Raw genomic sequence first — 57,671 nt, forward strand, 5'->3', positions numbered from 1 at the left:
TTGGAGATCTGGCTCGCATTAGACAAAGTGCTTTATCTTGAAGAACGTGGTTACCGTGTTAGATTGTCAGAGTTTTGCCCTAAATCGGTCACGCCTAGAAATATTTTAATTTGTGCATATAAGATTTAGTTATTCTTTATAGCCAAATACTCTATATGAAAAAGCCCACTTCAGTGTGGGCTTTTGTAAACAAAACGTGACAAGTTATGTTTTATTTTGTCATTAATTGAACATAGCAATAGCTTGAGTTGGTTCAACGTATTCCAAGTCAAAGCTTTCTGCTACTTCTTTACACGTTACTTTTCCGTGAATAACGTTTAGACCTTCAAGGAAGCCTTTATCTTCTAGAAGTGCTTCGCGGTAGCCTTTATTTGCTAACTTCACGATGTATGGAAGTGTAGCGTTGTTGAGTGCAAATGTTGAAGTGCGAGCAACTGCGCCAGGCATATTTGCTACACAGTAGTGAACCACTTCATCAACGATGTAAGTTGGATCTGCGTGAGTTGTCGCGTGTGAAGTTTCGAAACAACCGCCTTGGTCAATTGCCACGTCAACCACTGCCGCACCAGGCTTCATCTTAGCAATATGCTCTTTAGTGACCAGTTTAGGTGCTGCTGCGCCAGGAATTAGAACGGCACCGATAACAAGGTCCGCTTCTAGAACATGCTTCTCGATAGCGTCTTCAGTAGAATAAACCACTTTTGCGCGACCTTGGAATTCTTCGTCAAGCTTACGAAGTGTGTCTACGTTACGGTCTAGAATAGTGACGTCAGCGCGAAGGCCAACCGCCATACGAGCGGCGTTTGCACCAACAACGCCACCACCAACGATAACGACTTTTGCAGGTTCAACACCAGGTACGCCGCCTAGGAGTAGACCACGACCGCCATGCGATTTTTCCAACGTTTGCGCACCAGCTTGGATAGACATCCGACCTGCCACTTCTGACATTGGTGCTAACAGTGGCAAACGACCCATATTATCTGTTACAGTCTCATAGGCTATACAGACAGCTTTGCTCTTGATTAGCTCATCAGTTTGTGGAAAATCTGGTGCTAGGTGTAAATAAGTAAATAAAATTTGCCCTTCGCGGAGCATTGCTCTCTCTACTGCTTGGGGTTCTTTTACTTTTACAATCATGTCTGCTTGCGCAAATACGTCAGCAGCATGAGGGAGAATGGATGCGCCGACAGCGATGTAATCATCGTCTGAAAAACCAATGCCGGCACCTGCATTGGTCTCAACTAAAACTTGGTGACCATGTGAGATGAGTTCTCTCACGCTAGCTGGGATCATACCAACACGATATTCGTGATTCTTGATTTCCTTAGGTACGCCAATGATCATCCTGTATCCTCTTTCTATAATGGTTGTATTAACTGTTAGTAGGGTGTTATTGTCGAATTAATAACTAGTATAGTTATAGATTTGTAAAATTTGGCACCAAATATTAAAAAGTTGTAGTATATTTTTTTGCAAGGAAGTAATAAGGTGGAATAAAAAATGGCAGACAACTATAAAAAGCCGTCCAAGGAACTAGACCGTATCGACCGCAACATTCTTAATGAGCTGCAGAAAGACGGTCGTATTTCAAACGTTGAGCTTTCAAAACGTGTGGGACTTTCTCCAACGCCATGTTTGGAGCGTGTGCGTCGCTTAGAGCGTCAGGGTTATATCACAGGGTATACTGCATTATTGAATCCGCAGTTCCTGGATGCATCACTATTAGTATTCGTTGAGATTACGCTAAACCGTGGTGCGCCGGATGTGTTTGAGCAGTTTAACTCAGCTGTTCAAAAGCTAGACGACATACAAGAGTGTCATCTTGTTTCAGGTGACTTTGACTATCTTCTTAAAACCCGTGTATCAGATATGGGTGCTTACCGCCGACTATTGGGCGATACGTTACTACGTCTACCTGGCGTAAATGACACTCGCACATACGTTGTTATGGAAGAAGTGAAACAATCTAACCAGCTTGTGATCAAAACTCGTTAATTTCTTGCAAAGAAAGCGGTATATGCTTCCGCTTTCGCCAGAGAGTAATTGGGTTTTTCTCCTTGATATGGTTAAATCAATTTACCGAGCGGCTTGATGCCGCTCGGAATGTTTTGCAATTTCCTATTTCATTTCCATATTCAAGTTGATTTATGTTCAAAGAGAACGCAAAGAAAGTCGAAACCATTATCAAAACCAGTGAAGAGCCCCAGTCTTCACGCTTAAATGGCTTCCAACGCTTAAAAGAGTGCTGCTTTATCGTTGGCGTTCTTAGCTCGGTATTGCTTGCGGTTGCACTATTTACCTTCAGTCCGGCCGATCCTTCTTGGTCCCAAACCGCATGGGGAGGGGATATCGATAATGCTGGTGGCCTTTTCGGCGCTTGGCTAGCCGATACTCTATTCTTCACATTTGGCTCTCTCGCTTACCCAATCCCTTTCTTGCTAGCGGCGGCTGCATGGGTGATTTGCCGTAAACGAGGAGAAGATGAGCCAATTGATTTCATGCTATGGGGTACAAGGCTGCTCGGTCTTGTCGTCCTTATTATGACCAGTTGCGGTCTTGCCGATATTAATTTTGATGACATTTGGTATTTTTCATCCGGAGGTGTGGTCGGGGATGTGTTGTCTAGCCTCGCTTTACCTACATTGAATGTACTCGGTACCACATTGGTACTGCTATTCTTGTGGGGAGCGGGCTTTACGCTCTTTACTGGCATCTCATGGCTTAACATCGTGGAATGGCTTGGTGATCGTGCATTAGCACTAATTGCCGCGCTTGCAAATAAGGCAAGAGGTTCAGAGCAGGAAGTTTTAGAACCTCAGCTTGATGAGTTTGTAGAAGATAAAGTCTCTACGCCTAAACATAATGTAGACCATGAAATTGATGATGAGCCGCTTCCTCATTTAACGGCGTACGATGTCGATGAACCGAAAGAGTCGGCGCCAGCGCATGAGTATCCTATTTATATGCCGCAAGCGAAACCTGATAAGCTTGCGGAACAGGCGATGGTAGAACCGACGCCACCACAACGCAAGGCTACGGTTAATGCTGCGCCAGTTTATTCTGAACTTGAGCCTCAAATACAACCTATCCATACGGTTAACACTGATAACGTTGATCCGCTCTTGGAACGCACCAAGCAACTGAATGTTACGATAGAAGAGCTTGAAGCAGCGGCGCAACAAGCAGATGACTGGGGAACTGAAGAACAGGCTGCCCCATCATTTGCAGACACTTATTCTTCCTATGTCGAGCAACATACAGCTACAGAAGAACCGATCAGTGTTGAACCAGATTATGCGGAGTACGAACAATTTGAAGCAGAGCAAGTACAGCAGCCAAGTATTGAGCATCCTGTACATGAAGAGCCTGCAATTGATTCTGCTGTATTAGATAGCATCACGGCGCAAACGGAATCGAGCCAACATATTGAGCCTACGATCTCTGACTTTGATGTGTTAGATGATGAAGACGAAGTGGAGTCTCAGCCTGCACAGCAAGCACAGCCAACAACGCCTCATCAGCAAGTTGCAACACCTTCAACAACATTTGAACCTGCACCTCAAAAAGTGGAGGTAGAAGAGGTCCAAGACAACGACCAAGACGTTACCGCATTCCAAGATATGGTTTCCAATGCGCAAGCCAAAGTCGCTGCAACACAGAACCCATTTTTGGTACAGAAAGAAGAAAACTTGCCAGTTCCGGAAGAGCCACTCCCAACGCTCGAGTTGCTTTATCATCCAGAAAAACGTGAAAACTTTATCGACCGTGATGCGTTAGAGCAGGTCGCTCGATTGGTAGAGAGCAAACTCGCTGACTACAAAATCAAAGCCGATGTGGTTGGTATTTATCCTGGTCCAGTGATCACTCGTTTTGAGCTTGATTTGGCGCCGGGGGTGAAAGTAAGTCGTATTTCTGGTCTTTCAACTGACTTAGCGCGTGCATTGTCTGCGATGGCGGTACGTGTCGTGGAAGTAATCCCTGGCAAGCCTTACATCGGTTTGGAACTGCCAAACATGAGTCGTCAGACGGTCTATTTATCTGATGTCATCAGTAGCCCTCAGTTTGAGCAAGCAACGTCACCAACAACGGTTGTGTTAGGTCAAGACATTGCGGGTGAAGCTGTGGTGGCCGATCTTGCGAAGATGCCTCACGTGCTAGTAGCAGGTACAACAGGTTCTGGTAAGTCGGTGGGTGTGAACGTGATGATTTTGAGCATGCTGTATAAAGCAGGTCCAGAAGATGTACGCTTCATCATGATTGACCCGAAAATGCTAGAGCTTTCTATTTATGAAGGTATCCCTCATCTTCTTTCTGAAGTTGTGACTGATATGAAAGACGCATCAAACGCTCTACGTTGGTGTGTGGGCGAGATGGAACGTCGTTACAAATTGATGTCGGCATTAGGTGTACGTAATGTGAAGGGCTTCAACGAAAAACTGAAGATGGCAGCAGAAGCGGGCCACCCAATCCATGACCCGTTCTGGCAGGAAGGCGACAGCATGGATACTGAACCGCCATTGCTAGAAAAGCTGCCTTACATCGTCGTTGTTGTTGACGAATTTGCTGACCTGATGATGGTGGTAGGTAAGAAAGTTGAAGAACTGATTGCTCGCTTGGCGCAAAAAGCGCGCGCGGCAGGTATTCACTTAATTCTTGCGACTCAGCGTCCATCGGTTGATGTTATTACCGGTCTAATTAAAGCGAACATTCCAACTCGTGTTGCGTTTACGGTATCGACTAAAACGGACTCTCGTACAATCCTAGATCAAGGCGGCGCAGAATCACTACTTGGTATGGGTGATATGTTGTATCTACCGCCGGGATCAAGTCATACAACTCGTGTTCACGGTGCATTTGCATCAGATGATGATGTTCATGCTGTTGTAAACAACTGGAAAGCGCGTGGTAAACCGAACTACATTGAAGAGATCATCAGTGGAGATCAAACTCCAGAAAGTCTATTGCCAGGTGAGCAAATGGAAGCGGATGAAGATGTAGACCCGCTCTTCGATCAAGTTGTTGAGCACGTGGTTCAATCACGTCGAGGTTCGGTTTCCGGTGTTCAGCGCCGATTTAAGATAGGTTACAACCGTGCCGCCCGTATTGTAGAGCAGCTTGAAGCGCAGGGCATCGTAAGTGCTCCGGGTCATAACGGTAACCGTGAAGTACTGGCACCTGCGCCACCAAAAGATTAATGAACTTGTGTTACTCACCTCAGTCCAACTGAGGTGAGTGGTTCTAATAATAGGTATCTGAATGAAAAAACTATTTTCAGCGAAACTTTTCTCTGCGCTTGTTTTAAGCTTTTCCCTCTTTTCTACTGCACACGCAGCATCTCCTAAAGATGAATTAAACAAACGCCTTTCTATGAATGATGGCTTTAGTGCGGATTTCTCTCAGCAGGTTATCAGCCCTGAAGGCGAAACGGTTATGGAAGGAGAAGGTACGGTTGAAATCGCTCGCCCAAGCCTGTTCCGTTGGAGTACAACATTCCCTGATGAGAACCTATTGGTCTCTGACGGTAAGACATTGTGGTACTACAGCCCATTCATCGAGCAAGTGAGCATCTACTGGCAAGAGCAAGCAACAGAGCAAACGCCATTTGTTTTGCTAACGCGTAACCGAGCAAGTGATTGGAATAACTACAAAATATCTCAAAAAGGTGACCAGTTCACTCTCATTCCTACCGCAGTAGACTCCACACAAGGTCAATTCCAGATTAATGTTGATGCCAAAGGTGTCGTGAAAGGCTTCAACGTGGTTGAGCAAGACGGTCAAAAAGGTTTGTTCACCTTTAACAACGTGAAGCTGGGTAAACCAAAAGCAGACAGATTCACATTCACAATTCCAAAAGGTGTGGATGTGGATGACCAAAGGAATTAATTGGTAGTGAGTAATTACACATTAGATTTCTCGGGGGACGAAGATTTTCGTCCCCTTGCTGCTCGTATGAGACCGGAAACAATCGAGCAATACATTGGACAGCAGCACATTTTAGGCCCTGGTAAGCCACTGCGCCGTGCGCTAGAGGCGGGTCACATTCACTCTATGATCCTTTGGGGACCACCAGGCACAGGCAAAACGACATTAGCGGAAGTGGCTGCAAACTACGCCAATGCTGAAGTAGAGCGTGTGTCTGCCGTAACGTCTGGTGTGAAAGAAATCCGTGCTGCAATCGAGAAAGCACGTGAGAACAAAATGGCGGGTCGCCGCACCATCTTATTTGTGGATGAGGTGCATCGCTTCAACAAATCTCAACAAGACGCGTTTTTACCGCATATCGAAGATGGCACGGTTACCTTTATTGGTGCGACGACAGAAAACCCATCGTTTGAGTTAAACAACGCATTGCTGTCACGTGCACGTGTCTACAAGCTAACGTCTCTCGATAAAGATGAAATCTCACTGGCGCTGAACCAAGCGATCAGTGACAAAGAGCGTGGCTTGGGCAATACACCTGCACACTTCGCTGATAACGTATTAGACCGCCTAGCAGAACTGGTAAACGGTGATGCTCGCATGTCTCTCAATTATCTTGAGCTGCTCTACGACATGGCAGAAGACAATGCGCAAGGTGAAAAAGAGATCACGCTTAAGTTGCTGGCTGAAGTGGCAGGGGAGAAAGTCTCTCGCTTCGATAACAAAGGTGATATCTGGTACGACTTAATCTCTGCGGTCCACAAATCCATTCGTGGTTCAAACCCGGACGCTGCGCTTTACTGGGCTGCACGTATGATTGCAGCGGGATGTGATCCTCTTTACATTGCCCGTCGATTACTTGCGATAGCATCGGAAGATGTCGGCAATGCGGACCCTAGAGCCATGCAAGTGGCACTCTCCGCGTGGGACTGTTTTACGCGCGTTGGTCCAGCAGAAGGTGAACGTGCGATTGCTCAAGCTATTGTTTATCTCGCGTGCGCTCCAAAGAGTAATGCCGTTTACGTTGCTTGGAAACAAGCGCTAACGGACGCTCATAACTTACCTGAATATGAAGTGCCGCATCACCTTCGAAATGCGCCAACCAGTTTGATGAAAGACATGGGTTTTGGGGCTGAATATCGTTATGCTCACGATGAGCCTGGTGCTTACGCAGCCGGTGAGCAATATTTGCCGCCTGAAATGGACGATCGTAGGTACTATCAGCCGACAAATCGTGGTCTAGAGACCAAAATCGGCGAAAAGTTAGATTACTTGGCTACTTTAGACGCAAATAGCCCACAAAAGCGCTATGAAAAGTAGGCGTTTTTGGATACATTTGTTCAGTAAATTTTTTTAACGCGTACGCTTGGAAAGTGCGCGTGATTTCACAACAAAAAGCATAGGATTAACAATGCTGGATTCTAAATTACTTCGTACAGAGCTGGATGAAACAGCTGCTAAACTGGCGCGTCGTGGCTTTAAGCTAGACGTAGATACTATTCGTAAACTTGAAGAACAACGTAAGTCCATTCAAGTAGAAGTAGAAAATTTACAATCCACGCGTAACTCCATCTCCAAGCAAATCGGCCAAAAAATGGCGGCTGGCGACAAAGAAGGCGCAGAAGAGATCAAGAAACAAATCGGTACGCTAGGTAGCGATCTTGATGCGAAGAAAGTTGAACTTGAGCAAGTAATGGCTCAACTAGACGAATTCACGCTTTCTGTACCAAACATCCCAGCAGATGAAGTGCCAGATGGCAAAGATGAAAACGACAACGTTGAAATCTCTCGTTGGGGTGAGCCAAAGTCTTACGACTTCGAACTGAAAGATCACGTTGACCTAGGCGAAATGGGCGACGGTCTAGACTTCGCAAGTGCAGTTAAGATCACTGGCGCACGTTTCATCGTGATGAAAGGCCAATTTGCTCGTCTACACCGTGCAATCGCTCAGTTCATGTTGGATCTTCACACTGAAGAGCACGGCTACACAGAAATGTACGTACCTTACCTAGTAAACTCTGACAGCCTATTCGGTACTGGTCAGCTTCCTAAGTTTGGTAAAGATCTTTTCCACACTGAGCCGCTAGTAGAAAAAGTAAACGACGAAGAGCCACGTAAACTGTCTCTAATCCCTACTGCAGAAGTACCTGTAACGAACCTAGTTCGTGACACGATTTCTGACGAAGCGGATCTACCAATTAAGATGACAGCTCACACGCCATGTTTCCGTTCAGAAGCAGGTTCTTACGGTCGTGATACTCGTGGTTTGATTCGTATGCACCAGTTCGACAAAGTTGAGCTAGTACAAATCACTAAGCCAGAAGATTCAATGAACGCACTAGAAGAGCTAACAGGTCACGCTGAGAAAGTTCTACAACTTCTTGAGCTTCCTTACCGTAAAGTGGTTCTATGTACAGGTGACATGGGCTTCGGCGCTCGTAAGACTTACGACCTAGAAGTTTGGGTTCCTGCTCAAGAAACTTACCGTGAAATCTCTTCATGTTCTAACATGTGGGACTTCCAAGCTCGTCGTATGCAAGCGCGTTTCCGTCGTAAAGGCGAGAAGAAACCTGAGCTTGTACACACGCTAAACGGTTCTGGTCTAGCTGTAGGTCGTACAATGGTTGCTATCCTAGAAAACAACCAAGAAGCAGACGGCCGTATTGCAATCCCTACAGTACTTCAGAAGTACATGGCGGGCGCAACGCACATCGGTTAATTCATTAACCACTAGAACACCAAAACCCAGCCTTAGTGCTGGGTTTTTTGTTATCTGCGTCGAGTGAAAATTGATTATTACTAAGCTGCAATAGTGTTTTCGAATTTACCCTAATTATCTTGTTATTTGTAATCGATATAATCATCCACCTTACCACGGTAAGTAGATTTTCTCATTCAAGTAACGAGGAGGGCTTATGGTCGTAGGGTGGGCCAATGACGATAGCGTCAGCCAACAAATTCAAAACACAATAGACGACGAGATTTCCCGTGTTCGTGGCAGTATCACAAAGGGTGAGAGCGCCCATTACTGCGATGAGTGTGGTGATGAGATTCCAGAAGCGCGTCGTCTTGCAATGAAAGGCGTTCGTTTGTGTATCGAATGTCGGTCAACAATCGAATTGGTATCTCAACGCCAAGCATTGTTCAATCGACGAGCGAGTAAAGACAGTCAACTTCGATAGCTTTACTGCTCTAATAAATAACGAGACGGTTTGAGTCTCATACTCAAACCGTTTTCGTATTGAATTGAACTATGAAGCGAAGCAGTCTTTACGTTGCAACGCTGCATCAATCGCGTTAACTAGCTTCTCAATATCTTCTGGCTTGCTGATGAACGGCGGCATCATATAAATCAGTTTGCCAAATGGACGAATCCACACTCCGTGTTCAACAAACAAGGCTTGGATGGTTTCCATATTCACAGGGCGATGCGTCTCCACTACGCCAATGGCACCTAGCCAACGGGTGTTTTTCACCAACTCGTATTCTTCAAGTTTTGGTAGTAACTCAGAAAACAGCGTTTCAATTTGTTGGGTTTGTTGCTGCCAATTACCTTGCTCAATCAATTCCAAACTTGCGGTGGCAACAGCACAGGCGAGTGGATTCCCCATAAAGGTTGGACCGTGCATAAAACAGCCTGCATCACCACCACAAACGGTGTCTGCTACGTGTTTGCTCGCCAGGGTCGCAGAGAGGGTCATGTAGCCGCCAGTGAGTGCTTTCCCGACACACAGAATGTCTGGTTGAATGTCTGCATGTTCGCAGGCAAACAACTTACCGGTACGACCAAATCCGGTAGCGATCTCATCTGCAATCAATAACAAGCCGTATTTGTCGCAAAGCCTACGCACGCCTTTGAGAAATTCTGGATGGTAGATGCGCATGCCGCCTGCGCCTTGAACAATAGGTTCTAGGATCACCGCAGCAAGTTCTTCATGGTGCGTTTCAATCTTGTGCTCGAAGTCGGTAAGGTCCTCTGGCTTCCATTCATCCCAATAACCACAAGTTGCTGACTCCGCAAAGATATGCTCAGGCAAAAAGCCTTTGTAAAGAGAGTGCATTGAGTTATCAGGATCGGTAACCGACATAGCCGCAAAGGTGTCGCCGTGATAACCGTGTCGCAAAGTAAGAAACTTCGGTCGGCGTTCGCCTTTTGCATGCCAATATTGCAGTGCCATTTTTAAGCTGACTTCTACGGCAACGGAGCCTGAATCGGCAAGGAATACATGTTCAAGGTTATTTGGTGCAAGGGACAATAGCTTCTTACACAAACTGATTGCTGGCTGGTGGGTAATCCCGCCAAACATCACGTGAGAGACCTGATCGATTTGCTGGTGAGCGGCTTGATTTAAATGCGGATGGTTGTAGCCGTGGATCGTCGACCACCAAGAAGACATGCCATCGACCAGCTCAGTACCGTCTTCCAATTTAATATGAACACCATTTGCCGATGCCACTGGGTAGCAGGTCAGAGGTGTCAATGTCGAAGTGTAAGGATGCCAGATATGCTGGCGGTCGAAGGCGAGATCCATGTGCGATTCCAATAATAATTGAGGTTAAAAAACAGACAGGTGTAAACTTTGATCTTTTGCGTTGTGTTGACAGTTTATCGAGACTCAGTAGACTGTCAACACAACAACAAAAGTGACTAAAGGAATACACGTGGAAGTTCGTCATAACTGGACGCATGCTGAAGTGCGCGATCTCATGGAAAAACCATTCATGGATCTCCTATTCGAAGCGCAGCTTGTACATCGTCAATATCAACAAACCAACCATGTTCAAGTAAGCACGCTTCTGTCGATTAAGACAGGTGCTTGTCCAGAAGATTGTAAGTACTGTCCTCAGAGTGCTCGTTACACCACAGACATCGAGAAAGAGCGTCTGATGGAAGTAGAACGCGTACTCGATGCTGCGCAAAAAGCCAAAAATGCTGGTTCTACTCGATTCTGTATGGGCGCAGCATGGAAAAATCCAAAAGAGCGTGACATGCCGCATTTGACCGACATGATCAAAGGCGTGAAGGGCATGGGTTTAGAAACGTGTATGACATTAGGCATGTTGACACCAGATCAAGCAAAGCAATTGGCAACCGCGGGTCTTGATTACTACAACCACAACCTAGATACCTCACCTGAGTTCTACGGCAACATCATTACCACACGTACTTACCAAGATCGTTTAGATACTTTGTCTCACGTTCGTGATGCTGGCATGAAGATCTGTTCTGGTGGCATCATCGGCATGGGTGAAAGTGCTAACGACCGAGCAGGTTTGTTGGTTGAATTGGCTAACTTGCCGGTACACCCTGAAAGCGTTCCAATCAACATGCTCGTGAAGGTAAAGGGGACACCACTGGAAGAAGTGGATGATGTTGAGCCTTTCGATTTCATTCGCCTGATTGCGATTGCACGAATCATGATGCCTCAGTCAGCCGTTCGTTTATCCGCTGGCCGTGAAAACATGAACGAACAAATGCAAGCGCTGTGTTTTATGGCGGGTGCAAACTCCGTTTTCTATGGCTGCAAGCTTCTGACCACGCCAAACCCTTCTGAAGACAAAGATATGATGCTGTTCAACAAGCTCGGTATTAACAGCCAAGAGGTGTCTCAAAAGCCTGATGAAATCGAAGAAAACGAGTTACTCGATCGCGTCGTAGAGCGCGTTGCTGCCCGTCCGACAAAAGACGACCTTTTCTACGATGCCAGCGTTTAAATCTCGTATCGAGTCCGCTCTTGCTAAGCGTAAAACGCAAGGGTTGAATCGTTCTATGAATGTGGTGTTTGCCGGTAACCAGTCCGTTTTGGAGCACGAAGGCAAGCGCTACATTAATTTCTCAAGTAATGATTATTTGGGCTTGGCCAATGATCAAGCGCTCGTTCGTGCGTGGCAGCAAGGTTTAAGCGTATACGGCAGTGGCAGTGGAGCATCGCCAATGGTCACTGGCTTTAGTGCAGCACACAGCAATTTAGAAGCCGCACTAACTGAATGGTTGGGCTACGACAGAGCAATTCTGTTTGGTTCTGGATTCAGTGCTAATCAAGCCTTGTTGTTCACCTTGTTAGAAAAGTCAGACGTATTGATCCAAGACCGTTTGAATCATGCTTCATTGATAGAAGCGGGGGCGTTGTCACCAGCTAAGATGAAGCGCTTCAAACACAATGACATCGAGCACCTAAAGTCGCTGATTAATAGCGAAGACAACCATCTAGTTGTGACGGAAGGGGTATTCAGCATGGACGGTGACTGCGCGCCGCTCAGCGATATAGCTGAAGCCACTCGCAGTCATGATGCTTGGTTTGCTGTCGATGACGCTCATGGTATTGGCGTTCTTGGTCAATCCGGTGGTGGTTCTTGCGAGTTGGCAACGGTTAAACCCGAGATACTGATCGTTACTTTCGGCAAAGCGTTTGGTATGTCTGGCGCGGCTATTTTATGTGACCACGCAACGGGAGACTTTTTGACTCAGTTTGCTCGTCACCATGTGTATTCCACAGCGATGCCTCCGGCACAAGCCTATGCGCTAACGCATGCGGTTTCTATCGTTCAAGAGCAGTCTTGGCGACGTGAAAAGCTTTCAGAGCTTAGTGAAGTGTATCGAGACTGCCTCAGCGATCTGGAGGGCTTTGTTGAGACTCAGACTTCGATTAAGCCGTTTGTGATTGGTGAATCTGAACTGGCTTTGCAGGTTGCGAGCGCTTGTCGCCAAAACGGCATTTGGGTTACCGCTATTCGACCACCGACGGTGCCTAAAGGGACGTCTCGCCTTCGAATCACACTCACTGCCAATCACACCAACGAACAAGTTAAAACGCTTTCAATGGCATTGAAGCAAGCATTAGGAGCGCTGTAATGGATAATGCAACTACCGCATTAGCGCAAACGCTCGCGTTAGAGAGTTTCCATCAAGATAAAGACGCGATTGCCTCTTCGTTTGGTAAAGCAGCAGAAACATACGATAAACATGCGGCTTTTCAACGTGATGTCGGGCATCAGCTGCTTGATAAACTTCCTGAAAACTTGACGGGAAAACGTGTATTGGATTTAGGTTGTGGCACGGGTTATTTCTCCCAACTACTTCAACAACGCGGTGCGGAAGTAGTCTGCGGCGATATCTCTCAAGCCATGTTAGATAAAGCAGAGCAGCGTTGTGGTGCAGTACGAATGCACTACCAAGTTGCTGATGCTGAAAACTTACCATTTGACGATGATAGCTTCGATTACGTGTTTTCAAGTTTAGCGCTGCAATGGTGTACAGATTTAAGTTACCCACTAAAAGAAGTGCGCCGCGTGCTAAAAAATGGTGGGAAAGCGTGGTTCTCTACACTGGTTGATGGATCACTGTATGAGCTGCGTGCATCATGGGAAAAAATTGATGCATATCAACACGTCAATAACTTTCTAACGCTCAATCAGGTAAAAATTGCGTTAGCGCAATCTCGATGTGACAGCCATCAACTAGACTTGACCACCATCACAGTTTGGTACGACTCTGCATTTTCAGTTATGCGTGACCTCAAAGGTATAGGTGCAAATCACGTAAGCGGGCGCTCACACGGTTTAACTAGTCGCGAGACTTTGTTAAAAGTTGAGCATGCGTACCAAGCGTTTAAAAACGATCAAGGTCTTCTACCTGCAAGTTATCAGGTTTGTTTTGGAGTAATACATCTATGATTGATGCTTTTTTTATTGCTGGTACGGATACTGATGTTGGAAAGACGGTAGCGTCTAAAGCCATTTTGCAAGCGATCGCCGCAAAAGGACTAAACACTATTGGTTATAAGCCAGTGGCAGCAGGGAGTGACAAGACTGAAGCCGGATGGCGTAACTCTGATGCTTTACACTTACAAGACGCCGCAACACTCGATGTGGCCTATGATGATGTGAACCCATACGCTTTAGAGTTGCCTGCTTCTCCCCACATTGCAGCGAAGCATGAACATGTCGAAATAAGTTACGATGTTCTGAGTCAAAAACTGGCTCAACATAAGCAGCAAGCCGATGTTGTTCTCGTTGAAGGTGCTGGAGGCTGGCGTGTGCCAGTATCCGATACGGACTGTTTATCTACATGGGTAAAAGAAGAGCAGTTACCTGTTGTACTGGTGGTTGGCATTAAATTAGGCTGTTTGAGCCACGCTTTACTCACAGCGGAGAGTATTAAAACGGATGGTTTGAATCTTGTTGGCTGGGTGGCAAACCGCGTCAACCCAGGCACAGAGCACTACGCTGACATTATCGAGATGCTAGAAGCACGTATCGATGCACCTAAGCTTGGGGAAATTCCATATATTCCAAGTGCTAAACGTAAAGAGCTAGGCAAGTACATTAATGTAGAGCCGTTGCTAAACACTGACTAATGGTGTTTAGGGTAAAAGACTAAAAAACCAAAGGGCTGCGCAATGCAGCCCTTTCTTGTTGGTGTAACCTAAAAAGTCAGATTACTTATCTTGGCTGAGCCCCATCAATGCTTGTTGTGTTTCTGCAACACGCTGAGACATATGATGATCGGTTGAAATACCAAGTTGTTGCTTTGCCTCGTCCTCTGAGATGCCTAGGTGACAACGCAGTAAATCAATAGCCATCTGATAGTCGTTAGTTTCTACCATGGTTTTTCCCTCAATACATGGAGTTTTTGAGCTCACCCAATGCACTTTTTGCAATGTACTTAGAGTGGCTCTGTTTTGTTCATCTCATTCGAATTTAGCATGTCCATGTAGCCGCACAATAAGACCAAAGTCTATAGCAGAGCTAACGTACTGTTTTTGGTCTATTAAAAAATTTCTAGCTAAGTTGCTAAGAGGTGATAGATTTAACACCAAGATCATCTATCAATAGATGATGGGTAGCTCAGAGCTTATTTTATCATTTTGATAAATGTATATGAACGGAGGTTCCGGCTCCTACCAAAGCATGTTTTGAAATCGCTTGAATCAAATATTTCAGTCCCGAAAACAAATGTTGCAATTTATTGCTTAACCTTGTTTTTATCGCGGATAGACTATATCTATAACGCACGGAACATGAAAATCAACGGAATTGGCTTTTATAGCGATTACCATTTGTTCCTTATAACAATCCGTTTTAAAAAAACGATAAGCTTCCTCGGAGAAAAGTAATGAAGCGAATTATGTTATTCCTAGCAACTAACCTAGCTGTCGTGCTAGTGCTTAGTGTTGTTCTGAATATTGTTTACGCTGTAACTGGAATGCAACCAGGCAGTCTGTCAGGTTTACTTGTAATGGCTGCTGTATTTGGTTTTGGTGGCGCATTTATTTCGTTGATGATGTCAAAGGGTATGGCGCTACGCTCGGTTGGTGGTATGGTCATTGAAAGCCCGCGCAACGAAACGGAGCATTGGTTAGTCGAAACTGTGGGTCGTCAAGCTCAACAAGTGGGTATTGGTATGCCAACGGTGGCTATTTATGATTCACCAGATATCAATGCATTTGCGACAGGTGCAAAACGAGATGACTCTCTTGTCGCAGTTTCTACTGGTCTTTTACACAATATGACTCGTGATGAGGCAGAGGCAGTACTTGCACACGAAGTGAGCCATATTGCAAATGGTGATATGGTCACGATGACGTTGATGCAAGGTGTCGTGAACACGTTTGTTATCTTCCTATCACGCTTTATTGCCAATATCGTGGCATCGAACGATGATGAAGAAGGCCAAGGTACAAATATGATGGTTTACTTTGGCGTATCCATGGTGCTTGAACTGGTATTTGGTTTCCTAGCTAGCTTCTTGACTATGTGGTACAGCCGTCATCGCGAATTCCACGCGGACGCAGGTGCTGCGCGCCTCGTTGGCAAAGAAAAAATGATTGCGGCTCTAGAGCGTTTGAAGGTGAGTCATGAATCTCAACTGGATGGCACCATGATGGCGTTTGGTATCAATGGCAAGCAGTCGCTGACTGAGCTACTAATGAGCCACCCTCCGCTAGATAAACGTATTGCAGCGTTGCGAGGCCAGCAATACTAATTGTTCCTACTTAAATAATTGTTAATCTGCTGAAAAGGCTTGGTTTTGACCAAGCCTTTTTTTTCGCCGATTGATCGCGTGCGAACTTCATCACGTACTACTTACAGAAATAAAGTTATACAAAATTATTTTTGTACAACTTTGGAGGAATGAACTATCTTGTACATATAATAATTTTGTACAACTTAATGGGCGTGTAGGAGTAAAAAATGGACATACAGTCTGTTGGCAATATCTATCAAAAGCTCAACAAAGCGAACTTACATCTGCTTAAGGATATATATCACCAAGATGTAGTATTTGAGGACGCAGCGCATCGTTTAGAAGGATGGCCAGCACTTTCGGATTATTTCACCTCATTATATGCCAACGTCATCAGTTGTGATTTTGTAATCCATGAGCATCAACAAGTCGGAGATACAGGCTTCCTAACTTGGACAATGGACCTTCAGCATCCCAAACTTCAGAAGGGGGCGCCTATTCTCGTCAATGGTGTTTCGCACCTCAAATTTAGCGAAGGTCAGGTCATTTATCACCGAGACTATTTTGATCTCGGAGAGATGCTCTATGAGCATTTACCGTTACTTGGTTCAGTCGTTAAAACCATCAAGCAGAGGTTAGGACAATGAACAACACCATCTTAATCACAGGCGCCACCTCCGGAATAGGAAGGCAGCTTGCCCTAGATTACGCGAACTCAGAATGGAATGTGATTGCTTGTGGTCGGAATCAAGATGTTCTTGCAGAACTGGAGGCAGTTTCCTCCAAAATTCATACATTGCAGTTTGATGTGACAAATTATGAGGAAACTCAGCAGGCGCTCTCTAATTTGCCCTTTACGCCAAACACATGGGTTTTTAACGCAGGCGATTGTGAGTACATGGATGAGGGAGTGGTCGACGCGAAACTCATGGCGCGTGTGATGAACGTAAATGTTGTCGGTGTTGCCAACTGCGTTGAAGGCTGCCAAGTGCATTTAGAGAGAGGGCACCGCATTGTTATTGTTGGCTCTATCGCATCAGAAGTGGCACTGCCTCGTGCTGAAGCTTACGGCGCATCCAAAGCGGCAGTCAGTTATTTTGCACGCACGCTCGCCGTCGACTTGAAAAAGAAAGGGATCAATGTGGTAACGGTGTTTCCTGGTTTTGTTGAAACGCCGTTGACTGACAAAAACGACTTCGAAATGCCAATGATCATTTCTACTCAGCAAGCGTCGGACTCTATCAGGAAGCAGTTAGCCGCCAACAAGACCTATATCTATTTCCCAGCGAGATTTACCAGTATTTTACGTTTTATCTCGTTACTTCCATACAGTTGGCAAGCTCGCCTAACTGCTAAACTCGTAGCATAAGAAGGAATAAGAATGAAAACAGCAGGAAGAAAGAAGATAGCGATTGTGGGAACGGGAATCTCTGGCCTTACTTGTGGTTATTACTTGCATAAAGAACATGAGGTAACGCTGTTTGAAGCGAACGATTACATCGGTGGCCATACTGCAACCGTTGATGTGAGCCTTGATGGTAAAGAATACGCGATAGATACTGGGTTCATCGTCTATAACGACCGTACGTACCCTAATTTCATTAAAATGATGAGCGAGATTGGCGTTGAAGGTCTGCCGACTCAAATGAGCTTCAGTGTCAGAAACGATGGGAACGGACTAGAGTACAACGGCCACACAGTGTCGACATTGTTCGCTCAAAAACGCAACTGGGCAAACCCTAAATTTTATCGATTTATCTTCGAGATACTTCGTTTCAATAAACTTGCCAAGCGCTTCGCTAGCGAGCAATCCTCGCACTCTCAGACGTTAGGTGAGTTCCTTGATGAACACAAATTCAGTGCTTTCTTTACCGATAACTACATATTACCGATGGGTGCTGCGATTTGGTCGTCGACTTTAGCTGACATGCGCGCATTCCCTCTTATGTTCTTCTTACGTTTCTTCCTCAACCACGGTCTGCTAGATGTGACTAACCGGCCACAATGGTATGTGATTAAAGGTGGTTCACGATCATACATTCCACCATTGACCAAAGGCTTTGCCGAGAGTATTCGTCTTAATAGTCCTGTCGAAAAAGTGGTTCGCAACGAAAAAGGGGTTGGCGTTCAAGTTCGCGGAGAAACGCATTGGTTTGATGACGTTATCTTTGCTTGTCACAGTGATCAAGCAATGAGAATGCTAGAGGATATCAGCCCAATTGAGCAGGAAATCTTGGGGGGTATGACATACCAAGCAAATGAAGTTGTTCTTCATACCGACTCTGCCGTACTACCAAAACGTAAGGCAGCATGGGCATCATGGAACTACCTATTGGAAGGCAGTGAAGAGGAACAGCAACGCCTCCCTTCGCTCACTTATAACATGAACATTCTTCAGCATATTCAATCAGAACATACGTTTTGTGTAACGTTGAACAGTACTGAGCAAATTAACTCAAATAAAGTCTTGCGTTCGTTCACTTATCATCATCCAGTATTCACCACTGAGTCTATTGCAGCGCAGCAGCGCAAAGATGAGATACAGGGCAAACAAAGTACCTGGTTCTGCGGCGCTTATTGGTACAACGGTTTTCATGAAGATGGCGTGCGTAGCGCGCTTGATGTTGTGAAAGAACTAGAAGAAAAGTACCGCGAACAAAATGTGGTTCCTTTCGAAAAAGGCGCAGCGTGATATGGATAGCCAAATGAACAGCCGATTGTTTATAGGCAACGTTCGTCACCGTCGATTCACGCCTGTGAATCATGAGTTGAACTACTCTTTATTTATGCCCGCCATCGATGTAGACGAGCTCGATGCTTTAGAGAAAAAAGTATGGGGTTTTGGTTCGCGTTGGTGGCATTGGGCTCGCTTCAAGCGCAGTGATTACATTGGTGAAGGCAGCGTCAAGTCGGCAGTGCACAGCAAAATTGAAGAACTGACAGGTGTTCGCTGTACCGGCAAGGTAATCGCAGTCTGTCACTTGCGTTATCTAGGGCTTTATTTCAGTCCCGTTAATTTCTACTACGTTTATAACACGGAAGGAGAATGGAAGTATCTCCTCGCAGAGGTGAGTAACACTCCTTGGAATGAACGACATTACTACGTGGTGTCAGCAGATAAAGAAGAAGAAAAGTTTGGTTGGGAACAAGTTAAAGCATTCCATGTTTCACCATTCAACCCGATTGACCAACTCTACCGCTGGAGAATTAAACCTTTGACAGACAAGTTGAATATTCATCTTGAATGTCACAAAGGAGAGAAACACTTTGATGCCACCATGGTTATGAAAGCCAAGCCACTTTCAAGCAAAACCTTATTGAGGTGTTTGATCGTTACACCAATACAAACGGTAAAAGTAATGGTTGGTATTTATTGGCACGCATTAAAACTTTGGGTGAAAGGCGCACCTTTTTATTCTCATCCTAAATATTCAACGCATGAAGAAATAGAAGCCGATACTGAAAAAACAGACAAAAAAAATAAAAAGCACAAGGAGAATTCTGCATGTTAAATACTAGTTCTATGACATTGCCGCGTAAATTGACGACAACGCAAAAAGCGGCTCGCGGAGTTATTTTTCAATGTCTGCAAAAAATGGAAATCGGCTGCTTAACAGTTATTGAAAGTTTTAAGACGGAAACGACAGAGCGAAGCGAGCGTTTTAGTGCGCCAAATGGGGAGTACAGTGGTCAACCTGTTGTCGCTACTATAGAGGTAAAACATCCAGGCTTTTATTCACGGATCTTGCAGGGCGGCAGTATTGCTGCTGGTGAGGCTTATATGGATGGGTGGTGGGATAGCCCCGATTTAACCTCATTAATGAAACTGATGGCCCTTAACATGCGTGCTCTAGATAAACTCGAAGAGCAAGGCAGTTGGTTGACTAAAATACTGTACAAGTTCAGTCATTGGTCAAACAGAAATTCTGAAGAGAACTCACGTAAAAATATCCATGCGCATTACGACTTGGGTAACAACCTATACGAAGCGTTCCTTGATATCAATATGCTGTATTCGTCGGCGCTTTACAATCATGCGGATGACTCTCTAGAGCAGGCTCAAATCAACAAAATGGATCGTCTATGTCAGCAACTTGAGCTGAAGCCCACTGATCATGTTGTTGAAATTGGCACTGGGTGGGGCGCTATGGCGATTTACATGGCAGAACAATACGGTTGTCAGGTCACCACAACAACGATATCTGAAGAGCAACACGCGTACGCGGAGCAAAAAATCAAAGAGCGTGGCTTAGAAGACAAAATCACGCTACTCAAAGAAGATTACCGAAACCTAACCGGAACTTATGACAAGCTCGTTTCTATTGAAATGATTGAAGCTGTGGGCAAACAATTCCTGCCTTCGTACATTAAGGTCTGTGAGTCTTTATTAAAGTCCGGTGGCGTGATGGCGATTCAAGCGATTACGATTGCCGATCAGCGTTACGATTACTACAGTAACAACGTCGACTTTATCCAAAAGTACATTTTCCCGGGTGGTTTTTTACCGTCGGTAACCTCACTAACCCAAGCCACAACAAAATACAGTGACTTAGTGACGCGAGACTTGTTCGATATTGGTTTGGACTACGCCAAGACGCTGAACGAATGGCACTTACGTTTTAATCGAGCAGAGGGTGAAGTGCGCTCATTTGGCTACGACGACCGCTTTGTGCGTATGTGGCGCTACTATTTGAGCTACTGTGAAGGTGGCTTTTTGGCTCGCACGATCAGTGCAGTTCACATGACGTTTCAACGCCCGTAGTTCGTTATGAAGGTATTTCTTGCTTCGACATGGTTCCAACTCTGCTGGTTTGCAGCGGTGCTTGGAACCTATCAATGGCAATGGGTGACGTTATTCCTTACTTTGGCAACCCTACTATATTGTTTGAAAAGCGATGCATCTTCGCTCAAAAGTATTAGTGTGATCGTCACGGTCGGGCTCGTGCTTGATACGCTCAATCAACAACTCTCGGTCTTTGTCTTTCCAACCCCATGGCTGCCAGTCTGGTTATTATGCTTGTGGGTTTTGTTTTCTTGGTATGCCTATCAACTTAAGTCAATTTTGTACCGTTTCCCAAAAACCTACGTATCAATAATAGGCGGACTCGGAGGAACAGCGAGCTACTTTGCTGGCTATAAGCTCCAAGCCGTTGAATTTGGATTTAGCACTGGCGCTACACTGGCAATGTTGTTTGTCGAATGGTGCGTCATGATGCTCTTGATACTCAAGGTGTACGGAAATGAAAAGCTTGAAGAGAGACTTAACTCAGAGACTGACTAGGCTGCTTGCGTTGGTAATAGTAACTGGCTCTTTTGCTCTGCAAGCTCAACCTGTTGGAAATAGCGAAGCTGCCAGCAACATTGCGAATTGGAAGGGATGGAAAACTGTTGGAGAAGCCCAACTTACTTGGTTCATCTTCGATATTTATCACTCAAGATTAAAAGCGCCTGATGGAAAGTTCATCGTAAGCGATGACGTATCGCCACATCCCCTTGCGTTGGAAATTAATTACAAGAGAGACATCAGTAAGCAACAGCTGCTTGATGTGACGGATGAGCAGTGGGCGAAATTGGGTTTTACGGACTCATATCGAAAAGCTTGGATCAGCGAGCTCGATCGTATGTTTCCTGATATTCAAAAAGGTGACGAGCTTACTTATCTAACAGATGGAAAATCTGGTCAGCTTTTTTATAAGCAGGTTGGGGACGTGCAAGTAAAGAACGTTGGCATCATTGAAGACGAACGAATGAACGATGCATTTTTGGCTATATGGTTATCACCCAACACAGAATTTCCGAAACTCCGAAAACAATTGATAGGGCAGGTTAGATAGTGTTTAAACGAATTTTTAAAGCAGCGACTTTAGTGGCAGCTGTTTTTCTTTCGGCATGTTCCGCAGACATTGATAATTACCGCTCTTCTACACCGACTTTTGACGTATTCGGTTATTTCGAAGGCGACATAAAGGCGTGGGGGATGGTGCAAGATTATACCGGACAGCAAACGCGTCGCTTTGAGGTCGATATATCGGGTACTGTAGCGGGTGATACGCTGACGCTGGTGGAAGACTTCGTGTTTGATGACGGAGAGGTGGACCAGCGAGTTTGGGTTATCACTAGATTAGAAGACGGTCGTTATGAAGGTAAGGCAGACGATATTATAGGTGTAGCAACAGGGGAAGAGCAGGGCAATGCGCTACAGTGGCAATATGACTTTGAGCTACAAATGGAGGATTCATCAGTGACGGTTGCTTTTGATGATTGGCTTTATCGTCAGGATGACAGACACGTTTTCAATCTAACGAAAATAAAAAAGTTTGGTGTGGAAGTAGGAACAATAACCTTGTTCTTCCAAAAGCAGCCATAACAAATGGGGCTGATCTTCAATTAATAATCCATTCCATATAACTAAAATTATTTTCTCCCGACCTAACTCTCCTAACTAAAAAAGGTTGACGCTTTCGCGTCAACCTTTTAAGTATCTGGTCGTTACAGGAGTATTACAGCTTATCTGTCAGCTCGATTGCTTGACCGATATAGTTCGCTGGTGTCATCTCTTTCAGACGTGCTTTCTCGTGCTCAGGAAGCTCAAGACCGTCGATGAAGTTACGCATTGCTTCGCCGTCTACACGCTTACCACGAGTTAGCTCTTTCAGCTTCTCGTATGGCTTCTCGATGCCGTAACGACGCATAACGGTTTGTACTGGCTCAGCTAGTACTTCCCAGTTCTTGTCTAGTTCAGCAAGAAGCGCTTCACGGTTTACTTCTAGCTTGCTGATGCCTTTAAGTGTCGAAGTGTAAGCGATGATAGCGTAGCCAACACCAACACCAAGGTTACGTAGAACCGTTGAGTCAGTTAGGTCACGTTGCCAACGAGAGATAGGCAGTTTCTGTGCTAGGTGGCCGAATACAGCGTTCGCAAGACCTAGGTTACCTTCTGAGTTTTCAAAGTCGATTGGGTTAACTTTGTGAGGCATTGTTGAAGAACCGATCTCACCAGCAATAGTTTTTTGCTTGAAGTGGCCTAGTGCAATGTAACCCCAAACGTCACGGTCGAAGTCAATCAGGATAGTGTTGAAACGAGCGATAGCGTCGAACAGCTCAGCGATGTAATCGTGCGGTTCGATTTGAGTTGTGTAAGGGTTCCAAGTTACGCCTAGAGACTCTGTGATGAACTCTTCAGAGAACTTGTGCCAATCTAGCTCTGGGTAAGCAGAAAGGTGTGCGTTGTAGTTACCTACTGCACCGTTGATTTTCGCTAGGATCTCAACGTTTTCGATTTGCTTGAATTGACGCTCCATACGGTACGCCACGTTTGCCATTTCTTTACCCATAGTAGATGGAGAAGCAGGCTGACCGTGTGTACGAGATAGAAGAGGAATGTCGCGGTATTCCACTGCTAGTGCTTTGATAGCGTCGATTAGGTTACGGATTTCTGGAAGAATCACGTTCTCACGCGCTTCTTTAAGCATTAGAGCGTGTGATGTGTTGTTGATGTCTTCAGAAGTACATGCGAAGTGGAAGAACTCGTTTACTGCGTGCAGTTCAGGAACGTCTGCTACTTTCTCTTTTAGGAAGTACTCAACCGCTTTTACGTCGTGGTTAGTTGTACGCTCGATCTCTTTGATACGGCGTGCATCTTCTTCAGAGAAGTTTGCAGCAAGGTCGTCTAGGAATTGGTTTGCTTCTGCGCTAAACGCTGGCACTTCTGCAATTTCAGCAGTAGCAGCAAGCTTTTGTAGCCAGCGGATTTCAACGATAGTACGGTACTTTAGTAGACCGTATTCACTGAAAATTTCGCGTAACGCAATTGTCTTGCTTCCGTAACGGCCGTCTACTGGTGAAACAGCAGTCAATGCTGACAGTTCCATGATGTTCTCCTGAATTGGGTTTCTAAATTTCGTGAGCTTTATACCAATAACTGTGGCAATTGTCACGAATATTGCGCAAACGTTTGCGCGAGATTTGTTTTAGTCGAAAAAAATGAGCTCGCGATAAACGCGAGCTGCTTATTTGATATTTTACTACAGACGAGCAAGAAGGATTTGTGCTTGCTCTACCATCTTCTTGCGCCCGAAGATTAGGTGGCGACGCTTACCACCAACTTGACGCCAAAGAACTGCACTACGAATGCCAGATAACAACAGCGCACGAACTTTGTGTTGGCTTGCCGTCTGCTGCAGTACAGATGGCGTGCCCGTTACTTGAATGCGTGGGCCAATAGGGCTAACGACATCCAGATAGATGCTCGCTAAATTGCTGATCATTTGATCGTCTAGTAGCTCAAAGTGCTCTGATTGACGCTTGGCCATTTGAATACGATCGCCAAGCTGAGACATAGCATCGTTACGAGAGCTTAACTTACGTTCTAACGCCATTAAACTAATAATGTAACGAGTAATTTCACTGCCTGATGGTGTGCTATCAATCCCTTTAACCAAGCATTCTAGGCCGAGCTTTAGATCGGCTTCGCGACCGAATACGCCAACTGTGTTAGCAGGGTTCGTGCTCAAAATAGCGTTGATTGATGTTTCAAAAGCATCTTGATCACAATGTCCGTTTCTCGCTACCTGTTGAACTAAAGCAACAGCTTGGCAAATCCCAGCGAAAGCGATAGTACGGTCATAAAGTGTATTCGCCACGTAACGACTCCTAAGCTTGAGAATATTTAATGCGTTGCTCGATGATGCCGCCACCTAGGCACACGTCACCTTTGTAGAACACTGCTGATTGACCTGGAGTTACAGCAATTTGTGGCTCGTCAAAGATAACTTTAATGTTTTCATCATCGATAGGGATGATTGTACAAGGAATATCTTCCTGACGGTAACGAGTTTTCACTGTGCACTTCATAACATCGCGAATTGGCTCACGATCTACCCAGTGAAGTTGTGATGCAAGTAGACCTTCTGATTTTAACATTGGATGGTCTTTACCTTGAACGGCAATCAAAACGTTACGTTCTAGATCTTTCTCACCAACGAACCATGGGTCCTCGTTACCACCGCCGCCTTTACGGCCACCGATGTGTAGACCTTTACGCTGACCAAGCGTGTGGTACATCAGGCCTTGATGTTGACCAATCACTTCGCCTTCAGGTGTTTCGATGTTGCCTGGTTGAGCTGGAAGGTAGCGACCTAGGAATTCAGTAAACTTGCGTTCGCCGATGAAACAAATACCCGTAGAGTCTTTCTTCTTCGCCGTGATTAGATCTTGCTCTTCCGCAATGCGGCGCACTTCTGGCTTCTCTAGGTCACCAACAGGGAATAGGCTACGTGCGATTTGCTCGTTGCTTAATGTGTACAGGAAGTAGCTTTGATCTTTGTTGCCATCTAGACCACGTAGCATCTGTGGTTTTTCACCATTTTCTGGGAAAGAGCGACGCACATAGTGGCCCATTGCAATGTAATCAGCATCAAGTACTTCATCAGCGAATTCTAGGAATGCTTTGAACTTGATTTCTTTGTTACAAAGAATGTCAGGGTTCGGAGTACGGCCAGCTTTGTATTCAGCAAGGAAGTACTCAAATACGTTATCCCAGTATTCGGCAGCAAAGTTGATAGTGTGTAGGTGGATGCCTAGCTTGTCACATACTGCCTGAGCGTCAGCAAGATCTTCTGCCGCTGTACAATATTCTTCGTTGTCATCTTCTTCCCAGTTCTTCATGAAAAGGCCTTCTACTTGGTAGCCTTGCTGCTTTAGAAGATACGCGGAAACAGATGAATCAACGCCGCCGGACATACCGACGATGACTTTCTTTTGGCTGTTATCAGACATTACTAAACACCACTTAAATAAACGGGATGCAGATTCTATCAGAATCCACAGACCGGTGACAGATCCGAGATCGAAATCACAATTCGTTTCGCTGGATTTTTCTTCAACAAAGATTCGAACGAGTAATTTCGCAAGTATAGAAGAGGTATATATGGCATAGTTGGCCAAAATCCAAGAGGAAACACCAAATGACAGAAGAAAACCAATTTATGCAAGAAAGTGAGTTGATTGAAATTGTGGAAAATCAGCTCGAAGATGGCAACCCGCTTAAAGTAAAAGAAACCCTTATGCGTTTAATGATGACTGGCACACCACGTGAAGATGCGGTTGCGATGATGGCATGTGCGATGTCAATTGAGATTTTTGATGTAATGAAGAATGAAGGTGAGTTCAACCTAAAGCGTTATAGCGAGCACCTTGAGCAACTACCAGATCTCAGCTTTATGGAAGGTGAATAAGCCACCTAAAAGAAAAAAGCTGTCAGCAAACGTTTGCTATAATCGCTTTTATTGCTGCTTTATTATTAGCGGTATAGAATCCGCTCTCCTTTTCATCCCCTTACTCAGACTGACAATATGAAATTTCCTGGACAACGCAAATCGAAGCACTATTTTCCTGTTCATGCTCGTGACCCGCTGGTGAGCCAAGCACAAGAAAGCAAGAAGATGACGCGCACTCACATCATTGGTATTGACCAAACCTTGGTTGATATTGAAGCAAAAGTTACAACGGATGTGATTGAAAAGTACGGTCTGAGTAAAGGTCACTCTCTGGTTATCGATGACGAAAGAGCAGAAGAGTTATACCAGCAACTGAAAGAAGAGAACTTGATTACCAATGAGTATGCGGGCGGTACAATTGGTAACACGCTACATAACTACTCCGTGCTAGCGGATGACCGCTCCACACTACTTGGAGTGATGAGCCAGGATATTAAGATTGGCAGCTACGGTTACCGTTATCTTTGTAATACATCAAGCCGCATGGACTTGAACTACCTACAAGGTGTAGATGGTGCAATTGGCCGTTGTTTTGCTCTTATCACAGAAGACGGTGAACGTACTTTTGCTATCAGCGAAGGGCAAATGAACCAACTCCATCCTGATAGCATTCCAGAGAAAATCTTTAAAAATGCATCAGCACTTGTACTGACGTCATATCTAGTACGTTGCAAAGACGGCGACCCAATGCCGGAAGCAACAATGAAAGCAATTGAGTACGCGAAAAAGAATGATGTGCCTGTTGTTCTGACTTTAGGCACAAAGTTTGTTATTCAAGATGACCCTAAATATTGGCAAGAATTCATTCGAGATAACGTTTCAGTCGTTGCGATGAATGAAGATGAAGCAGAAGCACTGACGGGGGAATCTGATCCACTTGCTGCGTCTGATAAAACATTGGAGTGGGCTGATCTAGTATTGTGCACGGCGGGTCCTGTAGGTCTATTTATGGCTGGGTATACGGAGGATAGCGCGAAGCGCGAAACTTCTTTGCCATTACTTCCAGGGTCAATTGCTGAATTTAATCGTTATGAATTCAGTCGTCCGGCGAAAAAAGACTCATGCGAGACGCCAATAAAAGTGTACTCGCATATCTCGCCATATATGGGTGGCCCAGAAAAAATTAAGAATACAAATGGCGCAGGTGATGCTGCGTTATCTGCTGTTCTTCATGATATGGCAGCAAATAAATACCATAAAGAAAATGTGCCTAATTCAAGCAAGCACAGTAACGAGTATTTAACTTACTCTTCTTTTTCTCAAGTCTGCAAATACGCAAACCGTGCTAGCTACGAAGTTCTCGTGCAACATTCACCACGATTGTCGCGCGGACTTCCTGAGCGAGAAGATAGTCTAGAAGAAGCATACTGGGAACGTTAATACGAAGCGATTTAATTAACTATTCTGTAACTAAAGTAAAAGGCACATTAAGAAATGTGCCTTTTTTATTTGTAATGGTTTAAATAAAAAAGGCTCCCTATGGGAGCCTTTTAAAAAATAGCACGGATCTAGATTAGGAACTCATCCAGAGATTTACCTGCATCAAGTTGCTCTTGAATCGCCGAAGGTGTACGACCTTGGCCAGTCCAAGTTTTCTCATTACCGTTTGAATCTGTGTATTTGTATTTAGCAGGGCGAGGTGCGCGCTTCGCTTTGCCTTTCGTCTTAGTTTCGCCAGATAGCGCAGTAATAAGTGCTTCTACGTCAATACCGTCTTGAGCGATTTTCTCAGCAATCTCTGCAAGCTTAGCTTCTTGCTCTGCTTGTGCTGCGCGTTCTGCTTCTTCTGCTTCACGACGCTCATCTACGACAGTAGTGAGTTTATCTAGAGCTTCTTCCAATTGTTCTAGAGTCAGCTCACGAGAAAATGCACGAAGGCTACGGATATTTAGAAGGGTTTTAGTCAGCTCTGACATAACGATTCCTATTAAAAGGTTAATGTGTTGGGCACTTTTTATCGTTACGATTAAATAATGCCAATCTATAAATAAACAAAGAGTCCTTATATTTAACTTTATCTTTTCCTTATGTGCAAATGCTAAATCAAGATTTTGTTTAAATTTGACTATTTTTTAAAGCAATTAATATTATTACACTCGAAATAAATCATTATTAGATGAGAACTAAAATCAACAATCATTATTGTATAGAGAGAGTGACAGCTTGGTTTTTTATAAAAAAATTTGAGTTATTACTTAAAAATATGAAGCATCCATCTTTAATGCTGTGTCATATATCCTTAATTTATTGATATAAGATAAACCATGATATTTCTAAGGTAGTAATAATGTTTCATAAATAACATGATTGATGTGATTTCAGTTGCACAAAACTTATGGAAGTAGGCAAGGTTTATAAATTATCTCAGTCATTATTTATTTGTTTAATTTAGTTTGATGTGTTGCATTGACTCTCATCATAAGTACAATGGCTGCCACCTGATGCAATATTGCAGACAATTTGTTGTTAATTTGTACAGTTAGTGGTTAATTGTTTGTTGTTGCCGTAGAGGCGCGGTCTCGAAGAGTAGCTATTATTGGGGTGATGCCAATGAATAATAGTGGAAGGCGAAGATTGCCGAAGTAAGTAACTCATCAAAGTTACTTGCTGGGGTTGTATCTGAAAGGAACAACACTGCCATAGTATATATTCACATTAAACTATGGAGCGCTACTGTAGGGTTGGGTGGAGTGTTCGCTTCCCTGTCGCTAAGTTCAACATGAGCACGTATCGTATGCTACGTGACTTGTCTGCAGTAGATCTCTAGCCAAACTTTGGTTTTTGAAGATCATGAATTTAATAGATTTTTCTAGTTCTCCTGTTTCATTATTGCCACCTATTGTCGCTTTGACTTTGGCGATTTTGACTCGACGTGTATTAGTTTCCTTGGGTGTAGGTATCGTGCTAGGTGCGGTGCTACTTAATAGCTGGTCTATCAGCGACACCGCAGGTTACGTCAGTTCTCAAGTTTCTTCTGTCTTTATTGAAGATGGCGGAATTAACACTTGGAACATGAGCATTGTTGGTTTCCTAATCTTATTAGGTATGACAACAGCTTTATTAACGCTATCTGGCGGTACTCGTGCTTTTGCTGAATGGGCACAATCTCGAGTGAAGAGTAAACGCGGCTCCAAACTTCTTGCCGCCTTTTTAGGCGTATTCATTTTTGTCGATGATTACTTTAATAGCCTTGCTGTTGGTGCGATCTCTCGCCCAGTAACCGATCGCTTTTATGTGTCTCGCGCTAAGCTTGCGTACATTCTAGACTCAACCGCTGCTCCAATGTGTGTAATTATGCCTGCTTCTAGCTGGGGTGCTTACATTATTACTATTATTGGCGGGATCTTAGTCTCACATGGGATCACAGAGTATTCGGCTCTTGGCGCATATGTTCGTCTTATTCCAATGAACTTCTACGCCGTTTTTGCGCTGCTAATGGTGTTCGCTGTTGCGTGGTTTGGTCTTGATATTGGTAAAATGCGTGAGCATGAGATCTCTGCATCGCAAGGTCGTGGCTTTGATAAAGACAAAGAAAATGACTCGCAAGAAGCGCATGACCTAAACGAAGAGCTAGATATCCGTGAAAGTGAAAAGGGTAAAGTGTCAGATTTGATACTTCCTATCGTGACGCTGATTATCGCGACTATCGCTTCAATGCTTTACACGGGTGGCCAAGCATTGGCTGCTGATGGTAAGGAGTTTGCGCTTCTTGGTGCTTTTGAAAATACAGATGTAGGTACATCACTAATCTACGGTAGCTTGCTTGGCTTAGCAGTTGCACTGTTTACTGTTGTGAAGCAAGGTCTACCAATGGCTGAGATCGCACGTACACTTTGGATTGGTGCTAAGTCTATGTTTGGTGCGATTCTAATCTTAGTATTTGCCTGGACCATTGGTTCTGTTATCGGTGATATGAAGACAGGTACTTACCTTTCGACAATGGCGCAGGGCAATATCAACCCTCATTGGCTCCCAGTTATCCTATTCTTGTTGTCTGGCCTAATGGCGTTCTCAACAGGTACTTCATGGGGTACGTTCGGCATCATGCTTCCAATCGCTGGAGACATGGCTGGCGCAACAGACGTAGCGCTAATGCTACCGATGCTGAGTGCGGTTTTAGCTGGTGCGGTATTCGGTGACCATTGTTCACCAATCTCAGATACGACTATCCTGTCATCGACGGGTGCACGTTGTAACCACATTGATCACGTATCAACACAGCTACCTTATGCATTATCAGTCGCGCTTGTTTCATGCGTCGGCTTTATTGCCCTTGGTATGACTGCTTCAATTGCGTTCTCGTTCATTGCAGCGTCGATAACATTCGTTATCGTTTGCGCTATTTTGTCATGGCTTTCAAAGTCTAAAATAGCGTCTTGCCAGAGTGCGTAATTCACTGATTTAAAAAGTAAATTTATAGGAGGCTTCGGCCTCCTTTTTTATTTGTATTATACAATTCGAATTTTTTTAAAATTAAGGGTTGAAAAAAGTAATCAGCTTGGTTAGTGTGGTTGGTAACAAAGCAAATGAGAAGAGCCTTGAAATAAGTATGCGTAATTTTGTAATGAACATTCATCACCATCATCACCCAATCTAGTCTTTCGGGCGATGTACGCATACCCGGGAGGCAGGAAACTCCCGGAGGTAAAATCAAAGTAAAAGCAGATTTTAAACCCTCGGGAGACTTCAATCTCCCGAGGGTTTTTTAGTTTTATTAGTTTGAAAAATACTTAGATATCAAAATCTTGCATAGGGACAAAGCAATGCAAACACAACGTTTAAGAATCGCAATTCAGAAAAAAGGTCGTCTTAGCAAAGAGAGTCAAGCTCTACTAAAACAGTGCGGCGTAAAGTTCAACGTGATGGGCGAGCGTTTAGTTGTCCATTCTGAAAATATGCCAATTGATTTACTCTTGGTTCGTGACGACGACATCCCAGGTTTAATTATGGATGGCGTTGTTGACCTTGGCTTTATTGGCGAAAATGAACTAGAAGAAGTTCGCCTTGACCGCAAAGCATTAGGTGAACCCTGCGAGTTTGTTCAGCTTCGTCGACTTGATTTTGGTGGCTGTCGTTTATCTATCGCAATCGACAAGGACGAAGAGTACAACGGTCCACAAGACTTAGCTGGCAAGCGTATTGCTACAACGTATCCTCAACTTCTAAAAGCGTACATGGATGAAGCCGGCGTTCCATTCTCTACATGTATGCTGACAGGCTCTGTAGAAGTTGCGCCTCGCGCGGGTCTCGCTGATGCTATCGCTGATTTGGTTTCTACAGGTGCAACACTGGAAGCGAACGGCCTTAAAGAAGCTGAAATTATCTTCAAATCAAAAGCGACATTGATTCAACGCACAGGTGAGTTCGACGCAGACAAAGTGGCGCTAATCGAAAAGCTGTTAACTCGCATGCAAGGCGTGCAGCAAGCGAAAGAATCTAAGTACATTATGCTTCACGCCCCAGCAGAGAAGTTAGATCAAATTAAAGCGCTACTGCCAGGTGCTGAAGACCCAACTGTTCTTCCTCTTTCTGCAGATAAGCAGAAAATGGCTGTTCACTTGGTGAGTTCTGAAAACCTGTTCTGGGAAACAATGGAACAGCTGAAAGAGTTGGGCGCAAGTTCAATTCTCGTTCTACCAATTGAAAAAATGATGGAGTAAGCATCATGAGAACAGTCGTTTGGCAATCATTAAGTGAGAATCAGCAAGACTCTATTTTGGAGCGCCCTGCTATTGCAGAAGGTGCCAATATCACCACTGCTGTGGCCGAAGTTATTGCTAAAGTTCGAGAAGAAGGTGACTCTGCTCTTATTGAGCTGACAGAAAAGTTTGACCGTGTTAAGCCTGAATCCATTCGTGTTTCTTCTCAGGAAATTAAGGCAGCGTCAGAGCGTTTGTCAGAGTCAATGAAGAGCGCACTAGAGCAAGCTTACGCCAATATTTCTAAGTTCCACAAAGCGCAAAAGCCGCAACCGATCAAGGTGGAAACGCAGCCAGGTGTTCTTTGTGAACAAGTAACACGTCCAATTCAAAAAGTGGGTTTGTACATTCCTGGTGGAAGTGCGCCTTTGCCATCGACTGTTTTGATGCTCGGCGTTCCTGCAAAAATTGCAGGTTGTCGTAAAGTCGTTCTTTGTTCTCCACCGCCAATCGCTGATGAGATCCTTTATGTCGCGAAGCTGTGTGGCATTGATGAAGTGTACAACGTCGGTGGTGGCCAAGCAGTTGCTGCAATGGCTTATGGCACCGAGACTGTATCGAAAGTAGATAAGATCTTTGGTCCGGGCAACGCTTACGTGACCGAAGCAAAACGACAGGTTAGCAATGATTTCCGCGGTGCTGCGATTGATATGCCAGCAGGGCCATCAGAAGTTCTTGTGATTGCCGATGAAACCGCAGATGCAGACTTTATCGCTGCGGATCTTTTGAGCCAAGCAGAACACGGTCCTGATTCTCAAGTGGTATTGGTGACTCCTTCTCCTGTGATTGCTGATCAAGTGACGGATGCGGTTCAACGTCAGCTTAAGGAGCTATCTCGTGCAGACATCGCAGAAAAGGCTCTGGCATCAAGCTTGATCATTATTTCCGAGTCGATGACGCAGTCAGTTTCTATTTCCAATTACTACGGTCCTGAGCACTTGATTGTTCAGACTAAGAACCCTCGTGAGCTTCTACCTCTACTTGATAATGCAGGCTCTATCTTCCTTGGGGATTGGTCGCCTGAATCTGCGGGAGATTACGCGTCGGGGACTAACCACGTCCTTCCTACTTACGGTTACACACGTACTTATTCAAGCTTAGGTTTGGCGGATTTCTCTAAACGAATGACGGTTCAGGAGCTTTCTGCTGATGGTTTAAAGAACCTTGCACCAACGGTAGTCACGATGGCTGAAGCGGAAGGTCTGGACGCTCACAAACGTGCTGTTACTATCCGCGTAGAAAAATTAGCAAGTAAGTAAGAATAAGAGAGTAATGAGATGGAAAAGCTAGCGCGTAAACAAGTCCAACAGCTTACCCCTTATATGTCGGCTCGCCGAATCGGTGGTACGGGTGACGTATGGCTAAATGCCAACGAATCACCATTTAACAATGAATACAAAACAGACTTTGCTCGTCTTAATCGTTACAGCGAATGCCAACCGAAAGAACTGATTTCCGCTTACGCAGCGTATGCGGGTGTTAAACCAGAACAAACACTGACTTCTCGCGGCGCAGACGAAGGTATTGAGTTATTAATTCGTGCATTCTGTGAGCCGGGTGAAGATGCGATTCTTTACTGCCCACCAACTTACGGTATGTACGCCATCAGTGCAGAAACCATCGGTGTAGAGCGCAAAACCGTGCCGCTAACGTCAGATTGGCAACTAGACCTTGCAGGCATCGAAGCTAATCTGGATAACGTGAAACTGGTTTTTGTATGTTCGCCAAACAACCCAACGGGTAACTTGGTTAAGCGTGAGGACATTGTGTCTCTGCTTGAGATGACAAAAGACCGTGCAATCGTGGTGATGGATGAAGCGTACATCGATTTTTGTCCAGAAGCGTCAACGGTAGACCTACTGGCGCAATACCCGAATCTTGCGATTCTGCGTACTCTGTCGAAAGCTTTTGCGCTTGCAGGTCTGCGTTGTGGATTTACGCTTGCGAACGAAGAGCTTATTAATGTACTTCTTAAAGTTATCGCACCTTACCCAGTCCCAGTTCCAGTGGCAGAAATTGCGACTCAGGCGCTTTCGGAAGCTGGTTTAGCACGAGCGAAGTTTCAAGTTCTCGATTTGAATGCAAACCGTGCTTACTTGCAAGTTGGCCTTTCAATGATTCCGGGTTTGGAAGTGTTTGAAGGGTGGGGGAACTACCTATTGGTGAAATTCCCAGATGGCGATGACCTTTTCAAAGCGGCTTGGGATACGGGCATTATTTTGCGTAACTCGCCAATTGAAAACTGTGTGCGTATCAGTGTGGGTAACCGTGACGAGTGCGAAAAAACGCTTGGATTTATTAGAAACTACTACGCATAAATAGAGACAGAATTTATCGCTCTCGCTCAATAGCGGGAGCGCCAAAAGAATAGCAATAAGGAAGTTCGAGTGAGCAAACAACAAAAAATCCTTTTTATTGATCGTGATGGCACCTTAATTGTTGAGCCGCCGATAGATTTTCAAGTAGACCGTTTAGATAAGCTAAAACTAGAACCATTTGTTATCCCAAGCCTGCTGTCGTTGCAGGATGCAGGATATCGTCTAGTGATGGTCACGAACCAAGATGGTTTGGGTACAGACAGCTACCCACAAGCTGATTTTGATGCACCGCACAACATGATGATGGAGATCTTTGAGTCTCAAGGTGTGAAGTTCGATGACGTACTGATTTGTCCTCACTTTGATGAAGATAACTGCTCTTGCCGTAAGCCTAAACTAGGCTTGGTAAAAGAGTATCTTCAAGGTGGCAAAGTAGATTTCCAAAACTCTGTTGTGATTGGCGATCGTCAAACCGATCTTCAACTTGCAGAAAACATGGCAATTCGTGGTATTCAATACAACCCAGAAACCATGGGCTGGAAACAGATCCTAAAAGATCTCACAGTGAAGGCGCGCGTGGCTGAAGTGGTCCGCACCACAAAAGAAACAGACATCAAAGTATTCGTTAATCTTGACGAGCAAGGCGGTAATGACATTTCTACAGGTCTTGGCTTTTTTGACCACATGCTGGATCAAATCGCGACGCACGGTGGATTCCAAATGGTGTGCAAAGTGGAAGGTGACCTGCACATTGATGATCACCACACAGTGGAAGATACCGCTCTTGCGTTAGGTCAAGCGTTGAAGGAAGCACTGAGTGACAAGCGTGGTATTGGTCGCTTTGGCTTTAGCTTGCCAATGGATGAGTGTTTGGCGCAATGCGCACTAGACCTATCAGGTCGTCCTTACCTTAAGTTCGACGCGCAGTTTAGTCGTGAGCAAGTGGGTGATCTTTCAACAGAGATGGTGGTTCACTTCTTCCGCTCTCTGACTGACACATTAGCGTGTACGTTGCACCTTTCTTCTGCGGGCAACAATGATCACCACATCATTGAAAGTCTATTTAAAGCGTTTGGTCGTACGTTACGCCAAGCAATCAAAGTAGAAGGCACTGAGCTACCAAGTAGTAAAGGCGTGCTTTAAGGCTAACGTTAGCAAGGAGAAAAACAGTGACAGAACAGAAAGTTGTCATTATCGATACTGGCTGTGCCAACGTTTCTTCGGTGAAGTTTGCCATTGAACGCCTAGGCTATGACGTAACGATTTCAAAAGATCCGCAAGTCGTATTATCCGCAGATAAGCTATTCCTACCGGGTGTGGGAACCGCCAGCGAAGCGATGAAGAACCTAGAAGAGCGCGATCTGATCAGCTTGGTAAAACAGGTAGAAAAGCCATTACTAGGTATCTGTTTAGGCATGCAACTGTTGGGCAAAGTGTCTCAAGAGAAAGGGCAGAAAGCCGACGAGTTAGTTGAGTGTCTTGGACTTTGTGATGGCGAAGTGAAGCTACTACAAACTGGCGATTTGCCGTTGCCGCATATGGGGTGGAACACGGTCTCTGCAAAAGCAGGTAATCCACTTTTCAAAGATATTGAAGAAGGAGAGTATTTCTACTTCGTGCACAGCTTTGCGATGCCTGTTGGGGATTACACGATTGCGGAATGTGAATACGGCAACCCGTTCACAGCAGCAGTACAAAGCGGTAACTATTACGGCGTGCAATTCCACCCTGAGCGTTCTTCAAAAGCGGGCGCGAAGCTTATTCAAAACTTCTTAGAATTATAAAAGGGATTTAGTGTGATTATTCCAGCTCTTGATTTAATTGAAGGACAGGTGGTTCGCCTTTATCAAGGTGATTACGGCCAAGTAACTGAGTACAAAGTCGACCCAGCAGAGCAGTTCAACTTGTACCACCAAGCTGGTGCTAACTGGCTGCACTTGGTGGATTTAACTGGCGCGAAAGACACGACAGCACGTCAACTTGATTTAATTGCAAAGCTACTAGCAAGCACGCCAGCGAACATCCAAATCGGTGGCGGAGTGCGCACAGAGCAAGACGTGATTGATCTGCTAGAAGCGGGGGCTCAGCGTGTTGTCGTTGGCTCAACAGCAGTAAAACAGCCAGAGCTTGTGAAAGGTTGGATGGAAAAATACGGTGCAGAGAAAATCGTTCTCGCGCTAGACATCAACATCGATCAAGACGGCACACGTAAAGTAGCGATTTCTGGTTGGCAAGAAGATTCAGGCGTGACTATCGAAGCTCTGATCAACGATTACCTGACGGCAGGTTTGCAGCACGTGCTTTGTACGGACATTTCTCGTGACGGTACGCTAGAAGGCTCAAACGTAGAGCTTTATGTCGACCTATGTAAACAGTACCCACAAGTGCAGTTCCAATCTTCAGGCGGCATCGGCTCATTAGCGGATATCGAAGCACTAAAAGGCAGCGGTGTGGCTGGCGTGATTGTTGGTCGCGCGCTGTTAGATGGTAAGTTCACAGCAGAGGAGGCATTTGCATGCTGGCAAAGCGAATAATTCCATGTCTTGATGTTCGTGATGGACAAGTGGTAAAGGGCGTTCAGTTCCGTAATCACGAGATCATTGGCGACATCGTTCCTCTGGCACAGCGTTATGCGGAAGAGGGCGCAGACGAGCTTGTGTTCTACGACATTACTGCTTCAAGTGATGGGCGTGTCGTTGACAAAAGTTGGGTCGCTCGCGTTGCTGAAGTGATTGATATTCCCTTCTGTGTGGCTGGTGGTATTAAATCAGCGGAAGACGCGGCGCGCATTCTTGAGTTTGGTGCAGACAAAGTGTCTATCAACTCACCTGCCTTGGCGAACCCGCAATTGATTACTGACCTTGCTGATAAGTTTGGTGTGCAATGTATCGTCGTTGGTATCGATTCATACTACGACAAAGAGACCGGCAAGTATCAGGTTTACCAGTTTACTGGCGATGAAGAACGCACCAAAGCAACTCAATGGGAAACGCGTGATTGGGTGCAAGAAGTACAAAAACGCGGCGCTGGTGAAATCGTACTGAACATGATGAACCAAGACGGCGTACGTAACGGCTACGATATTGAACAACTTAATATGGTGCGTGAAGTGTGTAACGTGCCATTGATTGCATCGGGTGGTGCAGGTGCCATGGAGCACTTCGCAGAAGCCTACCAAAAAGCAAATGTGGATGGCGCGCTTGCCGCATCGGTATTCCACAAGCAAGTCATCAATATTGGTGAACTAAAGCAGTATTTGAAACAACAAGGCATTGAGGTACGACTATGAGTGTGAAAGCCGCCGAAGTAAGTTCGCTAGCTGAGCGAATCAACTGGGAAAAGGTGGATGGTCTGGTACCTGCCATCGTACAAGATTTCCAATCAAGCCAAGTGCTGATGATGGGTTACATGAACCAAGATGCGTTGGCAAAAACGGGCGAAACGGGTCAAGTGACGTTTTTCTCTCGAACTAAACAGCGTCTTTGGACGAAAGGTGAGACTTCCGGTAATGTATTGCAATTGGTGAACATGCAGCTAGATTGCGACAACGATACGCTACTGGTTAAGGTGAATCCCATTGGTCCTACGTGCCACTTGGGTAATACAACTTGCTGGGATGTGGACCCTCAAGAGGAGTCACAAATGGTGTGGCTTCATCAACTTGAGCAGCTATTGGCTGCCCGCAAGAGTGCCGACCCAGATTCCTCTTATACTGCCAGTCTTTATGCCCGTGGCACCAAGCGTATTTCGCAAAAAGTGGGCGAAGAAGGCGTTGAAGTCGCGCTTGCGGCGACGTCGGGCGATAAGGCGGAGTTAGTGTGTGAATCAGCAGATTTGATTTATCACTTAATGGTATTGCTTCAAGACCAAGGCTTATCGATGAATGACGTAGTGAACAAACTGAAAGAGCGTCATAAGTAAGCTTGCTATAGATAAGTGAAAGCCCCTATGCTCTCGAGCCTAGGGGCTTTTTTAATTTAGTGTTCTTGATTCGGGGTAAAAACCGGCAACAGTGCTAGTAGCGATTAGATTCTGAATCACACTCGTTCCTCGCCGTTCAGAATGACGGTATATTTTCTAATGGTGCTTGCAGTAGAGTTATTTACTTCAAACAGGTACATATATTCACGTTATTCCGACGAGCTTAGGTGAGGTCAGGAATCTCATTAAAGCGAACTCAATAAGCTAGGCGTGGATGCCTTTACCCACAACACTTCTTAAACTTCTTACCGCTTCCGCAGATACACGGATCGTTACGACCTAGCTTTAGGCTACTCACTGGCTGGCTCAATCGTGGATCCTGTTCTGGTTCTTCTTCTGGCTCTTCTTCAGGAAATGTGCCGTCAATGTAGTACCAAAGCCCATTTTCTTTTACGAAGCGAGAACGCTCTGTCATACAGTAGCGCTTGCCGTCTTCATCAAAATAAGCGCTAAATTCGACAAAGCCTTCATTGTCATTACTGCCAGCTTCTGTTTTTACAACTTCAAGTTTGCACCAATCGCTGTCGATAGATTGGGCAATGCCTTCACGTTGCTCTTCTGCATTACAGCTTGGGTGGTACGTGTTCACCACGTAATCGACTAGACCTAACACATGCGCACTGTAACGAGAGCGCATTAACTGCTCTGGAGTGGTGACGTCAGCATGGTTGTTGTGGGCCATTTCACAACACTGTTGGTAGGTGCGGTTAGATCCGCAAGGGCAAGAAGAAGCCATAAAATGAAATCTCGATTAATTAAGCGGTAAAAACAAACAACCTCACAATTGCGAGGCTGGGGGTGAGGCATTATAGCGATTTAGGGCGTTTGAGACAGCAGTTCTTGAGCCCATTCCGTCGATTGATTAAAAGCGTCCGCTAATTGAGGTTCGGTTAATTTAAGAACGGTGCAATATCGCTCGGCTAACTCCCAGTCCGCTTGTTCATAGGCGATCGTCATCGAAAGTAAGTGACCAAGTACGCCTTTTCGACTGGTTAATGCGAGTTTTATATCTTCGTCAACGGGGATATCTTCAATGACATCCGAGAGCGGTTGATCGAGCAAAGAGCCGAGTAAAGAAAACATGCCTGTCAAAAAAGCCTGCCCAGGGTCATACCTAGTGTTCATTTGACTAAGTAACAGTTCACACATTCGTGCACGCTGAATCGCTAAAGAGTATAGAGAGTCAGGTTTATCTTCTTGAACGGACGCAATTGCAACTAAGGAAATAAAGCGTCGTAGTCGCTCTTCACCCAGATAAATAAGCGCCTGTCTGAACGATTTGATCTTAGTCGTTAATGTATATCCTGAATTTACGTAAGTAAGCAGCTTGTATGACAGCGTCACATCTATCGAAAACAGACGTTCAACCTCATTGAAGTCGATGGGCTTATCAGCAATCTCTTTACAAAGTTGGATGACGGTAAGAAACGCGGGGTTCAACCGTTTTTTCTGGATCATCTCAGGTTTGCTAAAAAAATACCCTTGAAAATAGTTAAAACCGGCTTCTAGAGCTTGCTCAAACTCTTCATAGGTCTCTACCTTTTCCGCAAGAAAGTCGATTTTAAATGGGCTCAACGCCTGAATAAAAATGGCAGCTTTCTTGATCGGCACAAGTCTAATATCAAACTTGATCATGGAAACGTATGGAAGAAAACGCTTCCAAGCTTTCGTCGGAACAAAATCATCCAGAGCAATTTTGTATCCGCACTCATGAAGGTGCTTGATGGCTTCTAACAGTTCTTCTGTCGGTTCGCAGTCTTCAAGGACTTCAATGACGAGAGATTCTTTAGGGAACAAAGTTGGGACCAAGTTCACCAAGCTTTGATGCGGAAAGTTAACAAAGCCAAGTTTGTTTCCTAATGTGTTGTAATGCGTCGATAAAAAATGATCGGATAGCAGTCGACTAGTAGCCAGCTCTGGTTCTACTTCAGGGAAGGTATTTTTAGGGCCGTCTCGAAAGAGGAGTTCGTAACCTATGGTTCGTTTTTCTCTATCCAGAATCGGTTGGCGAGCTACGTAAGAATACTTCAATTAGGTACTTCGTTCTGTTTAACTTAGTATTATGATAATAGCGATTTTTTACAAAATATCTACGACTTGAGCGTGAATCTTCTACACGCTCTACATGCTTAACGCAAATTCTGTATGAACGGTCTCGTTTGTAGGTCAAAACTATCAGAATTTACTTTTAAAACTGAGCCTTGCGTATACCAATCCCCTAAAACAATTCGGGTCTTTTTAACGCCATCGACGTCAAAAAAATGTGTGTTCGGGCGATGTGTGTGACCATGAATCATTATGTTGACGCAGTTCTGAGACATCACTTTCTCGACCTCATTTTGGTTAACGTCCATGATATCTAATGACTTGCTCATTTTATCATCACGAATATCGGATTGAACTTTTGAGACAATTTTCTTCTTAATGAACCAAGGAATACGGTTAAACAACCATTGTAGCCATGGCTTGTGAACGGTTTTTCTAAACTCTTGGTATTTCACATCGTCAATGCAGAGCGTATCGCCATGTAGGATTACGGCTTTTTGACCATAAAGATCAATCGTGCAGACATCGTCGAGTAATGTCATACCGGTTTCTTTGCAAAAGCGTTTGCCGAGTAAAAAATCTCGATTGCCTTGGATGAAAAAAGTTGGCACACCCGCATCCGTCAGTGCTTTAAATTCTGCACGGATTTGGTCTGCAAAAGGGGTGTTGTCATCGTCACCAATCCAGAACTCAAACAGATCGCCGAGTACATAAAGTGCATCAGCTTTTGTTGCTTCTGTTCGCATGAACGTCACAAAACATTCCGTGATATCAGGACGTGATGGGGTAAGGTGAAGATCGGAAATAAATAATGTCGTCATAGAAATAAGGGGAAGCTATGCCTCCCCATTAACTTATCTTTTAAAAATAATTCCTAAGAATTACTCTTCAATTGTTGTACCAGTGATTACTACGTCTTCTAGAGGTACGTCTTGGTGCATGCCGTAAGAACCAGTGCTAACGCCTTTGATCTTATTTACGATGTCCATGCCTTCGATTACTTCACCGAACACACAGTAACCCCAACCGTCTAGGCTTTCGCTACGGAAGTCTAGGAATGTGTTGTTGTTTACGTTGATGAAGAACTGAGAGCTTGCTGAATGCGGCTCCATAGTACGTGCCATAGCAAGTGTACCCACTTTGTTGCTTAGGCCGTTGTTTGCTTCGTTCTTGATAGGTGCACGAGTCGCTTTTTCACGTAGACCAGACTCCATACCACCACCTTGGATCATGAAGCCGTCAATAACACGGTGGAAAAGCGTGTTGTCGTAGAAACCGTCGCGGCAGTACTGAAGGAAGTTTGCGCTTGTCTCTGGCGCTTTCTCTTCGTTTAGTTGAATCTTGATGTCACCAAAATTAGTGTGAAGGGTGATCATGCTACTTTCCTTTACTGTGTTGTGTTGAGCCCGAGATTCTAGCCTAAGTTCTAGTGCTTTAAAAACTCAGGAAGAGGAAATTCTTCGTTTTGTGCTTGAAGTTTAGCCGATTATCGTTTTATCGGTTAATTGCTATTACCTAACTAGGTTGGAGTTGATATACTCATCTTCTTTTATTCATTCACAATCATAGATAGAGATCATGTTAAAGATATATAACACACTCACAAGACAGAAAGAGGAATTCAAACCAATTACAGCTGGCAAAGTCGGTATGTATGTCTGTGGAGTTACCATCTACGATCTCTGTCACATTGGTCACGGTCGTACTTTCGTCTCTTTTGACGTTGTATCACGTTACCTTCGCTACTTGGGCTATGATCTGACGTTTGTACGTAACATCACAGATATCGACGATAAGATCATCAAACGTGCCGCAGAAAATGGTGAGTCTTGCGATTCATTGACTGAGCGTTTGATTGGTGAAATGCACGCTGATTTTGATGCGCTGAACATGAAACGTCCGGACGTTGAACCTCGTGCGACACAGTTTATTGCTGAAATCATCGAATTGGTTGAGAAGCTAATCGAGCGCGGTTTTGCATACGTTGCAGATAACGGTGACGTAATGTTTGAAGTAGGTAAATTCAACGAATACGGCAAGCTTTCTAAGCAAGACCTTGATCAGCTTCAAGCTGGCGCGCGCGTTGATATCGAAACAGCAAAACGCAGCCCTCTAGACTTTGTACTTTGGAAGATGTCAAAGCCGGGTGAACCAACGTGGGAGTCACCATGGGGTCCTGGTCGTCCAGGTTGGCACATAGAGTGTTCAGCAATGAACTCTTCAATCCTAGGTAACCACTTCGACATTCACGGCGGCGGTTCTGACCTTCAGTTCCCACACCATGAAAATGAAATCGCGCAATCATGCTGTGCACACGATACACAATACGTGAACACATGGATGCACAGCGGCATGGTAATGGTAGACCGTGAGAAGATGTCTAAATCTCTAGGTAACTTCTTTACTATCCGTGACGTTCTTGGTCACTACGATGCTGAAACAGTGCGTTACTTCCTAATGTCTGGTCACTACCGTAGCCAGTTAAACTACAGCGAAGATAACCTAAACCAAGCACGTGCTTCGCTTGAGCGCCTGTACACATCTCTACGTGGTTTAGACCTAAACGCGGCGCCTGCTGGTGGTGAAGAATACGTATCTCGCTTCACTGCAGCGATGAATGATGACTTCAACACACCAGAAGCTTACTCAGTACTGTTCGACATGGCGAGAGAAGTTAACCGCCTGAAGACAGAAAACCTAGAGAAAGCGAGCGAACTCGGTGCGCTAATGCGTGAACTAGCAGATGTGATCGGTATTCTTCACCAAGATCCAGAAGCCTTCCTAAAAGGTGATGCGGGTAACGATGATGAAGTGGCTGAAATCGAAGCTCTGATCAAGCTGCGTAACGACTCTCGTGCTGCGAAAGATTGGGCGAATGCAGATATGGCTCGTGACAAGCTGACCGAAATGGGCATTGTTCTGGAAGATGGTCCAGAAGGCACAACGTGGCGTCGTAAGTAATTGAATTTTCATTTTTAAAGGGCTGATAATTCAGCCCTTTTATTTTCCATTTCCATAAATTAAAACTTTAACTTTAGGTAATGCTCTGTGGCTCAGATGTATTTCTATTACTCAGCAATGAATGCGGGTAAATCAACAACGCTTCTTCAATCCTCTTTCAACTACCAAGAACGCGGCATGACGCCAGTTATTTTTACGGCTGCGCTAGATGATCGTTTTGGTGTCGGTAAAGTGAGCTCTCGTATTGGTCTTCAATCTGACGCACATTTATTTCGTCAGGATACCAATTTGTATCAAGAGATCGCAGCTCTGAATGAGGTTGAAAAACGTCACTGTATTCTTGTTGATGAGTGTCAGTTCTTGTCGAAAGAACAAGTTTATCAACTTACTGAAGTTGTTGATAAGTTGCATATTCCAGTATTGTGTTACGGCCTTCGCACCGATTTTCTAGGCGAACTTTTTGAAGGCAGTAAGTATCTATTATCTTGGGCAGACAAGCTGGTTGAGCTCAAAACAATCTGCCATTGTGGCCGCAAAGCGAATATGGTTATTCGTACCGATGAACACGGCGTGGCAATTAAAGAAGGCGATCAAGTTGCGATCGGCGGTAACGATAAGTATGTCTCCGTATGCCGCCAACATTACAAAGAAGCACTCGGTAAATAAGCCGTATTGATACAGAAAAGCCACCGAACTTGGTGGCTTTTTGTTGTCGGTTAGAAAAAATTAGACTAAGTCAAAACCAAACCGCTCGAGTAAAACCTGGTAAGAAGATTCGACTTGCTGAGGGATGTTCTGCTCGGTTTGAAATCCTTTCTCTGGATAGCTTTTTACGCGAGAGAAATCTTCCATTAGTGCTTCTAGCACCATCATTAATGGCATGTCTTCATTAATGTATTCAAAAAATGGAAGAGCCGCAGAGCTTACTTGGAGCTGAGTGTAGGGTGACTGCCACTGTTTTTCAAATGTCGCGATTGCTCTACGCTCCATAAACGGTTTTTGTACCAGAATAAACGAGGAACATTGTTTTCCTTCCTCTTTTAATCGTTGCTCAGTAAAGCGGACGTTTTCTCCGCTGTTTGTGGATTTAGTCTCGAGCAAAATTGCTTTGCTTGGAACGCCCGACAACTTTGCAATCTCGGCAAAGGTTTCTGCTTCGCTTTTTTCAAACAGTCCATCTGTGAAGCGACCTTCACCCCCTGAAAATACAATCAAAGGTGCCAACTTTTGGTGGTAGAGCTTGGCAGCGTGCTCCGCTACACGCACATCATTACTGCACATCACAAACAAACAGTCCGCAGGCTTCAGTTCATGTTTAAGTTGCATGTAATCCCAAAGCGTTTCTATATGTCTATAGAGTCTCATAGCGCATCCAAAGTTGAATTGAAGTGAAATCGATAACCAAGTGAGAGTAGTTTGTCAGCAAGAATACGCTTGTCAGCTTGCTCTGTGACGGGTGGAAGAGGTATCTCACTTCCGATTTTGTTTATGGCAGCTTGGTAGAACTCAGCCTTGCTGACAGTATGAGGTGTCGTAACGTTAATGACTTGGTTGCTTAAGTTGCCTAAGGCAAATTTCACAGCCGAGACAGCATCATCTTGATGAAGCATATTAGCTGGTGCTTTACGACTAACTTGTTGAAGCCTTGCTGCAAAGCGAGATGGGTGTCTATCTGGCCCGATTAATCCGCTACAACGTAGAATAACAAAGCTAATATTCGAGTCGATAACATGCTGCTCTGCTTGAAGCATAATACGTGCATTGTCAGAGAAATAATGGCTTTCGGCTGCTAAAGAGAGTGACGCGTCAGCTTCTTCCATATCGGAAGCAAGGTTAGGGTAAACCGTGGTAGAGCTGATCATGAGAAGTTTTTCAACGTTGTTTTGCTTAGCTGCGTTGGCAAGTATTTGCCATTGCTGGGCATATTCTTGACCGCGTCCTTTACGAAATCCTGGAGGAAAAGCGCCGATAACGTGCGTAATTTGATGCTGTTTGAGCAGCTCATCTAGCCGTGCTGTGGCGTTCAATTGATTGAAATCGAACAATGCGGAGTGAGTTAATGAGGTGGGTAACTCTTTTAATCGAGTTTGGCTACGACGAGTGACGACAACATAGTGTCCATCTTTCATCAATGTTTCTGCTAGCGGAGTTCCGAGCCAGCCTGCACCTACGATCAATGTATTTGCCATTTGGGTCTTCCTACTTACTTATGTCTGCCCGAATAGGTTGAGCAGTTCTGCTTTAGCTTGTTGATGGAGGGGATCTGAATGCCATTTCTGGTGCTGAATAAGGTCAACATTGACTTGCCAAGCCAGTTTTGTGAAATCATCCCCAACCTTTTTTAATGTATTAGGTGAATACGCGACTAAATGCTGTGGTAGAAAGCACCAACCAAACCCTTTATTCGCCAATTCCAACAAAATATAGTAGTTATCAGCGTACCAGATATCTGGGCTAAATGCTTGATTGAGACCACATGGCTCTGCACTTTTGGATCGTATGACCAATTGACGATGTTGTTTTAGTTGATCAATGTGAGTGATTTGCTGCTTTGCTAAAGGATGTGTTGAAGAGACATAGACATCAAATGCAATATTGCCAAGATTGGTGAAATCGATGTGCCTTGGCATTTGTAAATCACTCAAAATAATCCCAGTCGTGGCGCGTTCCGACTTAACCAATTCAATGATATCAGGGCTTGATGCCGTTAAGCATTCAACTTGTAAGTGTGGAAAGCGTTGCTCTAACTTCTTTAGCACATCCGGCAAGCGAGTCAGAGGAATCCCTTCATCAATAGCTAAGACTAATTTGTTCGTTGGCGTGGAAAAGAGCTGCGATGCCCTATTGTTTAGGCGGTCGAGTTGGCTGATTGTTGCTTGTGCATAAGGTACGAGCGCGAGGCCATTCTCAGTTAATTTAGGGTACCTGCCTGATCGATCAAAAAGCTCAACGCCACAGTCGATCTCCATATTCATGATGTGCTGGCTCACTACAGATTGAGCTCGCCCCAGTTTTCTAGCTGCTCCTGAAAATGATCCTGCTTCTGATGTAGCAATAAAAGCTTGCAGTTGTTCGATGGTAAACATATCGCTTAAACCGATGGTATCTAACTTTTGGTTATCTAAATAATAGATAAAATTCTAAGCATTGAGTAGAACTATTTGGACAGAGAAATATGACTCGTAACGAACGAATTTTTCATGCAGTACTTTTTGAGTTAATCGCACTCGCGATTGTTGTACCAGCGGCTTCATTGATCACTGGAAAGGGCTCTAGTGATCTCGCGTTGGTTGGGGTCGGGTTGAGCATGTATACCGTGATATGGAACTACATCTACAACTTGTACTTTGATAAGTGGTTTGGTGACAATCGAGCTGAGCGAAGTTTAGCTATGCGGCTTGGACACACTGTTGGTTTCGAGGGAGGATTGATCTTTATCTCTCTACCTGTGATTGCCTGGTTCTTAGAAATTACGCTTCTTCAAGCTCTGATGCTGGAAGCCGGCTTCCTCGTTTTCTTCCTATTTTATGCTACTGGTTTTAACTGGTTGTATGACAAGGTTCAACCATTTAGCAAAATGAAAAAGCGATTATTGCCGCAGGCATCGACAGGAAAAATATAGGACTAAAAAACGCCACCGAGTTCGGTGGCGTTTTTTGTTCAAATTACACAGACAAAACTCTTAAAATCTTATCTGCATGTTCTGCAACTTCAATGCCTTCGTCTGTTAGATAACCACCGTCAGGCTGTGTACAAAGTTGCTTCTCATATAGACGAGCAACGGCTGCCTGCATTTCTTCTGACGCGTCTGTATGAACTTTAATACCAGTTGCAGCACTACTTAGGTCGAACTGAAGAAGTAGATTCAATTCGGCGATATGTTCAGCTGAATATTTCATAAATGATTCCTTTGCGCTTTTTTTACCAAGCTAGTCTGAAAAGTAGCGTTGGGCAACATTCAACGACAAGAAGTGTTAAGTATGGCGCTATCAGGCTGATATAACGCAGGATCTTTGTTCGAAAGGCCGAATACTTGTTAAGTATCAATGATACTTACGGTAGCGAATGATAGGCGCTATTTATTGCTTGATCTCCCAATAACAACGATTTTAGTAAACACGCCAAATAGCACTTGAAAAAATAGGGAAATAGAGCGATTATCCGCGCCTCTTTAAATGTTTCTAAATGTTACACCAGAATGAACTTTAATCAGTTTGACTCACTATTACCGCCACAAGCTGCGGAACGCGCGGCTGAAGTGGGGGTAGGCAAAGCAACGAAAGCTCCAATCAAATCTTTTCTGCTCGCCATTTCTGCGGGGCTTCATATTGGTATTGCTTTCATCTTCTATACCACAGTAACGACAGGCGCAGGCGAGCTGCCTTGGGGCATTACACGACTCATTGGTGGTCTGGCATTTAGCCTTGGTTTGATTTTGGTGGTGGTTACTGGCGGCGAGCTTTTCACTAGCTCTGTGCTAACACTAGTTGCGCGTGCGAGTGGAAAAATCTCTTGGCAAGCACTTATCAAAAACTGGTTGGTGGTTTACTTTGGCAATATGGTTGGGGCCATTTTGCTCGTGGCCTGTATGCTAGTTACCAAGCAATATATGTTTGATCATGGCCAAGTTGGTCTTAACGCGATGGCGATCTCCCAACACAAATTACATCATGGTTTCTTTGCTGCTGTTGCGCTTGGCATTATGTGTAACGTATTAGTTTGTATTGCAGTTTGGATGACGTTTAGTGGGCGAACATTGACAGATAAAATAGCGGTCATGATTTTGCCTGTGGCTATGTTCGTGTCGGCAGGTTTTGAGCACTGTATTGCGAACATGTTCCAAGTACCTATGGCGATTGGTATTAAGTACTTTGCGCCAGAAGCGTTTTGGCAAATGACAGGGGCAGATATTGCAAACTACGCGGACTTAAACATGATGGGGTTCATCGTAAACAACCTAATTCCTGTTACGATAGGAAACATTATTGGTGGTGGCGTATTTGTTGGCATGTGGTATTGGATGATTTATCTACGCGATGAAGATAACCATTTGCGATAAGTTTAGAAGATCACAAGAAAGGCGAACCAGATGGTTCGCCTTTCTTTTTATTTGTCTCTGCAAATGTCAAATAAGTCGAGTCATGCTAAATCAACTCTTCGTTGATGCCAAAATCGGTTGGGAGCCAATGAGAAGTTACTTCCTTTGGTTCTTGAACGAGCCAATCCAGAGGTGCATCGGACAGGAGTTCATCGTAATTTTCTTTGATCATTAAGACATCCATGTACGTCTCTCCAAGTTTGTGGTCACTGCCTTTACTATAAAATTAGAACATGTCAGTCACGTGATCAATGCATGACGATTCGATTGATCACTTATGTTGCTATGTTTCTGGTTGCGTATGGGTTTTGGGGGCTTATCCACATTTTCTGTGGATAACCTGTATCAAAGGTCGTGCGTATCTAAACTTGCAAAGAAAATTTCATAAAATTAGAGGCTTATATCAAAAAGAATTCTACCTGACTTTTCATCTGAAAGCGTCTTGATGAGTGCTCGAAGAATAGTTGAGTTATTCAGTTATAAGTACGTTCGACTTGGCACCATAAGTTGTTTAACGGGCTTTACCCACAAGCGCCAACTAACCGTGAGTTTTGGTCGATTCGGGTTGCTCGATTTTTATCTTGATTCGGCCTTCTTTGGTTTGTACCCAGCGCAATGTCATTTCTAACGTTATGGTTACGGAGGCACTCAACATGACGAAAATAGCCAGCATAATTACTAACTGGTATTTAATCGCAACCATCGGGCTCGCGCCACCTAGAATTTGACCGGTCATCATACCCGGTAAGGTAACCAGTCCTGTAGTGGCCATAGAAGCTAAAGTCGGGGCAAGGGACTTTCTAAGAGCCTCTTGAATGAAGGGGAAGGATGCGTAGCGAGGAGAGGCTCCAAGTGAGATTGCAGCCTCATATTCTGCTTGTCTCTGCTCAAAAGCCGTAAACAAATTCTGAAGAGCGATGATATTACTACTCAAGCTGTTACCCAATAACATACCAGCAAGTGGGATCATGTACTGCGCATTGTAAATAGGGGATGGTTGCACTAGGCCTGCTGTAATTGCTATCAGAAGTGGTATTAGACCACAGGTAAGGCCCGTTAGTAGCGGAAGCATAAGTGGCTTTTTAGGTAAGTGAGCTTTTCCCGCAATTGAGCTGGCAGCAATCAGTAGCATGATGGCAAGCCAAAGTATATTGACAAGTAAGCTGTTTAATTGAAAAAGATATTCTAAATACACGCCAATCAATATGAGCTGAAGTGTCATTCGGATAACACTGATTATGGTGTCTTTTGCTATCCCTAATTTGTAGCGGGCATTGATAAAGAAGGGGACCAATAAAATCAAACCAAACAGTGCCAGTTTGACCCAGCTTATATCCACCACGTTATCCATAATCGCTCCTTGAAAATACGCGAATAATTGTATCTAAGCCTCCCCTTTATATGAACCACTATGTGCACTTTTTGCTGTTCTTAAAGTAAACCTTGAGTGCTATTTTAGACATTAATACGCAGCATTCTGTTTACAAGTGGATATCTTTTTCGGAGTTTTTAAGTCGATTTATGGCATGGTAATTACGATTTAAATGTGATCGATGTTTCTTAAATGTTGGTTATTTAACAACTCCTTAAAAGACTTATTTTGTCACATCTGTTCATGTTTTTTAATAAATAACATCAATCCATCATATCTCTGGATGAGCTCAAAAAAGTGTTGAATTACAAGGTCTGAGGTCGCTTATTTGATTGAACCCTACTATTAGTATGGTCTAACATTTTCCATTAGAGATTGTAAAAAACTTAAGCTTGGTTACGCGGGCTTTTCAATAACACTAGATACAAAATAGGCAAATGTATGAGTGATGTTAATAAAATTGAGAGTGGTGAAAAACGCTCCCTGGAGTGGAAGTCGTTCCTCTTCATTGCAGTTGTTCTCTTCCCAATTCTGAGTGTGGCCTTTGTTGGCGGCTACGGGTTCATCGTTTGGATGTTGCAAGTCTTCTTCTTTGGACCTCCAGGCGCGCACGGCATGTAAGCCAGTGAGCTCATAACCACACTTTTGAAAAGATTTTAAGAGAGCAAATAATGAAATCATTAATCATTAAACTGTGGCGTACCATGACGCGCCCAGCTGTACATATCAGCCTAGGTGTGCTGACTATGGGCGGCTTTATTGCTGGTGTTATCTTTTGGGGTGGCTTTAACACCGCTCTAGAAGCAACCAACACAGAAGAATTCTGTATTAGTTGTCACACAATGCGTGACAACGTGTACGTTGAGCTACAAGAAACGGTGCACTGGAAAAACCACTCTGGTGTTCGTGCTACCTGTCCTGATTGTCACGTTCCACATAACTGGACAGATAAGATCGCTCGTAAGATGCAAGCTTCTAAAGAAGTATTTGCACAAGTATTTGGCAACTACGACGAACCGGGTGTGTTCGAAGAGCGTCGTATCGAACTTGCTAAACACGAATGGGATCGTTTCTCGGCAAACAAATCTCTGGAGTGTAAAAACTGTCACAACTACGAATCGATGGATTTCGAGCAAATGTCTCCTACGGCTCGTATCCAAATGAAGCAAGCCGCTGAGAAAGATCAAAGCTGTGTTGACTGTCACAAGGGTATTGCGCACAACCTACCAGCAGGCATGGACAGCATTGGCGGTATCGTGGGTGATCTAGAGGGTATGACTTCTAACACGGATTACGGCGTTGGTCAGCAACTCGTGAGCGTTCGTCACCTACCAATTTACTTTGATGCGCAAGGCAGTAAAGAAGCTGGTCTTCTTAATCCTGCATCGACCGTTAAAGTTCTTGAAGACAAAGGCGAGTTTGTTGAGATCGAAATTGACGGTTGGCGCAAAGCAAAAGGTTTTGGTCGTGTAATTCAAGAAGACTTCGGTAAGAACATTGCGACTGCGTCTCTGATGAAAGAAGCAGCAACAGACAGCAACATTGTGACGACTGGTGAGAAAAAAGTGGATGAGCTAACAGGCCTTCCTTGGGAAAAAGTAGCGGCGAAAGTATGGATTAAGAAAGAGTCTATGCTGAACGACATCAATCCTGTTTGGGAAAAATCTCGTGAAGCCTACAAGACCAATTGTTCTGTATGTCACACTCAACCTGCGGAAGCGCACTTCGACGCGAACACCTGGCCAGGTATGTTCGACGGTATGTTGGCGTTCGTTAACCTAGATACAGACAGTGAAGCACTGATCTTGAAGTATCTACAGAAACACTCTTCAGATTATGCTGAAGGTCACCACTAATAAGCGTCGGATTGGAGTAATTTTAAATGGCTATTACACGAAGAAGTTTTCTTAAAGGTGTAGCAACCACAAGTGCAGCGTCAGTAATTGGTCCTAGCTTATTGGCGTCCGCCTCTGCAAATGCCGTTGAGACGACAGGTACTTGGAAAGTAACCGGTTCTCACTGGGGCGCGTTCCGCGCCCACATCTACGCGGGTAAAGTTCAAGAGATCAAGCCGCTAGAGCTAGACAAAAACCCAACAGAAATGTTGAACGGCATTAAGGGTATTATCTACAGCCCTTCACGTGTTCGTTACCCAATGGTTCGTCTAGATTGGTTGAAGAAACACAAATACAGCGCAGATACTCGCGGTAACAACCGTTTCATCCGAGTAACTTGGGATGAAGCGCTAGATTTGTTTTATCGCGAACTAGAACGTATTCAAAAAGACTACGGCCCATGGGCGCTGCATGCAGGTCAAACAGGTTGGAACCAAACGGGTTCATTCAACAACTGTACTGCGCACATGCAACGTGCAGTAGGTATGCATGGCAACTTCATCACTAAAGTAGGTGACTACTCGACGGGTGCAGGTCAAACCATTATGCCGTACGTGCTAGGTTCAACCGAAGTGTACGCACAAGGTACGTCTTGGTCTGAGATCCTAGAAAACTCTGACAACATCGTTCTTTGGGCTAACGACCCAGTGAAAAACCTTCAAGTAGGTTGGAACTGTGAAACGCATGAGTCGTTTAAGTACCTTGCACAACTAAAAGAAAAAGTGGCGAAAGGTGAGATCAACGTTCTATCTGTAGACCCAGTGAAGAACAAAACTCAGCGCTACTTAGAGAACGATCACTTGTACATCAACCCGCTGACAGACGTAGCGTTCATGCTCGCTGTGGCACACGTGTTGTACAACGAAAACCTGTACGATAAGAAATTCATTGATACTTACTGTCTAGGCTTTGAAGAGTTCATTCAATACGTTCAAGGTAAGACAAAAGACAAAGTAGAGAAGACGCCTGAATGGGCAGCAGCGATTTGTGGCGTGAAAGCGGACAAGATCCGTGAATTCGCACGCATGCTAGTCAGCGGTCGTACACAGATCCTGATGGGTTGGTGTATCCAGCGTCAAGAGCACGGTGAGCAGCCATACTGGGCAGCGGCTGTGGTTGCTGCAATGGTTGGTCAAATCGGTCTACCTGGCGGTGGTATCTCTTACGGTCACCATTACTCAAGTATCGGTGTGCCTTCTACTGGTTTCGCGGGCCCTGGTGGTTTCCCTCGTAACCTTGACCAAGGTATGAAACCGAAGTGGGACAACAACGACTTTAACGGTTACAGTCGTACTATCCCTGTTGCACGTTGGATCGACTGTCTGCTAGAGCCTGGCAAAGAGATCAACTACAACGGCGGTAAAGTGAAACTGCCAGACTTCAAGATGATGGTTATCTCGGGTTGTAACCCATGGCACCACCATCAAGATCGTAACCGCATGAAGAAAGCGTTCCGCAAGCTTCAAACGGTTGTAACGATCGAGTTTGCTTGGACTGCGACATGTCGTTTCTCAGATATCGTTCTACCGGCGTGTACGCAATGGGAACGTAACGACATCGACGTATACGGTTCATACTCGAACAAAGGTCTGATTGCGATGCATCGCCTAGTTGATCCATTGTTCCAATCTAAGCCTGATTTCCAAATCATGAGTGAACTAACTCAGCGTTTTGGTCGCCGCGAAGAATACACTCGTGGTATGAGCGAGATGGAATGGATCGAAAGCCTTTACAACGATTGTAAAAAAGCGAACGAAGGTAAGTTTGAAATGCCAGAATTCAACGAGTTCTGGGAGAAGAGCGTACTAGACTTCGGTGAAGGTAAACCTTGGGTTCGTCATGCGGACTTCCGTAAAGACCCTGAGCTGAATCCACTAGGTACGCCGTCTGGCTTCATCGAGATCACGTCTCGTAAGATCGGCCGTTACGGTTACGAACACTGTCAAGAGCACCCAATGTGGTTCGAAAAATCAGAGCGTTCACACGGTGGTCCTGGTTCAGATAAATACCCATTCTGGTTGCAGTCTTGCCACCCTGATAAGCGTCTGCACTCTCAGATGTGTGAGTCTGAAGAGTTCCGCGCGACTTACGCGGTACAAGGTCGTGAGCCGGTTTACATCAACCCAGCGGATGCCAAAGCAAAAGGTATCAAAGATGGCGATTTGGTACGTGTATTCAACGGTCGTGGTCAGCTGTTAGCTGGCGCTGTTTTGACTGACAGCTACCCACGTGGCGTTATTCGTATCGAAGAAGGTGCATGGTACGGTCCTCTAAACGAGAAAGAGGGCGCAATCTGTACCTACGGTGATCCTAACACGCTAACGCAAGACATCGGTTCTTCTGAGCTTGCACAGGCGACTTCTGCGAACACATGTATCGTAGACTTCGAGAAGTTCACAGGTAAAGTGCCGCCAGTCACTTCATTTGGTGGTCCGATCGAAGTTGCTTAATTAGTGCAGTTTGCATAAATCGAAATACCAGCCTCAGGGCTGGTATTTTTTTATCAAAATTTCAGTGAGCGTTGTCTCAATAGTAACTTCATAACGTTAAACGAGACTGGTATTCGTGATGATGGTAACGAATTGGGTGAGACAAGCAGGAGATAATGCGCCAAGCTAAACAATAATAATTAAGTGAGTAGACTCTTTATGGCTCAGAGCATTCAATTGGCAAATCACACTGAGATCACTGTGAATAACAATGACTTCCAAGTTGAAGTCGAGGGTAATCAATTACATTTTTCTTTTGCTGGTCTCCACAATAAAACCTTTACCGACCGTGAAGTGTTGCTCGAAATGCCGTTTTTGTACGAGCACGAGGCCAACGTAATTGGGGATGGTTTTCAAATGTTGGCGCAAACGGCGGGAACGATCAATCACCCCGTTGATATTGGTCGCTGCCCAGACAATAATCCTTCTTATCGAATCTACCCTAAAGATGCCCCTAAGCGTTATTACAACTATTTAGTGGTGGAAGGCTCGGCTGGCTACACATTGTATGGCTTCACATCATGTCATCGCTTTGCAGGCTATTTTGATGTTGTGCTGCGTGATGGGCATTGGGTTTTATCAGCCGCAATTGATGGTGAGTTGACTCAAGTGGCGGATTGGGAAAGTAATCAACTTGAGTCCGTGGCGGTACTCTGCGGTCAATCACTGTCCGAGCTTTATCAAACCTATGGCGAGATGATTGCAGAGCATCATCCTGTTCGCCAAGGTGTGACACAAGATGCGCCTGTTGGTTGGTGTTCGTGGTACGCGTACTACGCAGACGTGACAGAGCAAAACATCATGCAGAACGTTGATTGCATGCAAGATAAGCTCGAAGACCTAGAGTGGGTACTTCTGGATGATGGCTATCAAGCCTTTATGGGCGATTGGTTAACCCCATCAGATAAGTTTTCTGGTGGCGTAAAAGAGCTCATTCATAACATCCGTGCAAAAGGAAAAAAGCCGGCAATTTGGATGGCGCCTTTCATTGCACAGCCTGAGTCGGAGATCTTCAAACAGCATCCAGAGTGGTTTGTTCGCCACAAGGATGGTGGCTTACTTAAAGCAGAAGATGTCACATACGGTGGTTGGCGATGCACGCCTTGGTACATACTCGATACCTCAAACCCAGAAGTACAAGACCATCTGACGAATGTAGTCTCTGTCATGAGACAAGAGTGGGGCGTTGAGTTGTTCAAGCTAGACGCGAACTATTGGGGCACCTTAAAAGGTGTTCGCAAACAATCTGGTATTACAGGCGTTGAGGCGTATCGCTTAGGAATGGAAGCGATTGCTAAAGGCGCTGGTGATGCGTGGCTTTTAGGTTGCAACGCGCCAATGTGGCCATCTCTGGGACTTGTGGATGCAATGCGTGTTTCTGACGATGTAGAGCGTCATAGTCGTCGATTCGAACAGATAGCCAAAGAAACCTTTTACCGTAGTTGGCAGCACCGAAAACTGTGGCAAATTGACCCGGATTGCGCGACATTCACTTCATTAGCTAATCAAGCCGCATCCAGAGAAGAGTATGAATTTCATCGCACGGTGTTATTAGCTAGTGGTGGTTTGCTGCTGTCTGGTGACCCGCTCCCTGAGATTACACCGTTTGCTAAGAAGACACTGTCTAAGCTCATGTTACGTCAACAACGTAACCAACAATCTGCAAAGTTTACCGCTTTGAGTTTAAATCACGCGTTTTTAAAACTAACGACGAAGAATGACCTCCATTGTTTGTTTAATTATGCGAGTTACGGAGCGATGGAATTTACGCTGACGTCTGATCAACCGGTGGACTGGTATGATTACTGGACAGGGGAAAAGCTAAACCAAGAACCTTGCCAGTTGTTAATGGTGAGCGTGGATAAAGGGCTCAATGCGAAAGCGATCGTTACAGCATAGCGTGAAGTAAATCGCCCAATACCGAGATCAAGAAAGGAGCCTACTGCGGCTCCTTTCTCGTTTGATGCTCTGAGCGTTAGAACTCGAATAAAAAGTAATACCCGTATCCAACAATAAACGCAGGAATGGACGAGTAAATAGTCGCGACCAAAGCAGCTTTCGGTGCCATTGCAATAGCGGGGAATAGGGCGTCACCATCGTTAGAAATCGCATTGGCCAGTTGCGCAGAAAGTGGCGCTGCACCAGAAATGTATAGGCTAGTGACTAAAATTTGCGGTCCACAACCAGGCAACATACCAATGGCTAGGCCAGCTAATGGCATCCAAATTCCCCAATGAGAAAAGGTTTCTACAAGGTCGAGTCCAGAAAAATAGGTCGTCAGTTCAAACGCCAGAAACGCCACGATCACCCAAGCACTGACGAAATTCGTATCTTGTGCTGCTTTTTGAATCGGGTGTGAGTCCACGATTTTTTCATCTTCAGAGACCGTTGACTGATAATCGCCGAGCTCTTTTGTCATAGCCCACAACGACATTGTGATCACCGCGAAGATAGCGCCCAGCCATTCAATGGTATTGGCCTGCAAAGACAACAGCTGATTAATATCGATTTGGAAAGACATTAACACAGCAACGACACTAGCAGGCACAATAAGCCATTTCCAAAATGCGCCTTGTAGATTGATTGCACGTTGTTCAAGGGGTGTGTGTCGGTCTGTCTGGTGTTGGCAACAAGCATGTGTCTGAGGTGCTTCTTTTGGTTCTGGTCGCAGAAAGTTATCAGCATGAAAAGCATTAACGACTAACCCTGAAAGAGTACCCACGATAATGCCTAATCCAACCACGCCTAATCCAACACTTGGTTTGGCGGCCAGAAGTAAAAAGGCAGCGTCACCCATTGTTGAAGTAAGTACCGCGACAATCGCACCAAATCCTACTCGGCCACTAATAAATTGCGTTGTCACAACAATAGCGCCACCACAGCCAGGCAAAGCACCCAACAAAGAAGCAAAGAAAACCTGATGATTACGCGAGCGATGATATAGCTCGGTAATTCGATTGGTTTTCGACATAAAGTTTGAAAGATAATGATAAATAGCCAATGTGGCAGCAACATAGCATGACACCGCCCAGAATGAGTCGGATAGCGTCTGTACGGCTACGTCACGTGTATTTTCATTGCCTAGCAAAATGAGCATGACGATAGGGATCAGCAATCGCTTATAAGCTAAACGAAACTGAGTAGGCTGAAACAACTGTTGTGCAGAGTGTAATAATTGGGTCGCGTTCATCGTTTACTCAAATGCAAATAGGAATAATTATCATTATATGTAAATGAGATTTATTCGCAATAGCATTGTGAACTTTTCTTCGTGTCAAACTCTCTGAAATCAGGTAAAGTATCGGCCTTTGTGAGCAAACACGCCCTAATTAACTGTATTAGGCGGCGTATAAAATTGACTTGAATAGGAAGAAACATGATTCTAGTTGTAGGTCATAAGAACCCAGACAGTGACAGTATTTGTAGTGCACTCGTTGCAACTGAACTTCTAAAAGCGCGTGGCGTTGAAGCTATGCCAATTCGCCAAGGCGAAATCAACCGTGAAACTCAGCACATCCTAGAAGTTGCTGGCGCTGAAGTTCCTGAGCTTCGCACATCAGTTGCGGGTGAGACCGTTTGGCTAGTAGATTACTCAGATCTAGCACAAGCACCAGACGATATCGCAGAAGCTGAAATTGCGGGTATT

The 57,671-nt window shown here is 44.8% G+C and carries 57 protein-coding genes, 1 pseudogene, 1 riboswitch and 1 other annotated feature (1 of these 60 running past the window's edge); of the genes and pseudogenes, 40 read left to right on the forward strand and 18 right to left on the reverse strand.

Features of this window, described 5'->3' with window-relative positions; all coding sequences use genetic code 11:
- Positions 1-129 (forward strand): annotated as a pseudogene (locus R7H07_RS18840) (SAM-dependent methyltransferase); the annotation flags it as partial.
- A gap of 93 nt (positions 130-222) precedes the next feature.
- On the opposite strand, the gene ald reads toward R7H07_RS18840, so the two are convergent.
- A complete protein-coding gene (gene ald, locus R7H07_RS18845) occupies positions 223-1,347 on the reverse strand; it encodes an alanine dehydrogenase (RefSeq protein WP_005378241.1) in 1,125 nt (374 codons plus the stop codon).
- 156 nt (positions 1,348-1,503) lie between these two features.
- Here ald and lrp point away from each other — a divergent pair, with 156 nt between their 5' ends.
- The 6 genes from lrp to R7H07_RS18875 all read left to right on the forward strand — a co-directional run bounded on the left by lrp (position 1,504) and on the right by R7H07_RS18875 (position 9,104).
- A complete protein-coding gene (lrp, locus tag R7H07_RS18850; RefSeq protein WP_005378234.1) occupies positions 1,504-1,998 on the forward strand; it encodes a leucine-responsive transcriptional regulator Lrp in 495 nt (164 codons plus the stop codon).
- Positions 1,999-2,150: 152 nt separating this feature from the next.
- The gene (locus tag R7H07_RS18855) at positions 2,151-5,198 is read left to right on the forward strand and encodes a DNA translocase FtsK 4TM domain-containing protein (protein ID WP_053307455.1); all 3,048 of its coding nucleotides are present in this window, start codon (positions 2,151-2,153) and stop codon (positions 5,196-5,198) included.
- A 61-nt stretch (positions 5,199-5,259) separates the two neighbouring features.
- A complete protein-coding gene (gene lolA / locus R7H07_RS18860) occupies positions 5,260-5,886 on the forward strand; it encodes an outer membrane lipoprotein chaperone LolA (protein WP_206959094.1) in 627 nt (208 codons plus the stop codon).
- A complete protein-coding gene (locus R7H07_RS18865; RefSeq protein ID WP_242539574.1) occupies positions 5,887-7,242 on the forward strand; it encodes a replication-associated recombination protein A in 1,356 nt (451 codons plus the stop codon).
- Between the two features lie 91 nt (positions 7,243-7,333).
- Positions 7,334-8,641, forward strand: coding sequence for a serine--tRNA ligase (serS, locus tag R7H07_RS18870; RefSeq protein WP_005437179.1), 1,308 nt, complete (start codon positions 7,334-7,336; stop codon positions 8,639-8,641).
- Between the two features lie 196 nt (positions 8,642-8,837).
- Positions 8,838-9,104: a DksA/TraR family C4-type zinc finger protein gene (locus R7H07_RS18875; RefSeq protein WP_053307454.1), complete on the forward strand. Its 267-nt coding sequence runs from the start codon at positions 8,838-8,840 to the stop codon at positions 9,102-9,104.
- A gap of 69 nt (positions 9,105-9,173) precedes the next feature.
- Here R7H07_RS18875 and bioA read toward each other — a convergent pair whose 3' ends face one another.
- On the reverse strand, positions 9,174-10,454 hold the full coding sequence (gene bioA, locus R7H07_RS18880; RefSeq protein ID WP_017821705.1) for an adenosylmethionine--8-amino-7-oxononanoate transaminase: 1,281 nt from the start codon (positions 10,452-10,454) through the stop codon (positions 9,174-9,176).
- Positions 10,455-10,584: 130 nt separating this feature from the next.
- Between bioA and bioB the strand changes: the two genes are divergently transcribed.
- From bioB to bioD, 4 genes are read left to right on the forward strand one after another with little or no spacing between them, the layout of a single operon-like run.
- On the forward strand, positions 10,585-11,637 hold the full coding sequence (gene bioB, locus R7H07_RS18885; RefSeq protein WP_005378222.1) for a biotin synthase BioB: 1,053 nt from the start codon (positions 10,585-10,587) through the stop codon (positions 11,635-11,637).
- The gene (bioF, locus tag R7H07_RS18890) at positions 11,624-12,775 is read left to right on the forward strand and encodes an 8-amino-7-oxononanoate synthase (RefSeq protein WP_191115705.1); all 1,152 of its coding nucleotides are present in this window, start codon (positions 11,624-11,626) and stop codon (positions 12,773-12,775) included. Before bioB ends, bioF begins: the two co-directional genes overlap by 14 nt.
- On the forward strand, positions 12,775-13,596 hold the full coding sequence (gene bioC / locus R7H07_RS18895; RefSeq protein WP_005388087.1) for a malonyl-ACP O-methyltransferase BioC: 822 nt from the start codon (positions 12,775-12,777) through the stop codon (positions 13,594-13,596). The genes bioF and bioC overlap by 1 nt, the downstream gene beginning before the upstream one ends.
- Complete coding sequence (bioD, locus tag R7H07_RS18900) at positions 13,593-14,279, forward strand: dethiobiotin synthase (protein ID WP_054577962.1); 687 nt, start codon at positions 13,593-13,595, stop codon at positions 14,277-14,279. Before bioC ends, bioD begins: the two co-directional genes overlap by 4 nt.
- Before the next feature lie 81 nt (positions 14,280-14,360).
- Here bioD and R7H07_RS18905 read toward each other — a convergent pair whose 3' ends face one another.
- Positions 14,361-14,528, reverse strand: a complete 168-nt coding sequence (locus R7H07_RS18905; RefSeq protein ID WP_005378215.1) for a hypothetical protein — start codon at positions 14,526-14,528, stop codon at positions 14,361-14,363.
- 509 nt (positions 14,529-15,037) lie between these two features.
- Between R7H07_RS18905 and htpX the strand changes: the two genes are divergently transcribed.
- The 9 genes from htpX to R7H07_RS18950 all read left to right on the forward strand — a co-directional run bounded on the left by htpX (position 15,038) and on the right by R7H07_RS18950 (position 22,256).
- Entirely contained in the window at positions 15,038-15,907 is an 870-nt protein-coding gene (gene htpX, locus R7H07_RS18910; protein ID WP_005388085.1) for a protease HtpX, read from the forward strand.
- Positions 15,908-16,116: 209 nt separating this feature from the next.
- Positions 16,117-16,536, forward strand: a complete 420-nt coding sequence (locus tag R7H07_RS18915; RefSeq protein ID WP_005378211.1) for a nuclear transport factor 2 family protein — start codon at positions 16,117-16,119, stop codon at positions 16,534-16,536.
- Entirely contained in the window at positions 16,533-17,258 is a 726-nt protein-coding gene (locus R7H07_RS18920) for an SDR family oxidoreductase (RefSeq protein ID WP_033905083.1), read from the forward strand. Before R7H07_RS18915 ends, R7H07_RS18920 begins: the two co-directional genes overlap by 4 nt.
- A gap of 12 nt (positions 17,259-17,270) precedes the next feature.
- Positions 17,271-18,581 (forward strand): NAD(P)/FAD-dependent oxidoreductase, encoded by a 1,311-nt coding sequence (locus R7H07_RS18925; RefSeq protein WP_206959100.1) that lies wholly within the window; start codon positions 17,271-17,273, stop codon positions 18,579-18,581.
- Between the two features lies 1 nt (position 18,582).
- Positions 18,583-19,401, forward strand: a complete 819-nt coding sequence (locus R7H07_RS18930; RefSeq protein ID WP_005378205.1) for a DUF1365 domain-containing protein — start codon at positions 18,583-18,585, stop codon at positions 19,399-19,401.
- A complete protein-coding gene (locus R7H07_RS18935; RefSeq protein WP_033905085.1) occupies positions 19,395-20,651 on the forward strand; it encodes an SAM-dependent methyltransferase in 1,257 nt (418 codons plus the stop codon). The genes R7H07_RS18930 and R7H07_RS18935 overlap by 7 nt, the downstream gene beginning before the upstream one ends.
- 6 nt (positions 20,652-20,657) lie before the next feature.
- Positions 20,658-21,170: a DUF2878 domain-containing protein gene (locus R7H07_RS18940; protein ID WP_033905086.1), complete on the forward strand. Its 513-nt coding sequence runs from the start codon at positions 20,658-20,660 to the stop codon at positions 21,168-21,170.
- Positions 21,130-21,723 (forward strand): chalcone isomerase family protein, encoded by a 594-nt coding sequence (locus R7H07_RS18945; RefSeq protein WP_017821712.1) that lies wholly within the window; start codon positions 21,130-21,132, stop codon positions 21,721-21,723. The genes R7H07_RS18940 and R7H07_RS18945 overlap by 41 nt, the downstream gene beginning before the upstream one ends.
- A complete protein-coding gene (locus R7H07_RS18950; protein ID WP_114139471.1) occupies positions 21,723-22,256 on the forward strand; it encodes a DUF3833 domain-containing protein in 534 nt (177 codons plus the stop codon). The genes R7H07_RS18945 and R7H07_RS18950 overlap by 1 nt, the downstream gene beginning before the upstream one ends.
- 133 nt (positions 22,257-22,389) lie before the next feature.
- On the opposite strand, the gene purB is transcribed toward R7H07_RS18950, so the two are convergent.
- The 3 genes from purB to mnmA all read right to left on the reverse strand — a co-directional run bounded on the left by purB (position 22,390) and on the right by mnmA (position 25,666).
- Positions 22,390-23,760: an adenylosuccinate lyase gene (purB, locus tag R7H07_RS18955; RefSeq protein ID WP_005378198.1), complete on the reverse strand. Its 1,371-nt coding sequence runs from the start codon at positions 23,758-23,760 to the stop codon at positions 22,390-22,392.
- A 153-nt stretch (positions 23,761-23,913) separates the two neighbouring features.
- Positions 23,914-24,531, reverse strand: coding sequence for a high frequency lysogenization protein HflD (gene hflD, locus R7H07_RS18960; protein WP_005378194.1), 618 nt, complete (start codon positions 24,529-24,531; stop codon positions 23,914-23,916).
- A 10-nt stretch (positions 24,532-24,541) separates the two neighbouring features.
- Positions 24,542-25,666, reverse strand: coding sequence for a tRNA 2-thiouridine(34) synthase MnmA (mnmA, locus tag R7H07_RS18965; RefSeq protein ID WP_005378192.1), 1,125 nt, complete (start codon positions 25,664-25,666; stop codon positions 24,542-24,544).
- Positions 25,667-25,854: 188 nt separating this feature from the next.
- Between mnmA and R7H07_RS18970 the strand changes: the two genes are divergently transcribed.
- Positions 25,855-26,124 (forward strand): hypothetical protein, encoded by a 270-nt coding sequence (locus R7H07_RS18970; RefSeq protein WP_005378190.1) that lies wholly within the window; start codon positions 25,855-25,857, stop codon positions 26,122-26,124.
- A gap of 117 nt (positions 26,125-26,241) precedes the next feature.
- Entirely contained in the window at positions 26,242-27,546 is a 1,305-nt protein-coding gene (locus R7H07_RS18975; RefSeq protein ID WP_005378187.1) for an inosine/guanosine kinase, read from the forward strand.
- Between the two features lie 128 nt (positions 27,547-27,674).
- Here the strand turns inward: R7H07_RS18975 and R7H07_RS18980 are convergent, their stop codons facing one another.
- Positions 27,675-28,082, reverse strand: a complete 408-nt coding sequence (locus R7H07_RS18980) for an H-NS family nucleoid-associated regulatory protein (RefSeq protein ID WP_005378185.1) — start codon at positions 28,080-28,082, stop codon at positions 27,675-27,677.
- A gap of 582 nt (positions 28,083-28,664) precedes the next feature.
- A riboswitch (Lysine riboswitch) is annotated at positions 28,665-28,847 on the forward strand.
- 109 nt (positions 28,848-28,956) lie between these two features.
- On the opposite strand from R7H07_RS18980, the gene tet(35) reads away from it, so the two are divergent.
- The 9 genes from tet(35) to hisIE all read left to right on the forward strand — a co-directional run bounded on the left by tet(35) (position 28,957) and on the right by hisIE (position 38,104).
- Positions 28,957-30,558, forward strand: a complete 1,602-nt coding sequence (gene tet(35) / locus R7H07_RS18985) for a tetracycline efflux Na+/H+ antiporter family transporter Tet(35) (RefSeq protein ID WP_005378182.1) — start codon at positions 28,957-28,959, stop codon at positions 30,556-30,558.
- A 180-nt stretch (positions 30,559-30,738) separates the two neighbouring features.
- Positions 30,739-30,876 (forward strand) — a sequence feature (His leader region).
- Between the two features lie 53 nt (positions 30,877-30,929).
- Positions 30,930-31,826, forward strand: coding sequence for an ATP phosphoribosyltransferase (gene hisG, locus R7H07_RS18990; RefSeq protein WP_005378180.1), 897 nt, complete (start codon positions 30,930-30,932; stop codon positions 31,824-31,826).
- 5 nt (positions 31,827-31,831) lie between these two features.
- Positions 31,832-33,124: a histidinol dehydrogenase gene (gene hisD, locus R7H07_RS18995; protein WP_033905089.1), complete on the forward strand. Its 1,293-nt coding sequence runs from the start codon at positions 31,832-31,834 to the stop codon at positions 33,122-33,124.
- An 18-nt stretch (positions 33,125-33,142) separates the two neighbouring features.
- A complete protein-coding gene (gene hisC, locus R7H07_RS19000; protein ID WP_017634689.1) occupies positions 33,143-34,183 on the forward strand; it encodes a histidinol-phosphate transaminase in 1,041 nt (346 codons plus the stop codon).
- Between the two features lie 69 nt (positions 34,184-34,252).
- Entirely contained in the window at positions 34,253-35,326 is a 1,074-nt protein-coding gene (gene hisB, locus R7H07_RS19005) for a bifunctional histidinol-phosphatase/imidazoleglycerol-phosphate dehydratase HisB (protein WP_005378173.1), read from the forward strand.
- A gap of 26 nt (positions 35,327-35,352) precedes the next feature.
- Positions 35,353-35,967 (forward strand): imidazole glycerol phosphate synthase subunit HisH, encoded by a 615-nt coding sequence (gene hisH / locus R7H07_RS19010; RefSeq protein ID WP_017821716.1) that lies wholly within the window; start codon positions 35,353-35,355, stop codon positions 35,965-35,967.
- Positions 35,968-35,979: 12 nt separating this feature from the next.
- Positions 35,980-36,717, forward strand: coding sequence for a 1-(5-phosphoribosyl)-5-[(5-phosphoribosylamino)methylideneamino]imidazole-4-carboxamide isomerase (hisA, locus tag R7H07_RS19015; protein ID WP_206959102.1), 738 nt, complete (start codon positions 35,980-35,982; stop codon positions 36,715-36,717).
- Complete coding sequence (gene hisF, locus R7H07_RS19020) at positions 36,699-37,472, forward strand: imidazole glycerol phosphate synthase subunit HisF (protein ID WP_004749837.1); 774 nt, start codon at positions 36,699-36,701, stop codon at positions 37,470-37,472. The genes hisA and hisF overlap by 19 nt, the downstream gene beginning before the upstream one ends.
- Positions 37,469-38,104: a bifunctional phosphoribosyl-AMP cyclohydrolase/phosphoribosyl-ATP diphosphatase HisIE gene (hisIE, locus tag R7H07_RS19025; protein WP_005533681.1), complete on the forward strand. Its 636-nt coding sequence runs from the start codon at positions 37,469-37,471 to the stop codon at positions 38,102-38,104. Before hisF ends, hisIE begins: the two co-directional genes overlap by 4 nt.
- Before the next feature lie 280 nt (positions 38,105-38,384).
- Here the strand turns inward: hisIE and R7H07_RS19030 are convergent, their stop codons facing one another.
- From R7H07_RS19030 to R7H07_RS19045, 4 genes are all read right to left on the reverse strand, one after another.
- Positions 38,385-38,900, reverse strand: a complete 516-nt coding sequence (locus R7H07_RS19030) for a YchJ family protein (RefSeq protein WP_065274373.1) — start codon at positions 38,898-38,900, stop codon at positions 38,385-38,387.
- 80 nt (positions 38,901-38,980) lie between these two features.
- Positions 38,981-40,195 carry an EAL and HDOD domain-containing protein gene (locus tag R7H07_RS19035; RefSeq protein ID WP_005378158.1) on the reverse strand — a complete coding sequence of 405 codons (1,215 nt, stop codon included), beginning with the start codon at positions 40,193-40,195 and terminating at the stop codon, positions 38,981-38,983.
- A 98-nt stretch (positions 40,196-40,293) separates the two neighbouring features.
- Positions 40,294-41,031 (reverse strand): UDP-2,3-diacylglucosamine diphosphatase, encoded by a 738-nt coding sequence (gene lpxH, locus R7H07_RS19040; protein WP_065274374.1) that lies wholly within the window; start codon positions 41,029-41,031, stop codon positions 40,294-40,296.
- Positions 41,032-41,091: 60 nt separating this feature from the next.
- Positions 41,092-41,586, reverse strand: coding sequence for a peptidylprolyl isomerase (locus R7H07_RS19045; RefSeq protein ID WP_005378156.1), 495 nt, complete (start codon positions 41,584-41,586; stop codon positions 41,092-41,094).
- A 202-nt stretch (positions 41,587-41,788) separates the two neighbouring features.
- Between R7H07_RS19045 and cysS the strand changes: the two genes are divergently transcribed.
- Both cysS and R7H07_RS19055 read left to right on the forward strand, forming a co-directional pair.
- Positions 41,789-43,171, forward strand: coding sequence for a cysteine--tRNA ligase (gene cysS / locus R7H07_RS19050; protein ID WP_005378155.1), 1,383 nt, complete (start codon positions 41,789-41,791; stop codon positions 43,169-43,171).
- Positions 43,172-43,258: 87 nt separating this feature from the next.
- Entirely contained in the window at positions 43,259-43,837 is a 579-nt protein-coding gene (locus R7H07_RS19055) for a thymidine kinase (protein ID WP_005378154.1), read from the forward strand.
- Between the two features lie 60 nt (positions 43,838-43,897).
- Here R7H07_RS19055 and R7H07_RS19060 read toward each other — a convergent pair whose 3' ends face one another.
- From R7H07_RS19060 to R7H07_RS19070, 3 genes are read right to left on the reverse strand one after another with little or no spacing between them, the layout of a single operon-like run.
- Positions 43,898-44,536 (reverse strand): YdcF family protein, encoded by a 639-nt coding sequence (locus tag R7H07_RS19060; RefSeq protein WP_017821723.1) that lies wholly within the window; start codon positions 44,534-44,536, stop codon positions 43,898-43,900.
- Positions 44,533-45,360, reverse strand: coding sequence for an NAD-dependent epimerase/dehydratase family protein (locus tag R7H07_RS19065; protein ID WP_054575137.1), 828 nt, complete (start codon positions 45,358-45,360; stop codon positions 44,533-44,535). Before R7H07_RS19065 ends, R7H07_RS19060 begins: the two co-directional genes overlap by 4 nt.
- Before the next feature lie 18 nt (positions 45,361-45,378).
- The gene (locus tag R7H07_RS19070) at positions 45,379-46,257 is read right to left on the reverse strand and encodes a LysR family transcriptional regulator (RefSeq protein WP_005378151.1); all 879 of its coding nucleotides are present in this window, start codon (positions 46,255-46,257) and stop codon (positions 45,379-45,381) included.
- Positions 46,258-46,346: 89 nt separating this feature from the next.
- Between R7H07_RS19070 and R7H07_RS19075 the strand changes: the two genes are divergently transcribed.
- Positions 46,347-46,793: a PACE efflux transporter gene (locus R7H07_RS19075; RefSeq protein ID WP_065274375.1), complete on the forward strand. Its 447-nt coding sequence runs from the start codon at positions 46,347-46,349 to the stop codon at positions 46,791-46,793.
- Positions 46,794-46,836: 43 nt separating this feature from the next.
- Here the strand turns inward: R7H07_RS19075 and R7H07_RS19080 are convergent, their stop codons facing one another.
- A complete protein-coding gene (locus R7H07_RS19080) occupies positions 46,837-47,070 on the reverse strand; it encodes a TIGR02647 family protein (RefSeq protein ID WP_005378148.1) in 234 nt (77 codons plus the stop codon).
- A 299-nt stretch (positions 47,071-47,369) separates the two neighbouring features.
- Here R7H07_RS19080 and focA point away from each other — a divergent pair, with 299 nt between their 5' ends.
- Complete coding sequence (gene focA / locus R7H07_RS19085) at positions 47,370-48,230, forward strand: formate transporter FocA (protein ID WP_005378146.1); 861 nt, start codon at positions 47,370-47,372, stop codon at positions 48,228-48,230.
- An 85-nt stretch (positions 48,231-48,315) separates the two neighbouring features.
- On the opposite strand, the gene R7H07_RS19090 is transcribed toward focA, so the two are convergent.
- Both R7H07_RS19090 and R7H07_RS19095 read right to left on the reverse strand, forming a co-directional pair.
- Positions 48,316-48,453 (reverse strand): hypothetical protein, encoded by a 138-nt coding sequence (locus R7H07_RS19090; RefSeq protein ID WP_005378145.1) that lies wholly within the window; start codon positions 48,451-48,453, stop codon positions 48,316-48,318.
- A gap of 354 nt (positions 48,454-48,807) precedes the next feature.
- Positions 48,808-49,620: an ABC transporter permease gene (locus R7H07_RS19095; protein ID WP_206959104.1), complete on the reverse strand. Its 813-nt coding sequence runs from the start codon at positions 49,618-49,620 to the stop codon at positions 48,808-48,810.
- 462 nt (positions 49,621-50,082) lie between these two features.
- On the opposite strand from R7H07_RS19095, the gene torE reads away from it, so the two are divergent.
- The 4 genes from torE to R7H07_RS19115 all read left to right on the forward strand — a co-directional run bounded on the left by torE (position 50,083) and on the right by R7H07_RS19115 (position 55,924).
- A complete protein-coding gene (torE, locus tag R7H07_RS19100) occupies positions 50,083-50,262 on the forward strand; it encodes a trimethylamine N-oxide reductase system protein TorE (protein WP_005378141.1) in 180 nt (59 codons plus the stop codon).
- A gap of 50 nt (positions 50,263-50,312) precedes the next feature.
- Complete coding sequence (torC, locus tag R7H07_RS19105; protein WP_005378139.1) at positions 50,313-51,497, forward strand: pentaheme c-type cytochrome TorC; 1,185 nt, start codon at positions 50,313-50,315, stop codon at positions 51,495-51,497.
- 26 nt (positions 51,498-51,523) lie between these two features.
- A complete protein-coding gene (torA, locus tag R7H07_RS19110; RefSeq protein WP_005378138.1) occupies positions 51,524-53,986 on the forward strand; it encodes a trimethylamine-N-oxide reductase TorA in 2,463 nt (820 codons plus the stop codon).
- Between the two features lie 198 nt (positions 53,987-54,184).
- Positions 54,185-55,924 (forward strand): glycoside hydrolase family 36 protein, encoded by a 1,740-nt coding sequence (locus R7H07_RS19115; RefSeq protein WP_206959106.1) that lies wholly within the window; start codon positions 54,185-54,187, stop codon positions 55,922-55,924.
- 76 nt (positions 55,925-56,000) lie between these two features.
- On the opposite strand, the gene R7H07_RS19120 is transcribed toward R7H07_RS19115, so the two are convergent.
- Positions 56,001-57,215, reverse strand: coding sequence for a putative manganese transporter (locus R7H07_RS19120; protein ID WP_017820871.1), 1,215 nt, complete (start codon positions 57,213-57,215; stop codon positions 56,001-56,003).
- Between the two features lie 186 nt (positions 57,216-57,401).
- Here R7H07_RS19120 and R7H07_RS19125 point away from each other — a divergent pair, with 186 nt between their 5' ends.
- Positions 57,402-57,671: the beginning of a manganese-dependent inorganic pyrophosphatase gene (locus R7H07_RS19125; RefSeq protein ID WP_054576410.1), read on the forward strand. The gene runs 636 nt beyond the window's last position; only the first 270 of its 906 coding nucleotides appear in the window; the start codon lies at positions 57,402-57,404; its stop codon lies off the right edge, out of view.

This window comes from Vibrio sp. Vb1127, from assembly GCF_033338735.1.
GTDB lineage: Bacteria > Pseudomonadota > Gammaproteobacteria > Enterobacterales > Vibrionaceae > Vibrio > Vibrio alginolyticus.

What these genes read in the sequence shown, in the direction of transcription:
- ald (WP_005378241.1), bottom strand. Translation starts at nt 1,347, where the DNA reads ATGATCATTGGCGTACCTAAGGAAATCAAGAATCACGAATATCGTGTT.
- lrp (WP_005378234.1), top strand. Translation starts at nt 1,504, where the DNA reads ATGGCAGACAACTATAAAAAGCCGTCCAAGGAACTAGACCGTATCGAC.
- R7H07_RS18855 (WP_053307455.1), top strand. Translation starts at nt 2,151, where the DNA reads ATGTTCAAAGAGAACGCAAAGAAAGTCGAAACCATTATCAAAACCAGT.
- lolA (WP_206959094.1), top strand. Translation starts at nt 5,260, where the DNA reads ATGAAAAAACTATTTTCAGCGAAACTTTTCTCTGCGCTTGTTTTAAGC.
- serS (WP_005437179.1), top strand. Translation starts at nt 7,334, where the DNA reads ATGCTGGATTCTAAATTACTTCGTACAGAGCTGGATGAAACAGCTGCT.
- R7H07_RS18875 (WP_053307454.1), top strand. Translation starts at nt 8,838, where the DNA reads ATGGTCGTAGGGTGGGCCAATGACGATAGCGTCAGCCAACAAATTCAA.
- bioA (WP_017821705.1), bottom strand. Translation starts at nt 10,454, where the DNA reads ATGGATCTCGCCTTCGACCGCCAGCATATCTGGCATCCTTACACTTCG.
- bioF (WP_191115705.1), top strand. Translation starts at nt 11,624, where the DNA reads ATGCCAGCGTTTAAATCTCGTATCGAGTCCGCTCTTGCTAAGCGTAAA.
- bioC (WP_005388087.1), top strand. Translation starts at nt 12,775, where the DNA reads ATGGATAATGCAACTACCGCATTAGCGCAAACGCTCGCGTTAGAGAGT.
- bioD (WP_054577962.1), top strand. Translation starts at nt 13,593, where the DNA reads ATGATTGATGCTTTTTTTATTGCTGGTACGGATACTGATGTTGGAAAG.
- R7H07_RS18905 (WP_005378215.1), bottom strand. Translation starts at nt 14,528, where the DNA reads ATGGTAGAAACTAACGACTATCAGATGGCTATTGATTTACTGCGTTGT.
- htpX (WP_005388085.1), top strand. Translation starts at nt 15,038, where the DNA reads ATGAAGCGAATTATGTTATTCCTAGCAACTAACCTAGCTGTCGTGCTA.
- R7H07_RS18915 (WP_005378211.1), top strand. Translation starts at nt 16,117, where the DNA reads ATGGACATACAGTCTGTTGGCAATATCTATCAAAAGCTCAACAAAGCG.
- R7H07_RS18920 (WP_033905083.1), top strand. Translation starts at nt 16,533, where the DNA reads ATGAACAACACCATCTTAATCACAGGCGCCACCTCCGGAATAGGAAGG.
- R7H07_RS18925 (WP_206959100.1), top strand. Translation starts at nt 17,271, where the DNA reads ATGAAAACAGCAGGAAGAAAGAAGATAGCGATTGTGGGAACGGGAATC.
- R7H07_RS18930 (WP_005378205.1), top strand. Translation starts at nt 18,583, where the DNA reads ATGGATAGCCAAATGAACAGCCGATTGTTTATAGGCAACGTTCGTCAC.
- R7H07_RS18935 (WP_033905085.1), top strand. Translation starts at nt 19,395, where the DNA reads ATGTTAAATACTAGTTCTATGACATTGCCGCGTAAATTGACGACAACG.
- R7H07_RS18940 (WP_033905086.1), top strand. Translation starts at nt 20,658, where the DNA reads ATGAAGGTATTTCTTGCTTCGACATGGTTCCAACTCTGCTGGTTTGCA.
- R7H07_RS18945 (WP_017821712.1), top strand. Translation starts at nt 21,130, where the DNA reads ATGAAAAGCTTGAAGAGAGACTTAACTCAGAGACTGACTAGGCTGCTT.
- purB (WP_005378198.1), bottom strand. Translation starts at nt 23,760, where the DNA reads ATGGAACTGTCAGCATTGACTGCTGTTTCACCAGTAGACGGCCGTTAC.
- mnmA (WP_005378192.1), bottom strand. Translation starts at nt 25,666, where the DNA reads ATGTCTGATAACAGCCAAAAGAAAGTCATCGTCGGTATGTCCGGCGGC.
- R7H07_RS18970 (WP_005378190.1), top strand. Translation starts at nt 25,855, where the DNA reads ATGACAGAAGAAAACCAATTTATGCAAGAAAGTGAGTTGATTGAAATT.
- R7H07_RS18975 (WP_005378187.1), top strand. Translation starts at nt 26,242, where the DNA reads ATGAAATTTCCTGGACAACGCAAATCGAAGCACTATTTTCCTGTTCAT.
- R7H07_RS18980 (WP_005378185.1), bottom strand. Translation starts at nt 28,082, where the DNA reads ATGTCAGAGCTGACTAAAACCCTTCTAAATATCCGTAGCCTTCGTGCA.
- hisG (WP_005378180.1), top strand. Translation starts at nt 30,930, where the DNA reads ATGCAAACACAACGTTTAAGAATCGCAATTCAGAAAAAAGGTCGTCTT.
- hisD (WP_033905089.1), top strand. Translation starts at nt 31,832, where the DNA reads ATGAGAACAGTCGTTTGGCAATCATTAAGTGAGAATCAGCAAGACTCT.
- hisC (WP_017634689.1), top strand. Translation starts at nt 33,143, where the DNA reads ATGGAAAAGCTAGCGCGTAAACAAGTCCAACAGCTTACCCCTTATATG.
- hisF (WP_004749837.1), top strand. Translation starts at nt 36,699, where the DNA reads ATGCTGGCAAAGCGAATAATTCCATGTCTTGATGTTCGTGATGGACAA.
- hisIE (WP_005533681.1), top strand. Translation starts at nt 37,469, where the DNA reads ATGAGTGTGAAAGCCGCCGAAGTAAGTTCGCTAGCTGAGCGAATCAAC.
- R7H07_RS19030 (WP_065274373.1), bottom strand. Translation starts at nt 38,900, where the DNA reads ATGGCTTCTTCTTGCCCTTGCGGATCTAACCGCACCTACCAACAGTGT.
- lpxH (WP_065274374.1), bottom strand. Translation starts at nt 41,031, where the DNA reads ATGACGACATTATTTATTTCCGATCTTCACCTTACCCCATCACGTCCT.
- R7H07_RS19045 (WP_005378156.1), bottom strand. Translation starts at nt 41,586, where the DNA reads ATGATCACCCTTCACACTAATTTTGGTGACATCAAGATTCAACTAAAC.
- cysS (WP_005378155.1), top strand. Translation starts at nt 41,789, where the DNA reads ATGTTAAAGATATATAACACACTCACAAGACAGAAAGAGGAATTCAAA.
- R7H07_RS19060 (WP_017821723.1), bottom strand. Translation starts at nt 44,536, where the DNA reads ATGAGACTCTATAGACATATAGAAACGCTTTGGGATTACATGCAACTT.
- R7H07_RS19065 (WP_054575137.1), bottom strand. Translation starts at nt 45,360, where the DNA reads ATGGCAAATACATTGATCGTAGGTGCAGGCTGGCTCGGAACTCCGCTA.
- R7H07_RS19070 (WP_005378151.1), bottom strand. Translation starts at nt 46,257, where the DNA reads ATGTTTACCATCGAACAACTGCAAGCTTTTATTGCTACATCAGAAGCA.
- R7H07_RS19075 (WP_065274375.1), top strand. Translation starts at nt 46,347, where the DNA reads ATGACTCGTAACGAACGAATTTTTCATGCAGTACTTTTTGAGTTAATC.
- R7H07_RS19080 (WP_005378148.1), bottom strand. Translation starts at nt 47,070, where the DNA reads ATGAAATATTCAGCTGAACATATCGCCGAATTGAATCTACTTCTTCAG.
- focA (WP_005378146.1), top strand. Translation starts at nt 47,370, where the DNA reads ATGAACTTTAATCAGTTTGACTCACTATTACCGCCACAAGCTGCGGAA.
- R7H07_RS19090 (WP_005378145.1), bottom strand. Translation starts at nt 48,453, where the DNA reads ATGGATGTCTTAATGATCAAAGAAAATTACGATGAACTCCTGTCCGAT.
- R7H07_RS19095 (WP_206959104.1), bottom strand. Translation starts at nt 49,620, where the DNA reads ATGGATAACGTGGTGGATATAAGCTGGGTCAAACTGGCACTGTTTGGT.
- torE (WP_005378141.1), top strand. Translation starts at nt 50,083, where the DNA reads ATGAGTGATGTTAATAAAATTGAGAGTGGTGAAAAACGCTCCCTGGAG.
- torC (WP_005378139.1), top strand. Translation starts at nt 50,313, where the DNA reads ATGAAATCATTAATCATTAAACTGTGGCGTACCATGACGCGCCCAGCT.
- torA (WP_005378138.1), top strand. Translation starts at nt 51,524, where the DNA reads ATGGCTATTACACGAAGAAGTTTTCTTAAAGGTGTAGCAACCACAAGT.
- R7H07_RS19115 (WP_206959106.1), top strand. Translation starts at nt 54,185, where the DNA reads ATGGCTCAGAGCATTCAATTGGCAAATCACACTGAGATCACTGTGAAT.
- R7H07_RS19120 (WP_017820871.1), bottom strand. Translation starts at nt 57,215, where the DNA reads ATGAACGCGACCCAATTATTACACTCTGCACAACAGTTGTTTCAGCCT.